Origin of the sequence: Streptomyces sp. NPDC015345, assembly GCF_043078805.1 — a bacterium.
Taxonomy (GTDB): Bacteria; Actinomycetota; Actinomycetes; order Streptomycetales; family Streptomycetaceae; genus Streptomyces.
This window is the reverse complement of the sequence record NZ_JBIBTX010000001.1, coordinates 872,459-929,443: the sequence shown is the minus strand read 5'-3', so window position 1 is coordinate 929,443 and position 56,985 is coordinate 872,459. Positions and strand designations below refer to the sequence as shown.

The 56,985-nt window shown below is 72.0% G+C and carries 51 protein-coding genes (2 of these 51 only partly in view); 34 read left to right on the top strand and 17 right to left on the bottom strand.

Features of this window, described 5'->3' with window-relative positions; translation table 11 throughout:
• A protein-coding gene (locus ACF062_RS04240; RefSeq protein ID WP_392136517.1) for a HAMP domain-containing protein crosses the window boundary here: on the bottom strand, positions 1-3,827 show its 5' portion. Its footprint begins 265 nt before the window's first position; the window shows 3,827 of its 4,092 coding nt (coding positions 1-3,827); its start codon is at positions 3,825-3,827; its stop codon lies beyond the left edge, outside the window.
• 264 nt (positions 3,828-4,091) lie between these two features.
• On the opposite strand from ACF062_RS04240, the gene ACF062_RS04235 reads away from it, so the two are divergent.
• Both ACF062_RS04235 and hemW read left to right on the top strand, forming a co-directional pair.
• Complete coding sequence (locus ACF062_RS04235; protein ID WP_392135426.1) at positions 4,092-6,008, top strand: SpoIIE family protein phosphatase; 1,917 nt, start codon at positions 4,092-4,094, stop codon at positions 6,006-6,008.
• A gap of 39 nt (positions 6,009-6,047) precedes the next feature.
• Positions 6,048-7,280: a radical SAM family heme chaperone HemW gene (hemW, locus tag ACF062_RS04230; RefSeq protein WP_392135423.1), complete on the top strand. Its 1,233-nt coding sequence runs from the start codon at positions 6,048-6,050 to the stop codon at positions 7,278-7,280.
• Between the two features lie 625 nt (positions 7,281-7,905).
• On the opposite strand, the gene ACF062_RS04225 is transcribed toward hemW, so the two are convergent.
• Both ACF062_RS04225 and ACF062_RS04220 read right to left on the bottom strand, forming a co-directional pair.
• Positions 7,906-8,730 (bottom strand): DUF3097 domain-containing protein, encoded by an 825-nt coding sequence (locus tag ACF062_RS04225; RefSeq protein WP_392135420.1) that lies wholly within the window; start codon positions 8,728-8,730, stop codon positions 7,906-7,908.
• A 35-nt stretch (positions 8,731-8,765) separates the two neighbouring features.
• Complete coding sequence (locus tag ACF062_RS04220) at positions 8,766-9,506, bottom strand: MBL fold metallo-hydrolase (RefSeq protein ID WP_392135418.1); 741 nt, start codon at positions 9,504-9,506, stop codon at positions 8,766-8,768.
• Positions 9,507-9,701: 195 nt separating this feature from the next.
• On the opposite strand from ACF062_RS04220, the gene hrcA reads away from it, so the two are divergent.
• The 19 genes from hrcA to ACF062_RS04125 all read left to right on the top strand — a co-directional run bounded on the left by hrcA (position 9,702) and on the right by ACF062_RS04125 (position 30,035).
• A complete protein-coding gene (gene hrcA / locus ACF062_RS04215) occupies positions 9,702-10,718 on the top strand; it encodes a heat-inducible transcriptional repressor HrcA (protein WP_205037891.1) in 1,017 nt (338 codons plus the stop codon).
• Positions 10,719-11,858: a molecular chaperone DnaJ gene (gene dnaJ / locus ACF062_RS04210; protein WP_223774594.1), complete on the top strand. Its 1,140-nt coding sequence runs from the start codon at positions 10,719-10,721 to the stop codon at positions 11,856-11,858. It abuts the gene before it with no gap.
• A 249-nt stretch (positions 11,859-12,107) separates the two neighbouring features.
• Entirely contained in the window at positions 12,108-13,181 is a 1,074-nt protein-coding gene (locus ACF062_RS04205; protein ID WP_392135415.1) for a nitronate monooxygenase, read from the top strand.
• Positions 13,178-13,918: a 16S rRNA (uracil(1498)-N(3))-methyltransferase gene (locus ACF062_RS04200; RefSeq protein ID WP_392135412.1), complete on the top strand. Its 741-nt coding sequence runs from the start codon at positions 13,178-13,180 to the stop codon at positions 13,916-13,918. The genes ACF062_RS04205 and ACF062_RS04200 overlap by 4 nt, the downstream gene beginning before the upstream one ends.
• A 79-nt stretch (positions 13,919-13,997) precedes the next feature.
• Complete coding sequence (locus ACF062_RS04195; protein ID WP_392135410.1) at positions 13,998-14,618, top strand: hypothetical protein; 621 nt, start codon at positions 13,998-14,000, stop codon at positions 14,616-14,618.
• An 81-nt stretch (positions 14,619-14,699) separates the two neighbouring features.
• Complete coding sequence (locus ACF062_RS04190; RefSeq protein ID WP_392135407.1) at positions 14,700-18,122, top strand: S41 family peptidase; 3,423 nt, start codon at positions 14,700-14,702, stop codon at positions 18,120-18,122.
• Positions 18,123-18,202: 80 nt separating this feature from the next.
• Positions 18,203-18,556 (top strand): histidine triad nucleotide-binding protein, encoded by a 354-nt coding sequence (locus ACF062_RS04185; RefSeq protein ID WP_392135404.1) that lies wholly within the window; start codon positions 18,203-18,205, stop codon positions 18,554-18,556.
• Positions 18,557-18,571: 15 nt separating this feature from the next.
• Complete coding sequence (locus ACF062_RS04180; RefSeq protein ID WP_392135401.1) at positions 18,572-19,477, top strand: ribonuclease Z; 906 nt, start codon at positions 18,572-18,574, stop codon at positions 19,475-19,477.
• A 51-nt stretch (positions 19,478-19,528) separates the two neighbouring features.
• Positions 19,529-20,530: an adenosine deaminase gene (locus ACF062_RS04175; RefSeq protein ID WP_392135399.1), complete on the top strand. Its 1,002-nt coding sequence runs from the start codon at positions 19,529-19,531 to the stop codon at positions 20,528-20,530.
• Between the two features lie 174 nt (positions 20,531-20,704).
• Positions 20,705-21,892 carry a macrolide family glycosyltransferase gene (locus ACF062_RS04170; protein ID WP_392135396.1) on the top strand — a complete coding sequence of 396 codons (1,188 nt, stop codon included), beginning with the start codon at positions 20,705-20,707 and terminating at the stop codon, positions 21,890-21,892.
• Between the two features lie 64 nt (positions 21,893-21,956).
• The gene (locus ACF062_RS04165) at positions 21,957-23,261 is read left to right on the top strand and encodes a glucarate dehydratase family protein (RefSeq protein ID WP_392135394.1); all 1,305 of its coding nucleotides are present in this window, start codon (positions 21,957-21,959) and stop codon (positions 23,259-23,261) included.
• Positions 23,262-23,328: 67 nt separating this feature from the next.
• The gene (locus ACF062_RS04160; RefSeq protein WP_320590989.1) at positions 23,329-24,432 is read left to right on the top strand and encodes a PfkB family carbohydrate kinase; all 1,104 of its coding nucleotides are present in this window, start codon (positions 23,329-23,331) and stop codon (positions 24,430-24,432) included.
• A 122-nt stretch (positions 24,433-24,554) separates the two neighbouring features.
• Positions 24,555-25,568 (top strand): PhoH family protein, encoded by a 1,014-nt coding sequence (locus ACF062_RS04155; RefSeq protein ID WP_356573353.1) that lies wholly within the window; start codon positions 24,555-24,557, stop codon positions 25,566-25,568.
• Between the two features lie 12 nt (positions 25,569-25,580).
• Positions 25,581-26,078 carry an rRNA maturation RNase YbeY gene (ybeY, locus tag ACF062_RS04150; RefSeq protein ID WP_205038273.1) on the top strand — a complete coding sequence of 166 codons (498 nt, stop codon included), beginning with the start codon at positions 25,581-25,583 and terminating at the stop codon, positions 26,076-26,078.
• 4 nt (positions 26,079-26,082) lie between these two features.
• Positions 26,083-27,387, top strand: a complete 1,305-nt coding sequence (locus ACF062_RS04145) for a hemolysin family protein (RefSeq protein WP_223774582.1) — start codon at positions 26,083-26,085, stop codon at positions 27,385-27,387.
• Positions 27,384-27,740, top strand: a complete 357-nt coding sequence (locus tag ACF062_RS04140; protein ID WP_392135389.1) for an MmcQ/YjbR family DNA-binding protein — start codon at positions 27,384-27,386, stop codon at positions 27,738-27,740. The genes ACF062_RS04145 and ACF062_RS04140 overlap by 4 nt, the downstream gene beginning before the upstream one ends.
• Before the next feature lie 107 nt (positions 27,741-27,847).
• On the top strand, positions 27,848-28,201 hold the full coding sequence (locus ACF062_RS04135; RefSeq protein WP_392135386.1) for a cytidine deaminase: 354 nt from the start codon (positions 27,848-27,850) through the stop codon (positions 28,199-28,201).
• A gap of 107 nt (positions 28,202-28,308) precedes the next feature.
• Positions 28,309-29,271: a GTPase Era gene (gene era / locus ACF062_RS04130; RefSeq protein WP_392135383.1), complete on the top strand. Its 963-nt coding sequence runs from the start codon at positions 28,309-28,311 to the stop codon at positions 29,269-29,271.
• Positions 29,272-29,369: 98 nt separating this feature from the next.
• Positions 29,370-30,035 (top strand): TetR/AcrR family transcriptional regulator, encoded by a 666-nt coding sequence (locus ACF062_RS04125; protein WP_392135380.1) that lies wholly within the window; start codon positions 29,370-29,372, stop codon positions 30,033-30,035.
• On the opposite strand, the gene ACF062_RS04120 is transcribed toward ACF062_RS04125, so the two are convergent.
• From ACF062_RS04120 to ACF062_RS04105, 4 genes are all read right to left on the bottom strand, one after another.
• The gene (locus ACF062_RS04120; RefSeq protein ID WP_392135377.1) at positions 30,019-31,257 is read right to left on the bottom strand and encodes an MFS transporter; all 1,239 of its coding nucleotides are present in this window, start codon (positions 31,255-31,257) and stop codon (positions 30,019-30,021) included. The genes ACF062_RS04125 and ACF062_RS04120 overlap by 17 nt on opposite strands.
• On the bottom strand, positions 31,254-32,624 hold the full coding sequence (locus ACF062_RS04115; RefSeq protein ID WP_392135374.1) for a GH1 family beta-glucosidase: 1,371 nt from the start codon (positions 32,622-32,624) through the stop codon (positions 31,254-31,256). Before ACF062_RS04115 ends, ACF062_RS04120 begins: the two co-directional genes overlap by 4 nt.
• Before the next feature lie 86 nt (positions 32,625-32,710).
• Positions 32,711-32,977 carry a protealysin inhibitor emfourin gene (locus ACF062_RS04110; protein WP_392135371.1) on the bottom strand — a complete coding sequence of 89 codons (267 nt, stop codon included), beginning with the start codon at positions 32,975-32,977 and terminating at the stop codon, positions 32,711-32,713.
• A 43-nt stretch (positions 32,978-33,020) separates the two neighbouring features.
• A complete protein-coding gene (locus ACF062_RS04105) occupies positions 33,021-34,100 on the bottom strand; it encodes a M4 family metallopeptidase (protein ID WP_392135368.1) in 1,080 nt (359 codons plus the stop codon).
• A gap of 291 nt (positions 34,101-34,391) precedes the next feature.
• On the opposite strand from ACF062_RS04105, the gene leuA reads away from it, so the two are divergent.
• From leuA to ACF062_RS04075, 6 genes are all read left to right on the top strand, one after another.
• A complete protein-coding gene (gene leuA, locus ACF062_RS04100) occupies positions 34,392-36,122 on the top strand; it encodes a 2-isopropylmalate synthase (RefSeq protein ID WP_392135365.1) in 1,731 nt (576 codons plus the stop codon).
• Between the two features lie 171 nt (positions 36,123-36,293).
• Complete coding sequence (locus ACF062_RS04095; protein ID WP_223774572.1) at positions 36,294-37,025, top strand: TerB family tellurite resistance protein; 732 nt, start codon at positions 36,294-36,296, stop codon at positions 37,023-37,025.
• A gap of 162 nt (positions 37,026-37,187) precedes the next feature.
• Positions 37,188-39,281, top strand: coding sequence for an MMPL family transporter (locus ACF062_RS04090; RefSeq protein WP_392135362.1), 2,094 nt, complete (start codon positions 37,188-37,190; stop codon positions 39,279-39,281).
• A gap of 62 nt (positions 39,282-39,343) precedes the next feature.
• Positions 39,344-40,600 carry a sensor histidine kinase gene (locus tag ACF062_RS04085; protein ID WP_392135359.1) on the top strand — a complete coding sequence of 419 codons (1,257 nt, stop codon included), beginning with the start codon at positions 39,344-39,346 and terminating at the stop codon, positions 40,598-40,600.
• A complete protein-coding gene (locus ACF062_RS04080) occupies positions 40,597-41,277 on the top strand; it encodes a response regulator (protein WP_392135356.1) in 681 nt (226 codons plus the stop codon). The genes ACF062_RS04085 and ACF062_RS04080 overlap by 4 nt, the downstream gene beginning before the upstream one ends.
• A 63-nt stretch (positions 41,278-41,340) precedes the next feature.
• Complete coding sequence (locus tag ACF062_RS04075) at positions 41,341-41,790, top strand: SRPBCC family protein (RefSeq protein WP_392135354.1); 450 nt, start codon at positions 41,341-41,343, stop codon at positions 41,788-41,790.
• A 19-nt stretch (positions 41,791-41,809) separates the two neighbouring features.
• On the opposite strand, the gene ACF062_RS04070 is transcribed toward ACF062_RS04075, so the two are convergent.
• From ACF062_RS04070 to ACF062_RS04050, 5 genes are read right to left on the bottom strand one after another with little or no spacing between them, the layout of a single operon-like run.
• Positions 41,810-42,739: a dihydrodipicolinate synthase family protein gene (locus ACF062_RS04070; RefSeq protein WP_392135351.1), complete on the bottom strand. Its 930-nt coding sequence runs from the start codon at positions 42,737-42,739 to the stop codon at positions 41,810-41,812.
• Positions 42,736-43,770 (bottom strand): oligopeptide/dipeptide ABC transporter ATP-binding protein, encoded by a 1,035-nt coding sequence (locus tag ACF062_RS04065; protein WP_392135349.1) that lies wholly within the window; start codon positions 43,768-43,770, stop codon positions 42,736-42,738. The genes ACF062_RS04070 and ACF062_RS04065 overlap by 4 nt, the downstream gene beginning before the upstream one ends.
• The gene (locus ACF062_RS04060; RefSeq protein ID WP_392135346.1) at positions 43,767-45,836 is read right to left on the bottom strand and encodes a dipeptide/oligopeptide/nickel ABC transporter permease/ATP-binding protein; all 2,070 of its coding nucleotides are present in this window, start codon (positions 45,834-45,836) and stop codon (positions 43,767-43,769) included. Before ACF062_RS04060 ends, ACF062_RS04065 begins: the two co-directional genes overlap by 4 nt.
• Positions 45,836-46,795, bottom strand: a complete 960-nt coding sequence (locus ACF062_RS04055; RefSeq protein ID WP_392135343.1) for an ABC transporter permease — start codon at positions 46,793-46,795, stop codon at positions 45,836-45,838. The genes ACF062_RS04060 and ACF062_RS04055 overlap by 1 nt, the downstream gene beginning before the upstream one ends.
• 28 nt (positions 46,796-46,823) lie before the next feature.
• A complete protein-coding gene (locus ACF062_RS04050; protein WP_392136514.1) occupies positions 46,824-48,470 on the bottom strand; it encodes an ABC transporter substrate-binding protein in 1,647 nt (548 codons plus the stop codon).
• A gap of 245 nt (positions 48,471-48,715) precedes the next feature.
• Between ACF062_RS04050 and ACF062_RS04045 the strand changes: the two genes are divergently transcribed.
• Complete coding sequence (locus tag ACF062_RS04045) at positions 48,716-49,999, top strand: aminotransferase class I/II-fold pyridoxal phosphate-dependent enzyme (RefSeq protein ID WP_392135341.1); 1,284 nt, start codon at positions 48,716-48,718, stop codon at positions 49,997-49,999.
• Positions 50,000-50,049: 50 nt separating this feature from the next.
• On the opposite strand, the gene ACF062_RS04040 is transcribed toward ACF062_RS04045, so the two are convergent.
• Both ACF062_RS04040 and ACF062_RS04035 read right to left on the bottom strand, forming a co-directional pair.
• Positions 50,050-50,727, bottom strand: coding sequence for an AIM24 family protein (locus tag ACF062_RS04040; protein ID WP_392135338.1), 678 nt, complete (start codon positions 50,725-50,727; stop codon positions 50,050-50,052).
• Positions 50,728-50,764: 37 nt separating this feature from the next.
• Entirely contained in the window at positions 50,765-51,517 is a 753-nt protein-coding gene (locus ACF062_RS04035; protein ID WP_356573567.1) for an SDR family oxidoreductase, read from the bottom strand.
• Between the two features lie 187 nt (positions 51,518-51,704).
• Between ACF062_RS04035 and ACF062_RS04030 the strand changes: the two genes are divergently transcribed.
• Positions 51,705-52,334 carry a TetR/AcrR family transcriptional regulator gene (locus tag ACF062_RS04030; RefSeq protein WP_392135335.1) on the top strand — a complete coding sequence of 210 codons (630 nt, stop codon included), beginning with the start codon at positions 51,705-51,707 and terminating at the stop codon, positions 52,332-52,334.
• Here ACF062_RS04030 and ACF062_RS04025 read toward each other — a convergent pair.
• Positions 52,312-53,238: a LysR family transcriptional regulator gene (locus ACF062_RS04025; protein ID WP_392135332.1), complete on the bottom strand. Its 927-nt coding sequence runs from the start codon at positions 53,236-53,238 to the stop codon at positions 52,312-52,314. The two genes, ACF062_RS04030 and ACF062_RS04025, sit on opposite strands and share 23 nt — an antisense overlap.
• A 171-nt stretch (positions 53,239-53,409) precedes the next feature.
• Here ACF062_RS04025 and ACF062_RS04020 point away from each other — a divergent pair, with 171 nt between their 5' ends.
• From ACF062_RS04020 to ACF062_RS04010, 3 genes are all read left to right on the top strand, one after another.
• On the top strand, positions 53,410-53,904 hold the full coding sequence (locus tag ACF062_RS04020) for a cupin domain-containing protein (RefSeq protein ID WP_356573404.1): 495 nt from the start codon (positions 53,410-53,412) through the stop codon (positions 53,902-53,904).
• A 43-nt stretch (positions 53,905-53,947) separates the two neighbouring features.
• Positions 53,948-54,739: an isocitrate lyase/phosphoenolpyruvate mutase family protein gene (locus ACF062_RS04015; RefSeq protein WP_392135328.1), complete on the top strand. Its 792-nt coding sequence runs from the start codon at positions 53,948-53,950 to the stop codon at positions 54,737-54,739.
• A gap of 122 nt (positions 54,740-54,861) precedes the next feature.
• Complete coding sequence (locus ACF062_RS04010; protein WP_356573408.1) at positions 54,862-55,077, top strand: DUF6199 family natural product biosynthesis protein; 216 nt, start codon at positions 54,862-54,864, stop codon at positions 55,075-55,077.
• Positions 55,078-55,083: 6 nt separating this feature from the next.
• Here ACF062_RS04010 and ACF062_RS04005 read toward each other — a convergent pair whose 3' ends face one another.
• Positions 55,084-55,368 carry a DUF397 domain-containing protein gene (locus ACF062_RS04005; protein WP_392135325.1) on the bottom strand — a complete coding sequence of 95 codons (285 nt, stop codon included), beginning with the start codon at positions 55,366-55,368 and terminating at the stop codon, positions 55,084-55,086.
• Positions 55,350-56,183 carry a helix-turn-helix domain-containing protein gene (locus tag ACF062_RS04000; RefSeq protein ID WP_392135323.1) on the bottom strand — a complete coding sequence of 278 codons (834 nt, stop codon included), beginning with the start codon at positions 56,181-56,183 and terminating at the stop codon, positions 55,350-55,352. The genes ACF062_RS04005 and ACF062_RS04000 overlap by 19 nt, the downstream gene beginning before the upstream one ends.
• 348 nt (positions 56,184-56,531) lie before the next feature.
• On the opposite strand from ACF062_RS04000, the gene ACF062_RS03995 reads away from it, so the two are divergent.
• Positions 56,532-56,747 (top strand): hypothetical protein, encoded by a 216-nt coding sequence (locus ACF062_RS03995; protein ID WP_356573569.1) that lies wholly within the window; start codon positions 56,532-56,534, stop codon positions 56,745-56,747.
• Positions 56,748-56,793: 46 nt separating this feature from the next.
• Positions 56,794-56,985: the 5' portion of a type II toxin-antitoxin system Phd/YefM family antitoxin gene (locus ACF062_RS03990; RefSeq protein WP_392135320.1), read on the top strand. 81 nt of this gene lie beyond the right edge of the window; the window shows 192 of its 273 coding nt (coding positions 1-192); the start codon lies at positions 56,794-56,796; its stop codon lies beyond the right edge, outside the window.

Genomic DNA, 56,985 nt, shown 5'->3' with positions numbered 1-56,985 from the left:
CGGATGGCGGCCATGGTTTCGTAGCCGTCCATCTCCGGCATCATGATGTCCATCAGGATGAGGTCGACGTCCGGGTTGCGCTCCAGGGTCTCGATGCCCTCGCGGCCGTTCTCCGCGTACAGGACGGGCATGCCGACGCGGCTGAGCACGTGCGTGAGCGCGAAGACGTTGCGGATGTCGTCGTCGACGATCAGCACCCTGCGGCCGGGCAGTAAGCGACCGGCGCGGCCTTCCTTCCACTCCTCGAGCTTGGCGGGCATGGGCCAGCTGTCGTCCGGTTCGAGGGTGGTGTGCGGCCGCTGCACGGCATGTTCCTGGGGCTCCGGCAGGTGCTGGGTGTGCGAGGCGGCGTACGCCACGGCGGCCGCGCCGTGGCCCGGGTGCACCACGGGGACGTAGAGCGCGAAGGTGGAGCCGTGACCGGGGCGGCTCTCGGCGGTGATGCGGCCGCCGAGCAGGCCCGCGATCTCGCGGCTGATGGAGAGGCCGAGGCCGGTGCCGCCGTACTTGCGGTTGGTGGTGCCGTCGGCCTGCTGGAACGCCTCGAAGATCACCGGCAGTTGCTCGGCCGGGATGCCGATGCCGGTGTCGCTGACCGCGAAGCAGAGCAGGTCGTCGTTGTCGTGGAGCAGCCGGTCGCCCGCGGTGTCCGTGACGCGGCTGACCCGCAGTTGGACGCCGCCCGCCGAGGTGAACTTGACGGCGTTCGACAGGAGGTTGCGCAGGATCTGCTGGAGGCGCTGCTCGTCCGAGAACATCTCGCGCGGCACGTCCTCGCCGACCGACACGTCGAAGGCGAGGCCCCGGTCGAGGGTGAGCGGGCGGAACGTCGCGTGGACGTAGTCGAGGACCTTGATCAACGGAAGCTTCTTGGGGCGTACGTCCATCCGGCCGGCCTCGATCTTCGACAGGTCCAGGATGTCGTTGATGAGCTGGAGGAGGTCCGAGCCCGAGCGGTGGATCGTCGTCGCGAACTGCACCTCCTGGTCGGAGAGATGGCCGTCCGGGTTGTCGGAGAGCAGCCGGGCCAGGATCAGCAGGGAGTTGAGCGGCGTGCGCAGCTCGTGCGACATGTTCGCGAGGAACTCCGACTTGTACTGGGAGCTCGTGGCCAGCAGGGCCGCCTTCTCCTCCAGCTGGGCGTTCGAGCGGCGCAACTCGGCCTGCTGGCGCTGGAGTTCGTCCGAGCGTTCCTGGAGCTGGGTGGCCAGGCGCTGGGACTCGCCGAGCAGCGACTCCGTACGGGAGTTGGCGATGATGGTGTTGATCGCGACACCGATGGTGTTCACGAACTGGTCGAAGAAGGCCAGGTGGACGTCGGAGAAGCGGGAGAAGGTGGCCAGCTCGATCACGCCGAGCAGCTTGTCCTCGAAGAGAATCGGGATGATCACGACGGTCGCGGGGGCGGCGTCCCCGAGCCCCGAGTGGATCTTGATGTAGTCCGGCGGCACCTCCTCGACGAGGATGCGCTTCTTCTCCAGGGCCGCCTGGCGCACCAGGCCCTGCGCGGGCATCCCGCCCGTGTCGACGACCGAGCCCTGGGCCGCGCCGTACCCCGCGATGAAGGCGAGGCCCTTCGCGGTGATCCGGGTGGGCGCCGGGCCCTCGGCGGTGTCGGGGTCGGCCAGGAAGAAGGCGCCGTACTGCGCGTTCACCAGCGGGGTCAGCTCGCGCAGGATCAGGTCGGCGACCTCCATCAGATCGCGGTGGCCCTGCATCAGGCCCGCGAGGCGGGCGAGGTTGGACTCCAGCCAGTCCTTGGCGCGAGTGGTCTCGCGGAGGTTGGAGACCATGAGGTTGATGTTGTCCTTGAGCTCGGACACCTCGCCGCGCGTCTCGACGGTGATGGCGCGGGTCATGTCGCCCTGGGCCACGGCGGAGGCGACCTCGGCGATGGCGCGGACCTGGGTGGTGAGGTTCAGCGCCAGCTCGTTCACATTCGTCGTCAGGCGCTTCCACGTGCCGTACACGCCCTCGACCCGGGCCTGGCCGCCCAGCTGGCCCTCGGAGCCGACCTCGCGGGCCACGCGCGTGACCTCCGAGGAGAACGAGGAGAGCGTGTCCACCATGGTGTTGATGGTGGTCTTCAGCTCCAGGATCTCGCCGCGCGCGTCCACGTCGATCTTCTTCGACAGGTCGCCCTGGGCGACGGCGGTCGCGACCTGCGCGATGTTGCGGACCTGCCCGGTGAGATTGTCCGCCATGTAGTTGACGTTGTCGGTGAGGTCCTTCCAGACCCCCGACACCCCGAGGACCTGCGCACGGCCTCCCAGGCGGCCGTCCGTGCCGACCTCGCGGGCCACGCGCGTCACCTCGTCGGCGAAGGCCCGCAACTGCGTCACCATCGTGTTGACGGTGTCCTTGAGCTCCAGGATCTCGCCGCGCGCGGTGACCGTGATCATCTTGGAGAGGTCGCCGTTGGCGACGGCGGTGGTGACCTGGGCGATGTTGCGGACCTGTGAGGTGAGGTTCGACGCCATGAAGTTGACGTTGTCGGTGAGGTCCTTCCATACGCCGGACACGCCCCGCACCTGGGCCTGCCCGCCGAGGTTGCCCTCGGTGCCGACCTCGCGGGCGACGCGGGTGACCTCGTCGGCGAAGGCGGAGAGCTGGTCGACCATCGTGTTGATCGTCGACTTCAGCTCCAGGATCTCGCCCTTCGCCTCCACGGTGATCTTCTTGCCGAGATCTCCCTGCGCGACGGCCGTCGAGACGAGCGCGATGTTGCGGACCTGTGAGGTGAGGTTGTCCGCCATGAAGTTGACGTTGTCGGTGAGGTCCTTCCACACGCCGGACACGCCCCGCACCTGAGCGCGCCCGCCGAGGTTGCCCTCGGTGCCGACCTCGCGGGCGACGCGGGTGACCTCGTCGGCGAAGGCGGAGAGCTGGTCGACCATGGTGTTCACGGTCGACTTCAGCTCCAGGATCTCGCCCCGGGCGTCCACGGTGATCTTCTGGCTCAGGTCGCCGTTGGCGACGGCGGTGGTGACCTGGGCGATGTTGCGGACCTGTGAGGTGAGGTTCGACGCCATGAAGTTGACGTTGTCGGTGAGGTCCTTCCACACGCCGGACACGCCCCGCGCCTGCGCGCGGCCGCCCAACTGCCCCTCGGTGCCGACCTCGCGGGCGACGCGGGTCACCTCGGCGGCGAACGCGGAGAGCTGCTCGACCATGGTGTTCACGGTCAGCTTCAGTTCCAGCAGCTCACCGGTGGCCTCGACGGTGACCGTGCGGGTCAGGTCGCCCTGCGCGACCGCCGTCGTCACCAGCGCGATGTCCCGCACCTGGGCGGTCAGCCGGGACGCCATGGTGTTGACCGCCTCAGTCACATCACGCCAACTGCCGGACAGCCCACGCACCTTGGCCCGGCCGCCGAGCCGCCCCTCCGTGCCGACCTCGCGGGCGACGCGTGTCACCTCGCCCGTGAAGAGCGACAGCTGGTCGACCATCGTGTTGACGGCGCGACCGAGGCGCCGCAGGTCGCCCCGCAGCTCACGGCTGCCGTCGTGCAGGTCGACGCGCTGGGTGAGATCGCCGCCCGCCACGGCGTTGAGCACCCGGGTGGCGTTCGCCGCCGGGGCGACCAGCGAGTCCAGCAGGGAGTTGACCTCCTGGACCCGGTCCGTCCATCTGCCCTGCCCCGGGCTCGCCGTGAACCGCTCGTCCAGGCGGCCGTGCCGGACGATCTCCCGGCGTACGCGGATCAGCTCGGCGTCGAAGTGCAGCGAGCGGTCGAGCATTTCGTTGAAGACCGCGTACAGCTCGGCGGTGATGCCCCCGCCGATCGGTGCGACCTTCGTGAAGTCGCCGTCCCGCGCGGCGCGCATGGCGGCGAGCAGCGGGCGCAGTTCCGCGAGGGCGGCCGGCGAGAGGGCCGCGCCGGCGCTCGGGGCGGGCTCCGCCGCCTCGGCCCCGGGGGAGGGTACGGGCGGTGCCTGGGCCGGGATCGGGCCGGAGCCGAGCGCGGGCGTAGCACTGTTCTCACTCATAGCGGCCCACTTCGGTGACTCGGTGCTTATGGGCGCCGCCAGTCTGTCACTCTGTCGGTGTCGCCTGAGGCGTATTCGCCCGAACTGCTCAGGAGCCGCACCGTGGGGTCCATTCCGACGCAACGGGAGACCGAATTCCGTGCCTCCGCCACGGACCCGGACCGCCCGGGGCCGCCGGCGGTGGTGCGCACATCCCTGCCCGGAAACCCGCTGGCGCCCGCCGCCGCGCGAAGATTCGTGCGCGCCGCGCTCGCCGACTGGACGGAGCTCGGCGTGCCGGCAGCTTCCGGGATCACCGACCGCCTCGCCGACGACTCGGTGCTCCTCGTCAGCGAGTTGGTGACCAACGCCGTCGTGCACGCGGGCACGGCGGTCGAACTGCTGTGCCGACTCGACGAGGCCGCGCCCGGCGAGGACACCGGCGCCCTCGTCATCGAGGTCTCCGACCACCACCCCTCCCGCGCCGTCCGCGGCGAGCAGGGCCCGGCGCCCACCGGCACCCCCGAGTACGGCCGCGGTCTCCAGCTCGTCGCGAGCCTCTCCGACTCCTGGGGCATCACCTACCGCACGGGCACCAAGACCATCTGGGTCCGGCTGCCCGTCGAGGGCGCCAAAGCGGACCAGGACACCGAGTCGTACGCGAGCGAACAGGCCCTGAAGAGCGGGCTGCGCGCCGCCGAGATCCTCGCGCCGCTGCCCAAGCGCGTCACGCACGAGACGGAGTGGGTCAACCGCGGGGCGCTCAGCTTCCTCGCCGAGGCGTCCGATCTGCTGGCCGGGCAGTTCGACGAGGACCTGGTGGCCGCCCTCGCCGGCCAGCTGCTCGTGCCGCGGCTCGCCGACTGGTGCGCGGTCTGGCTCGACGAGGGCTCGGAGAGCCCGGCGCGCGCGACCCCGGGCGGGCCGGGCACGCGCCTCGCCCGGGTCTGGCACACCAGCGAGCACCGCATGGAGGAACTGCGCCGCATCCTGGAGAAGGACCCGCCCGAGCTGCCCGACACGGCGGGCACCGGCGCCCTCCCCGTCCGCTGGCCCGGCGGGGCGCCGGCGGGCGAGGCGTCCGGCACGGCACTCGCGTACCGCCTGACCGCGGGCGGCCGGACGCTCGGCACACTGGTCATCGGCCGGGCGGGCCTGCTCCGCTTCCCCGACGAGGTCACCGGCCTCATCGAGGACTTCAGCCGCCGCGTCGCCCTCGCCGTCAGCACGGCCCGCCGCTACCAGCGCCAGGCCAACATCAGCCGCATCCTCCAGCGCGGGCTGCTGCCCAGCAAGGTCGCGCGGATCCCCGGCGTGCAGAGCGGCCTGGTGTACGAGCCGCGGGACAAGGGCGGCCCGGGCGGTGACTTCTACGACGTCTTCCAGGCCGGGGACGGGCGCTGGTGCTTCGCGCTCGGCGACGTCCAGGGCAAGGGCCCCGAGGCCGCCGTCGTCATCGGCCTCGCCCGGCCCTGGCTGCGGCTGCTCGCCCGCGAGGGGTACCAGGTCGCCGAGGTCCTGGACCGCCTCAACCAACTGCTCCTCGACGACGCGACCGAGGCGGCCGACGCCGCGGCGGCCGTCGTCGCCGTCGCGGGCGGCCAGGGCGTACCGGCCGACGGGCCCACCTCGCGCTTCCTCTCCCTCCTCTACGGCGAGCTGATCCCGCACGAAGGCGGCGTGCGCTGCACCATCGCGTGCGCCGGGCACCCGCTGCCGCTGCTCCTGTCGCCCGACGGGCAGGTGCGGTCGGCGGCGAGCCCGCAGATGCTGCTCGGGGTCGTCGACGACGAGACGTACACCAGTGAGAGCTTCGACCTGCTGCCCGGCGACACCCTCCTGTGCGTCACGGACGGCGTGACCGAGCGGCGCTCGGGGCGGCTCCAGTTCGATGACGGCGACGGCCTGGCGCAGGCCCTCGCCGGCTGCGCGGGGCTCGACGCGGCGCTCGTGGCGGAGCGGATCCGGCGGCTCGTCCACGAGTTCTCGGAGCGTCCGCCCGACGACGACCTGGCGCTGCTGGTGCTCCAGGCACGGTGACGGCTCCGCGGGGCGCGGCGGTGCGGGACAATCGAAGGCATGCCTTCCGCACTGCCCGACGGTGAGCCCATGCCCGAGGACGGCGCGCTGCCCGCGTCCGCCCTGGCCGGCGCGGCCTCCCGCCCCCTCGGCTTCTATCTGCACGTCCCGTACTGCGCCACGCGCTGCGGCTACTGCGACTTCAACACCTACACCGCCACCGAGCTGCGCGGCTCCGGCGGTGTGCTCGCCTCCCGCGACAACTACGCCGACACCCTGACCGACGAGGTGAGGCTCGCCCGGAAGGTCCTCGGCGACGACCCGCGGCCCGTGCGGACCGTCTTCGTGGGGGGCGGTACGCCGACGCTGCTGGCGGCGGGTGATCTCGTACGGATGCTGGCGGCCGTGCGGGACGAGTTCGGTCTCGCGGACGACGCGGAGATCACGACCGAGGCGAATCCGGAGTCGGTCGACGAGGCGTATCTGGCGGAGCTGCGGGAGGGCGGGTTCAACCGCGTCTCGTTCGGCATGCAGAGCGCGAAGCAGCATGTGCTGCGCGTCCTCGACCGTACGCATACGCCGGGGCGGCCCGAGGCGTGCGTCGCCGAGGCGCGGGCGGCCGGCTTCGATCATGTGAACCTCGACCTGATCTACGGCACCCCGGGCGAGACGGACGACGACTGGCGGGCCACGCTGGACGCGGCGATCGGCGCCGGGCCCGACCACGTCAGCGCCTACGCGCTGATCGTCGAGGAGGGCACGCAGCTCGCGCGGCGGATCCGGCGCGGGGAGGTGCCGATGACCGACGACGACGTCCACGCCGACCGGTACCTCATCGCCGACGAGGTCCTCGGGCGGGCCGGCTTCTCGTGGTACGAGGTGTCCAACTGGGCCACGTCCGAGGCGGGGCGCTGCCTCCACAACGAGCTGTACTGGCGCGGCGCCGACTGGTGGGGGGCCGGGCCCGGCGCGCACAGCCATGCGGGCGGCGTGCGGTGGTGGAACGTGAAGCATCCAGGGGCGTACGCGGCGGCTCTGGCGGGCGGCCGATCGCCCGGCGCCGGTCGGGAGGTCCTCTCCGAGGAGGACCGGCGGGTGGAGCGGATCCTGCTGGAGCTGCGGCTGGTGGAGGGCTGCCCGCTGTCTCTGTTGAAGGAGGCCGGGCTCGCCGCCTCGCGCAAGGCGCGGGACGAGGGGCTGCTGGAGGTGGCGCCGTACGCGGCGGGGCGGGCGGTGTTGACGTTGCGGGGGCGGTTGTTGGCGGACGCGGTGGTTCGTGACCTGGTGGATTAGCGGCGGGGCGGGGTGGGGTGGCCTGGGGTCGGGGTGGTTCTGGTGGCTGGGGGCGCCGCTCCCTGGCGGGGGGCTCTGGGGTCGGTGGTCGGGCGTCTCTGCCGGGCGTGGGGGCTGTGTGGTCGGCCGGGGTCCGGTGGTTCAGCGCCACTGCCAGGCCGTGGGGCCCGGCAGCCGGTTCATCCCACCCGCCCACCCGCTCGGCCTCTCTGGACGGCTGAGGCCCCTCGTGGGGCGACCTCGCCGTCGGCGACTGCGGGTTGGGGGTAAGCACGTGGGGGACTGGTCCGCTGCGGGGTGACGGGCGGGTGGGTGGGAGACCGCTGCGGGGTGGCGAGGCCGGGCGGGGCGGGTGTGGCTGCCGGGTGCGTGGCGTGGTGATGCTGGGCGGGGCTGGTGTGGCTGCCGGGTGTGTGGGTGCGTGGTGACGCTGGGCGGGGCGGGTGTGGCTGCCGGGTGTGTGGGTGCGTGGCGTGGCCGGGCGGGGCTGGTGTGGCTGCCGGGCTCCGGGGTCGCCCCGGGCGCCGGGGGCGTTGCTTCGCGGGCACGCCGGGCGGGCCCGCCCCGCCGCCGGGCGCGCGGCTCGGAAGGGGGAACCGCCGCTACCCGCCGGGCCCCCGGCCAGTCACGGGTGCGTCACGAAGTCGATCAGTTCTTCCACCCTGCCCAGTAGCTCCGGCTGGAGGTCCTTGTAGCTGCGTACCGAGCCGAGGATCCGCTGCCACGCCGCCCCCGTGTTCTCCGGCCAGCCCAGCGCCCTGCACACGCCCGTCTTCCAGTCCTGCCCCCGCGGCACCCGCGGCCACGCCTCGATGCCCACCGAGGACGGCTTCACCGCCTCCCACACGTCGATGTAGGGGTGGCCGACGACCAAGGCGTGATCGCTGCCGATCTCCGCGGCGATGCGGGACTCCTTGGAGCCGGGGACCAGGTGGTCCACGAGGACGCCGAGCCGCGCGTCGGGGCCGGGCGAGAATTCGGCGACGATCGCGGGGAGGTCGTCGATCCCCTCCAGATACTCGACGACGACGCCCTCGATGCGCAGGTCGTCACCCCAGACTCGTTCGACCAGTTCGGCGTCGTGCCGCCCCTCCACGTAGATGCGTCCCGCGCGGGCGACCCGGGCCCGCGCCCCGGGCACGGCCACCGAACCGGAGGCGGTGCGCGAAGGACGTACCGGCGCCGCACCCGCGCCCGCGGCCGGGCGGACCAGGGTCACCGTCCTGTCCTCCAGGAGGAACCCCCGCGGCTCCATCGGGAAGACGCGGTGCTTGCCGAAGCGGTCCTCCAGGGTCACCGTCGGGCCCTGCGAGGTCTTCTCGCAGCGGATCACCGCCCCGCAGAAACCGGTGCTCAGCTCCTCCACCACGAGGCCGGCGTCCGCCGCCACCTCCGGTACGGGCTTCGGCTTCTTCCATGGGGGCGTGAGATCGGCGGAGTACTGGCGCATTCTGGTGACGATAGGAAGAGTGGGCGGGACCGCCGCTACGACACGCCGAAACGGGCCGCCAGTGTGGCGCGCTGCGCACGGATAAAAGCCGCATCCACCACCGCACCGTGCCCCGGCACATACCGCGCGCCCTCACCGCCCAGGTCGAGGAGCCGGTCCAGCGCCGCCGGCCACCGCGCGGGCACCGCGTCGGGACCGGCCTGCGGTTCGCCCGACTCCTCGACCAGGTCCCCGCAGAAGACGATCTCCGGCTCACCGTCCGCGCCGGGGACCAGGACCGCCAGGTCGTGGCCCGAGTGCCCGGGGCCGACGTTCGCGAGGAGGACCTGGACGCCGCCGAGGTCCAGCGTCCACTCCCCGCACACAAGGTGGTGCGGGTGGACCAGGAGATCGGTCGCTTCCGCCGCCGCCCGCGGGTCCACGCCATGGCGCACCGCGTCCGCGCACAGCTCGTCGCGGCCCTTGGCGAAGACCGTGTCGATGCCCACGGCCCCGTACACCTCCACGCCCGCGAAGGCCGCGGCGCCGAGGACATGGTCGAAGTGTGGATGCGTCAGAGCGAGATGCGTCACGCGGCGACCGCCGCCGAGGATCTCCCTCGCCCGGGTGCGCAGCGCCGCGCCCTCGGCCAGGCTCGACCCGGCCTCGATCATCAGGGCCGCCCCGTCACCGACGACGAGCCCCGCCGTGCAGTCCCACACCGGCAGGCGGCACCGCCCCACGCGCGGTGCGAGCCGCTCCCAGCCCGCCGCTTCCCATGCCGGCTCCACGTCCATACGGTGACGCTAACCGGTGCGGCGGCGCCTGGCATGACCAACCAGCCGCCGGGCATGAGCAACGGGGTCCGGGTCCGGCCTTGCCGGGTCCGTACCCGACGCCCGTACACTGGCCCTTTGACAGGCTGGCACTCACCCGCGTTGAGTGCCAGGCAGGGGATCACCGCGACGGATGACGTGCTGGAGGTGTGCGCGATGCTCAGTGAACGCAGGCTCGAAGTGCTGCGCGCCATCGTCCACGACTATGTCGGGACGGAGGAGCCGGTCGGCTCCAAGGCGCTCACCGAGCGGCACAGTCTCGGCGTCTCCCCGGCCACGGTGCGCAACGACATGGCGGCGCTGGAGGAGGAAGGGTTCATCGCCCAGCCCCACACCAGCGCGGGGCGCATTCCGACGGACAAGGGCTACCGCCTGTTCGTCGACAAGCTCGCCGGCGTCAAGCCGATGACGGCCCCCGAGCGGCGCGCCATCCAGAACTTCCTCGACGGCGCCGTCGATCTCGACGACGTCGTGGGGCGCACGGTTCGGCTGCTCGCGCAGCTGACCCGGCAGGTCGCCGTCGTGCAGTACCCCTCGCTGACGCGGTCGACCGTGCGGCACGTGGAGCTGCTCTCGCTCGCTCCCGCGCGCCTGATGCTCGTCCTGATCACGGACACCGGCCGGGTCGAGCAGCGCATGATCGACTGTCCGGCGCCCTTCGGGGAGAGTTCGCTCGCGGATCTGCGGGCGCGGCTCAACAGCAGGGTCGCGGGCCGCCGCTTCGCGGACGTCCCGCAGCTGGTGCAGGACCTGCCCGAGGCCTTCGAGGCCGAGGACCGCGGCACCGTCTCGACGGTGCTCTCCACCCTCCTCGAAACGCTTGTCGAGGAGACCGAGGAGCGGCTGATGATCGGCGGCACCGCCAATCTCACCCGCTTCGGACATGACTTTCCCCTCACGATCCGCCCCGTTCTCGAGGCCCTTGAGGAGCAGGTCGTGCTCCTCAAGTTGCTTGGCGAGGCGACGGATTCGGGCATGACCGTACGGATCGGTCATGAGAACGCCCATGAGGGCCTCAGCTCCACGTCCGTGGTCTCGGTCGGCTACGGTTCGGGCAGCGAGGCAGTCGCCAAACTAGGCGTGGTCGGACCGACCCGCATGGACTATCCGGGAACGATGGGAGCAGTACGCGCAGTGGCACGTTACGTCGGACAGATCCTGGCGGAGTCGTAAGTGGCCACGGACTACTACGCCGTACTCGGCGTGCGCCGCGACGCTTCCCAGGACGAGATCAAGAAGGCCTTCCGGAGGCTGGCGCGTGAGCTTCACCCGGATGTGAATCCGGACCCGAAGACTCAGGAGCGCTTCAAGGAGATCAACGCCGCCTACGAGGTGTTGTCGGACCCGCAGAAGAAGCAGGTCTACGACCTCGGCGGCGACCCGCTGTCCCAGGCGGGCGGCGGCGGTGGCGCGGGCGGTTTCGGGGCCGGTGGCTTCGGCAACTTCTCCGACATCATGGACGCGTTCTTCGGGACGGCGTCGCAGCGGGGGCCGCGCTCGCGCACGCGTCGCGGCCAGGACGCCATGATCCGGCTGGAGATCGACCTCGACGAGGCCGCCTTCGGGACCACCAAGGACATCCAGGTCGACACGGCCGTCGTCTGTACGACCTGTAGCGGTGAGGGTGCCGCGCCGGGGACGTCCGCTCAGACGTGTGACATGTGCCGCGGTCGCGGTGAGGTGTCGCAGGTCACGCGGTCCTTCCTCGGCCAGGTCATGACCTCGCGGCCCTGTCCGCAGTGTCAGGGCTTCGGCACCGTCGTGCCGACGCCGTGCCCCGAGTGCGCCGGTGACGGCCGCATCCGGTCGCGGCGGACGCTGACGGTGAAGATCCCCGCAGGTGTCGACAACGGGACCAGGATCCAGCTCGCCGGTGAGGGTGAGGTCGGGCCCGGTGGCGGTCCCGCCGGTGACCTGTACGTGGAGATCCACGAGTTGCCGCACGCCGTCTTCCAGCGGCGCGGTGACGATCTGCACTGCACGGTCACCATTCCGATGACCGCGGCGGCGCTCGGTACGAAGGTGCCGTTGGAGACGCTGGACGGCCTGGAGGAGATCGACATCCGGCCGGGCACGCAGTCCGGTCAGTCGGTGCCGCTGCACGGGCGTGGCGTCACGCATCTGCGGGGCGGTGGGCGCGGTGACCTCATCGTGCACGTCGAGGTGCTCACGCCGACCAAGCTCGACGCCGAGCAGGAGCGGGTGCTGCGGGAGCTGGCGCAGATGCGGGGTGAGGAGCGGCCTACGGGGCAGTTCCAGCCCGGGCAGCAGGGGTTGTTCTCCCGGCTGAAGGACGCGTTCAACGGGCGGTAGCGCCTGAGCGGTGCCGGCTCTGTTGTTCGTTCGTCCGCGGGCCGGTAGGGGCTGGTCGCGCAGTTCCCCGCGCCCCTTGAAGGCCCGTTCCGGGCCCCTTCAAGGGGCGCGGAACGGTTGTCCTTAGGGGCGCGAGCAACCCGGGGCGGCCCGCGGACGCCGACGGCGGTCGTGGGGCAGACGGGGCGGCGCACACCCGGTGCGGGTGCGCGATTCGGCGCGGCCCGAGGACCGTGGCACGATGCGTGCATGTCCTCCGCACTGACCGATCTCTGCCGCCATCAGATCGTGCAGGCCCCCATGGCGGGCGGCGCGTCCTGCCCGCGGTTGGCCGCGGCCGTCTGTGAGGGCGGCGCCCTGGGCTTTCTCGCCGCCGGGTACAAGACCGCCGACGGGATGTACCAGGAGATCAAGCAGCTGCGGGGCCTGACCTCGCGGCCCTTCGGCGTCAATCTCTTCATGCCGCAGCCCGACACCGCGGACGCCGCCGCGATCGACGTCTACCGCAGCCAGCTCGCCGGTGAGGCCACCTGGTACGAGGCGCAGCTCGGCGACCCGGACAGCGGGCGCGACGACGGGTACGACGCCAAGCTCGCCATCCTGCTCGACGACCCGGTGCCGGTCGTCTCCTTCACCTTCGGGTGCCCCACCCGCGACGTGCTCGACTCCTTCGCCCGCGTCGGCACCCTCACCGTCGTCACCGTCACCACACCGGAGGAGGCGCAGACCGCCCAGTGGGCAGGCGCGGACGCCGTGTGCGTGCAGGGCGTCGAGGCGGGCGGCCACCAGGGCACCCACCGCGACAACCCCGAGGCCGACGGCGCCGGGATCGGGCTGCTCTCCCTCATCACGCAGATCCGCGAGACCGTGCAGATCCCCCTGGTCGCCAGCGGCGGCCTGATGCGCGGCGCGCAGATCGCCGCGGTGCTCGCGGCGGGCGCGGACGCCGCGCAGCTCGGCACGGCGTTCCTGGTCACGCCCGAGTCGGGCGCCCACACCCTGCACAAGCAGGCCATGACCAACCCGTTGTTCGTGCGGACCGAGCTGACCCGGGCGTTCTCCGGGCGGCCCGCGCGCGGCCTCGTCAACCGCTTCATGCGCGAGCACGGCCCGTACGCCCCCGCCGCCTACCCCCAGGTGCACCACCTGACCAGCGGCCTGCGCAAGGCCGCCGCGAAGGCCGGTGACGCGCAGGGCATGGCGCTCTGGGCGGGGCAGGGCCACCGGCTCGCCAGGGAGCTGCCCGCCGGACAGCTCGTGGAGGTCCTCGCGGCCGAACTGGCCGACGCCAAGGACACGTTGACGCGTGGAGGCGAGGCGTGACCGCCCCCGTCTTCGTCGTCGAACACTTCGACGCGCCCGCCGACAGGCGGTACGTGCTGGACGGCCCCGAAGGGCGCCACGCCGTCTCCGTGAAGCGGTTGCGCGCCGGTGAGGACGTCGTCCTGACCGACGGCGCCGGACGGTGGGCGCACTGCGTGGTCCTCGACACCGAGGGCAAGGACCGGCTCGTCGTACGGATGGACTCCGTGACCGAGGAGCCCGAGGAGTCGCCCCACATCACCGTCGTCCAGGCGCTGCCCAAGGGCGACCGCGGGGAACTCGCCGTCGAGACCATGACGGAGACCGGCGTGGACGCGGTCGTGCCGTGGACCGCGTCGCGCTGCATCACGCAGTGGAAGGGCGAGCGGGGCCTGAAGGCGCTCGCCAAGTGGCGGGCGACCGCGCGTGAGGCGGGCAAGCAGTCGCGCCGGGTGCGCTTCCCCGAGGTCGCGGACGCGGCGTCCACCAAGCAGGTCGCCGCCCTCCTCGCGGGCGCCGACTTCGCGGCCGTCCTGCACGAGGAGGGCAGCGAGCCGCTGGCCACCGCCGAACTCCCGGCGAGCGGACGGATCGTGCTCGTCGTCGGGCCCGAAGGGGGCGTCTGTCCGGACGAGTTGGCGGCCTTCGCCGAGGCGGGCGCGAAGCCGTACCGCCTCGGACGTAGTGTGTTGCGCACCTCGACCGCGGGGACCGCGGCGACCGCGCTGCTCCTCGGCCGCACGGGCCGCTGGTCCTGACCGGCGGCCGCGGGCCCCGGTCGCCGGATGGCCGCAAGCGGTCTACCGCCCCCGCTTGGAGGGTGGCACTCTGCCGTGTATGGGGGCATTGAGGCGACTACGGCAACGGCACGCATGGCAACGGCGTGCGCCGATCCTGTACGCCGTCGGGCTCGTCGGCGCCGCCACGCTCGGCGTCACCGCGTGCGACCCCGCGAACGGCGGTCTCAACACCGCGGCGGTCGCGCTCACCACCGACCGGATGGGCACCAAGGAGCTGGAGCGCCAGAAGCTCGACGTGGCATGGCTCAGCTGCACCGCCCGCTACCAGGACCGGGTGACACCCAAGAGCGGCGAGCCCACGCAGAAGGCCGTGGTGGAGGTGGACTGCCAGGGCGAGTCCGGCGGCGACGACGGCAACAAAGACATCACCATCAAGGGCAAGGTGTCCTCCTTCGTCGACGACCGCTGCGTACGCGGCAACCTCACCGCCAAGGTCGACGGCAAGCAGTGGTTCCAGGTCGATGTGCTCGGCGACTGCGGTGCCGGCGACGGTGACGGTGACGGCGGGAGCCCGGCCCCGCCCGGCTCCTCCCACCAGCCGCCCTCCCAGCCGCCGCCCTCCGACGACCGGCCCGAGCCCCGCCCCACCGTGACCGTGACGGTGACCGTCACGCCCGCCCCGCCGCCCCCGACCTGCGACTGCGCGCCGGGGAAGTGACGTGGCCCGCCGGGCGGCCGCCCCGGCCGAAGTGATCCAAACCGCTTCCGGGCCACGCGGCGCCTGCCTAGGCTGGTCGGTGTGACACAGACTGCGTACCTCCGGTATCCGCACATCCACGGCGAGTTGGCCACGTTCACGGCTGAGGACGACGTCTGGGTCGCCCCCCTCGACGGGGGCCGCGCCTGGCGGGTCAGCGCCGACAACGTGCCCGTCGACCATCCCCGCATCTCCCCGGACGGCACCACCGTCGCCTGGACGTCCACCCGTGACGGGTCGCCCGAGGTGCACATCGCGCCCGTCGACGGCGGCCCCTCCAAGAGGCTGACGTACTGGGGCACTTGGCAGACGGGCGTGCGCGGCTGGACCCCCGACGGGCAGGTCCTCGCGGTCTCCGCCGCGGGCCAGGCCGCACCGAGCCGCAGCTGGGCGCGGGCCGTGCCGCTGGACGGCGGCCCCGCGGCCACCCTGCCCTACGGCCTGGTCGGCGACGCCACGCACGGCCCCGACGGGCAGGTCCTGCTGGTCTCCGCCCCCATGGGACGCGAGGCCGCCCGGTGGAAGCGGTACCGGGGCGGCACCGCGGGCAAGCTGTGGATCCGCGAGGCGGCGGACACCGAGTTCGTACGCCTCCACGAAGAGTTCGACGGGAACATCGAGTACCCGCTCTGGGTGGGGGAGCGGATCGCCTTCCTCTCCGACCACGAAGGCGTCGGCGCCCTCTACTCCTCCCTGCCCGACGGCTCCGACCTGCGCCGCCACACCCCTCGTGGGGAAGGTTTCTACGCCCGGCACGCCGCCACCGACGGCACCCGCGTGATCTATATGAGCGCCGGTGAACTGTGGCTCCTGGACGACCTGGCCGGCGCCGAGCCGCGCCGCCCGGACATCCGCCTCGGCGGCCAGCGCGCCGACCTCCAGCCGCACCCCGTGGCCGCCGCCCGCTGGTTCGGCACCGCCGCGCCCGACCACACCGGCCGCGGCAGCGCCGTCTCCGTACGCGGCTCCGTGCACTGGGTCACGCACCGCGAGGGCCCGGCCCGCGCGCTCGCCGCCACGCAGGGCGTGCGCGCCCGGCTGCCCCGCGGCCCGGACATCCGCCTCGGCGGCCAGCGCGCCGACCTCCAGCCGCACCCCGTGGCCGCCGCCCGCTGGTTCGGCACCGCCGCGCCCGACCACACCGGCCGCGGCAGCGCCGTCTCCGTACGCGGCTCCGTGCACTGGGTCACGCACCGCGAGGGCCCGGCCCGCGCGCTCGCCGCCACGCAGGGCGTGCGCGCCCGGCTGCCCCGCACCTTCCGCGTGGCGGGCGAGGAGCACGTCGTGTGGGTGACCGACGCCGAGGGCGACGAGGCGCTGGAGTTCGCCCCCGCCACCGGCCCGGCGCCCGGCGCGACTCCGCGCAGGCTCGCCGCCGGGCAGCTCGGCCGGGTCCTCGGGCTCGCCATGTCGCCGGACGGCAGCCGGGCCGCCGTCGCCTCGCACGACGGGCGCGTCCTGCTCGTCGAGCGGGAGAGCGGCGAGGTCCGCGAGGTCGACCGCAGCGAGGACGGCGAGGTCACCGGGCTCGTCTTCTCGCCCGACTCCGCCTGGCTCGCCTGGTCGCACCCGGGACCGAGCCCGCTGCGTCAGCTCAAGCTGGCGGGCACCGCCGACCTGTCGGTGTCCGAGGCGACCCCGCTGCGCTTCCGCGACTACTCGCCCGCGTTCACACTCGACGGCAAGCACCTCGCCTTCCTCTCCGCGCGCGCCTTCGACCCGGTCTACGACGAGCACGTCTTCGACCTCGCCTTCGTCGGCGGCTCCCGGCCCCACCTCCTGACGCTCGCCGCGGCCACGCCGTCGCCGTTCGGGCCGCAGCGGCACGGCAGGCCCTTCGAAGGACAGGACAGCCCCGGCGCCGAGACACCCGACAGCGAGGGCGCGCCCGTCACCCGCGTCGACTTCGACGGGCTCGCCGACCGCATCGTGGCGTTCCCCGTCGAGGCCGCCCGCTATACGACGTTGCGCGCCGCCAAGGACGGCCTGCTCTGGCTGCGCCACCCCGTGCGGGGCGTCCTCGGCGCCTCCCGGGCCACCCCGTCCGACCCGGAACCGCACACCGAGCTGGAGCGGTACGACTTCGCCCAGCGCCGAGTGGAGGAACTGGCCTCCGGCGCCGACCACTTCGCGGTAACCGGCGACGGCAAGCGGGTCCTGCTGTGGACCGACGGCAAGCTGAAGGTGGTGCCCAGCGACCGGCGCGCCTCGGGCGACGAGGACAGCGACTCGAACATCTCCGTCGACCTGACCCGCATCCGCCACACCGTCGACCCGGCCGCCGAGTGGCGCCAGATGTACGACGAGACGGGCCGCCTCATGCGGGACAACTTCTGGCGGCCCGACATGGGCGGCGTCGACTGGGACGGCGTCCTGGAGCGCTACCGGCCCGTGCTCGACCGCGTCGCCACCCACGACGACCTCATCGACCTGCTCTGGGAGGTGCAGGGCGAGCTGGGCACCTCGCACGCGTACGTCGTCCCCGGCGGCTCGGGCGGCGGCTCCGCGCTGCGGCAGGGGCTCCTCGGCGCGGACCTCTCGCGGGGCGAGGACGGCCTGTGGCGCGTCGACCGCGTCCTGCCCTCGGAGACCTCCGACCCCGCCGCGCGCTCCCCGCTGGCGGCGCCCGGCGTCGCGGTCCGCCCCGGCGACGCGCTGATCGAGGTCAACGGCCGGCCGGTCGACCCCGTCACCGGGCCCGGACCGCTGCTCGTCGGCACCGCGGGCAAGCCCGTCGAGCTGACCGTCTCGCCCTCGGGCGGCGGCGACCCCCGGCACGCCGTGGTGGTCCCCGTCGCCGACGAGGAGCCGCTGCGCTACCACGCGTGGGTCGCGGACCGGCGGGCGTACGTCGCCGAGCGCTCGCAGGGCCGCCTCGGCTATCTCCACGTCCCCGACATGCAGGCGCCCGGCTGGGCGCAGATCCACCGTGACCTGCGCGTCGAGGTCACCCGCGAGGGCCTGGTGGTCGACGTACGGGAGAACCGCGGCGGCCACACCTCCCAGCTTGTCGTGGAGAAGCTGGCGCGCCGCGTCGTCGGCTGGGACCTGCCGCGCGGCTCACGGCCCCTCAGCTACCCCCTGGACGCGCCGCGCGGGCCCGTCGTCGCCGTCGCCAACGAGTTCTCCGGGTCCGACGGCGACATCGTCAACGGGGCGATCCGGGCGCTCGGCATCGGGCCCGTGGTCGGCACGCGCACCTGGGGCGGCGTCGTCGGCATCGACAGCCGCTATTACCTGGTGGACGGCACACTGGTGACGCAGCCGAAGTACGCGTTCTGGCTGGAGAGCCAGGGGTGGGGGGTGGAGAACCACGGCGTCGAACCCGACGTCGAGGTCGTGACCACCCCGGACGACTACGCGGCGGGCCGTGACCCGCAGTTGGACGAGGCGGTGCGCCTCGCGCTCGCCGCGCTGGCGGAGAACCCCGCGAAGACCGCGCCGGCCCTGCCCGGGACGCCGTAGGCCCGGCGCCCCGCCGCCGCGCGGCGGGGAGGGATAGCATTCCGTGCGTACCGATCACTGCTCCTGAGGAGGCCGGACCCATGGCGGGCGAAGCGCGAAGCGACTGTCTGTTCTGCAAGATCGTCGCGGGCGAGGTGCCGGCGACCGTGGTCCGGGAGACGGAGACGACCCTCGCCTTCCGTGACATCAACCCGCAGGCCCCGACGCACGTCCTGGTCATCCCCAAGGTGCACCACCCCGATGCCGCGGCGCTGGCCGCCGCCGAACCGCAGATCGCCGCCGACGTGCTGCGGGAGGCCCAGGAAGTCGCCACCGAGGAGAAGGCGGAGAGCTACCGCATCGTCTTCAACACCGGCGCAGGCGCGGGCCAGACCGTCTTCCACGCGCACGCGCACATCCTGGGCGGCCGCGGCCTCCAGTGGCCTCCCGGATAGCGGGGCCGACCCCTCTTGTCCTCACGTGAACTGGTGGTGCTCGGCACCGCCAGCCAGGTCCCGACCCGGCACCGCAACCACAACGGCTACGTGCTGCTCTGGGACGGCCAGGGCATCATGTTCGACCCCGGCGAGGGCACGCAGCGGCAGATGCTGCGCGCCGGGGTCGCCGCGCACGACCTGCACCGGATCTGCGTCACCCACTTCCACGGCGACCACAGCCTCGGCCTCGCCGGGGTGATCCAGCGCCTCAACCTCGACCGGGTCCCGCACCCCGTCACCGCCCACTACCCGGCGTCCGGGCAGCGCTTCTTCGACCGGCTGCGGTACGCGACGGCCTACCGCGAGACCGTCGCGCTCGCCGAGGCCCCGGTCGCCGCCGACGGGCCGCTGGCCACCACCCCCTCGTACACCCTCGAGGCGAGGAAGCTCTCCCACCCCGTCGAGTCGTACGGCTACCGCCTCATCGAGCCCGACGGGCGCCGCATGCTGCCGGAGCTGCTGGCCGAGCGCGGCATCAAGGGGCCCGACGTCGGGCGGCTCCAGAAGGAGGGCGCCCTCGGCGGCGTCACGCTGGACGAGGTGAGCGAGGCGCGGCGCGGGCAGCGGTTCGCCTTCGTGATGGACACCCGGCTCTGCGACGGCGTGCACGCGCTCGCCGAGGGGTGCGACATGCTGGTCATCGAGTCGACGTTCCTCGACGAGGACGAGCAACTCGCCGCCGACCACGGCCATCTGACGGCCGGTCAGGCGGCTCGGGTCGCCGTCGACGCGGGCGTACGGCATCTCGTGCTGACGCATTTCAGCCAGCGCTACCCCGACCCGGGCGCCTATGAACAGCAGGCCCGCGCCGCCGGTTACGACGGCGAACTCACCGTCGCCCGCGACCTGTCGCGCATCCCCCTGCCCAAACGCACCTGACCCCCGCACAGCACAGCCCCCACACAGCACAGAACTGAGCGAGACCGCACCATGCCGATCCCCAAGGCCGAACTCCACCTCCACATCGAAGGCACCCTCGAACCCGAGCTGGCCTTCGCGCTGGCCGCGCGCAACGACGTCGAGCTGCCCTACGCCGACACCGAAGAGCTGCGCAAGGCCTACCTCTTCGAGGACCTCCAGTCCTTCCTCGACCTGTACTACGGCCTGATGGCCGTGCTGCGCACCGAGGCCGACTTCGAGGAACTCGCGGACGCCTACCTCACCCGCGCCGCAGCCCAGGGCGTGCGGCACGCGGAGATCTTCTTCGACCCGCAGGCCCACATCGCGCGCGGCGTGCCCATCGGCACCGTCATCGAGGGCCTGTCCCGCGCGCTGGACCGCAGCGAGGAGCGGCACGGCGTCTCCACGCGCCTCATCATGTGCTTCCTGCGCGATGAGTCCGCCGAGTCCGCGATGGAGACGCTCCGTGCCGCCGAGCCCTACCTCGACCGGATCATCGGCGTCGGCCTCGACTCCGCCGAGGTCGGCCACCCGCCGGTCAAGTTCAAGGAGGTGTACGAGGCCGCCGCCGCCCTCGGCCTGCGGCTCGTCGCGCACGCCGGCGAGGAGGGCCCGCCCGCGTACATCACCGAGGCCCTGGACGTGCTGCGCGTCGAGCGCGTCGACCACGGGCTGCGCTGCATGGAGGACCCGGAGCTGGTCGAGCGCCTGGCCCGCGAGCGCGTGCCGCTCACGCTCTGCCCGCTCTCCAACGTCCGGCTGCGCGCCATCGACATGCTCGAGGAACACCCGCTGGCGCGGATGCTCGACGCCGGGCTGATGTGCACGGTCAACTCCGACGACCCGGCCTACTTCGGCGGATACGTCGACGACACCTTCCACGCCGTGCGCGAGGCGCTCGGCATCGGCCAGGAGCAGCTGCGCACGCTGGCGCGGAACTCCTTCGAGGCGGCCTTCCTCGACCGGAACGCCGCGGACGAGGAACTGCGGGCGCGCTACCTCGCCGAGGTCGAGGCCTATTCGTTCGACTGAACTTATTCGTTCGACCGACCGCCGGGTGCCGGGCTACGGTCCCGGTATGGACTCCATCGCGCAGATCTACGGCTGACACGGCTTCCCGTGGCCACCGCCCGCCCTTCGGGGCCGGGGCGGCGGCCCGTCGTGCCTTGTCCCTGACTCCGTAGCTCTGTACTCGAAGGATCCCTCATGTCATCCCGTGGACCCTCCCGTCGGCGTGCCCATATCGCCATGATCGGCGTGCCGATGATCAGCCATGTGCTGCCCGGCCTGGAGATCATCCGTGAGCTGGCCGCGCGCGGCCACCGCGTGACGTACGCCGACGACCCGGCCGTCGCCCACCTGATCGAGCCCACCGGCGCCGAACTCGTCCCGTACGACTCGACGCTCCCGCACCGCGACAACATCTGGCCCGACGACCCGATCGAGGCGAGCGCGCTCTTCCTCGACGACGCGATGGCGGTGCTCCCGCAGCTGCGCGCGGTGTACGACGACGACCCCGCGGACCTGTACCTGTACGACATCGGCGCGTACGTCGGCCGGGCGCTCGCCGAGGCACAGGGGCGGCCCGTCGTGCAGCTCTCGCCGACCTTCGTGGCCTGGGGCAGCTACCAGGAGGACGTCGGCGCGCATCTCGCGCGACTTCCCGGCGCCGATGTGCTGGAGGCCCGCTTCAAGGAGTGGCTCGCCGGGTGCGGGGCCACCACGCTCGACGTCGGCGAGTTCTCGGGCGTCCCGCCGCGGGCCCTCGCCACGATCCCGCGGGCGATGCAGCCGCACGCGGACACCGTGGGCCCCCGGGTCGACTTCGTCGGGCCGTGCTTCGGCGACCGTGCGCGGCGGGGCGGCTGGGCGCGTCCCGAGGGCGCCGAGAAGGTGCTCCTGGTCTCGCTCGGCTCGGCGTACACCAAGCAGCCCGAGTTCTACCGCCGGTGCGTGGCCGCCTTCGGGGATTTGCCGGGCTGGCATGTCGTCCTCCAGATCGGCAAGCACGTCGACCCCGCCGAGCTGGGCGCGAACCTGCCCGCGAACATCGAGGTCCGCTCCTGGGTGCCGCAGTTGGCGATCCTGGAGCAGGCCGACGCGTTCGTCACCCATGCCGGCATGGGCAGTTCCAGTGAGGGGCTCTACACCGGTGTGCCGATGATCGCCGTACCGCAGGGGGCCGAGCAGCCGATGAACGCGGACCGGCTGGTGGAACTGGGCGTGGCGCGGCGCCTGGACACGGAGGACGCCACGGGTGACGCGCTGCGGTCGGCGCTGCTCGCTCTGGTCTCGGACCCCGAAGTCGCCGAGCGCTGCGCGCGGTTGAAGGCGGAGGTCCGGGCGGAGGGCGGCACCTCGCGGGCGGCGGATCTGATCGAGGCGGAGCTGTAGCGCCCCACCACGGTCGTCCCGCACCATTGACGGGTGGTCATTCGCATACCTAGTCTCCGTTCTCATGTATGGACAGAGCTTGGTCATCACCGATGTCCGCCTCACGCCGGTCCTGGTCGCCGACCCACCGCTGCTCAACACCCAGGGCGTCCACCAGCCCTACACGCCGCGCCTCATCGTCGAGGTGGTCACGGCGGGCGGGGTGACCGGGATCGGGGAGACCTACGGCGACGGGAAGTACCTGGAGCTCGCGCGGCCCCTGGCCGAGCGGCTGCCGGGGTGCCGGGTCTCCGATGTGAACCGGCTGTTCACACTCGCGGACGAGGTGGCCGTCGACGCGGACCGGGTGGACGACGCGGTGGATGTCGGCGGTCTGCGCGGCGTGCAGAGCGCCGACAAGCTGCGGCTGTCGGTCGTCTCCGGGTTCGAGGTCGCCTGCCTGGACGCGCTCGGCAAGGCGCTCGGGCTGCCCGTCCACGCCCTGCTCGGCGGCAAGGTACGGGACGCCGTCGAGTACAGCGCCTACCTGTTCTACAAGTGGGCCGAGCATCCCGCGGGCCGCGCGAGCGAGCCGGACGACGGGTGGGGCGCCGCCCTCGACCCGGCCGGGATCGTCGCCCAGGCCCGGCTGTTCACCGAGCGCCACGGCTTCGGGTCCTTCAAGCTCAAGGGCGGCGTCTTCCCGCCGGACGAGGAGGTCGCCGCCATCCGCGCCCTCGCCGAAGCCTTCCCCGGCAGGCCGCTGCGGCTCGACCCCAACGGGGCCTGGTCGGTGGAGACGTCGCTGAAGGTCGCCGCCGAGCTCGGCGACGTACTGGAGTACCTGGAGGACCCCGCGCTCGGCACGCCCGCCATGGCCGAGGTCGCGGCCCGGACGTCCGTGCCGCTCGCCACGAACATGTGCGTGACCACCTTCCAGGAGATCCCGGAGGCCTTCGCGAAGGGCGCCGTGCAGGTCGTCCTCTCCGACCACCACTACTGGGGCGGGCTGCGGCGCACGCGGGAGCTGGCCGCGGTGTGCCGGACGTTCGGGGTCGCCGTCTCCATGCACTCCAACACCCACCTGGGCATCAGCCTCGCCGCGATGACCCACGTGGCGGCGACCGTGCCCGGCCTCGACCACGCCTGCGACTCGCACTACCCCTGGCAGTCCGAGGACGTGCTGACCTCCCGCCCGCGGTTCACCGGCGGCAAGGTCGCCGTCACCGACACCCCCGGCCTCGGCGTCGAGCTCGACCGGGACAAGCTCGCCGCCCTGCACGCGCGCTGGCTCGACGAGGACTTCCGCGCCCTGCGGGAGCGGGACGACGCGGCGGCGATGCGGGTGGCCGACCCCGGGTGGACGACTCCGGCGGTGCCGCGCTGGTAGTGCCCCGCACCTCGCGGCACACCGGTAACCCCGGCCTCCAGGGCGCGCCGTCCGTTACGTTGCCTGCATGGTCGTACCCGTACAGCCCACCGTCGACCCGCTGAAGGCGGCCCGCAGAGCCGGCGACCCGGCCTGCGACGTCTACCTCACCGGCACGGTCTTCCTCGACATCATCTTCACCGGGCTCGACTCCGCGCCCGTGCGCGGGACCGAGTCCTGGGCGCGCGGCATGGGGTCGAGCCCCGGCGGCGTCGCGAACATGGCGACCGCGCTCGCCCGTCTCGGCCTGCACACGTCCCTGGCCGCCGCCTTCGGCGACGACCACTACGGGGAGTACTGCTGGGACGCCCTCGAAGGGGGCGAGGGCATCGACCTCGCCTCGTCCCGGATCGTGCCCGGCTGGCACACCCCGGTGACGGTCTCCATGGCGTACGAGGGCGAGCGGACCATGGTCAGCCACGGCCACGAGCCGCCCCCCGACGCCGACGCCCCGGACGGCGGCGCCCCCTCCTGTCCGCCCCGCGCCCGCGCCGCCGTCGCCTCCTTGACGCCCGGCGTCCGCGCTCCCTGGATCGCGCAGGCCGCCCGCAGCGGCACCCGGATCTTCGCCGACGTCGGCTGGGACGACACCGGGCGGTGGGACCTCGCCGGACTCGCCGACCTGGGGCACTGCGAGGCGTTCCTGCCCAACGCCGAGGAGGCGATGCGCTACACCCGCACGTCCTGCCCGCGGGCCGCGGCCAGGGCCCTGACCGATCACGTGCCGCTGGCGGTCGTGACGCTGGGCGCGGAAGGGGCGTACGCGGTGGACGCGCGGACCGGCGAGACCGCCGACGTCCCCGCCATCGAGGTGGAGGCGCTCGACCCCACCGGGGCCGGGGACGTCTTCGTGGCGGGCTTCGTCACCGGGACGCTGGCGGGCTGGCCGCTGGCCGACCGGCTGGCCTTCGCCGGGCTCACCGCGGCGCTCTCCGTGCAGGAGTTCGGCGGGTCCCTGTCCGCGCCCGGCTGGGCGGAGGTGGGGGCCTGGTGGCGGCGCGTACGGGAGTTCGACGAGCAGGACCCGGTGGCGCTGCGGCGGTACAGCTTCCTGGAGGAGCTGCTGCCGGCCGCGAGCCGTCCGTGGCCGCTGCGCAGGGCGGTGCCGACCATCGGCTTCCGCTCGGCGTAGCCGCCCCGGCGGAAAAGCCCTACGGCGCCGACAGTGCCGCGTCGTACCCTTGGCAGTGCAAGGCTGTCGAGCGGCCACCAAGCCCCGCACGAGGAGGATGAGCAGGCCTTCAGAGCCGGCCCATGACTCAGACACCCACAACTCACACGGCGCAGGACCAGGCGCGAGCCCACTTCACGGTCCCGGCGAAGCATCCGATGGTGACCGTCCTCGGTTCCGGCGACGCCCTGCTGCGCGTGATCGAGAAGGCCTTCCCGGCGGCCGACATCCATGTCCGGGGCAATGAGATCAGCGCCGTGGGCACCGCCCACGAAGTCGCCCTCATCCAGCGCTTGTTCGACCAGATGATGCTGGTGCTCCGCACCGGTCAGCCGATGACGGAGGACGCAGTGGAACGCTCGATCGCCATGCTGAGGGCGGACGAGAACGGCAGCGGCGCGGAGGAGACCCCCGCCGAGGTCCTCACGCAGAACATCCTCTCGTCGCGCGGACGCACCATCCGCCCCAAGACGCTGAACCAGAAGCGGTACGTCGACGCGATCGACAAGCACACCATCGTCTTCGGCATCGGCCCCGCCGGTACGGGCAAGACGTACCTGGCCATGGCCAAGGCCGTCCAGGCGCTCCAGTCCAAGCAGGTCAACCGCATCATCCTGACCCGGCCCGCGGTCGAGGCGGGCGAGCGCCTCGGCTTCCTGCCCGGCACGCTCTACGAGAAGATCGACCCGTACCTGCGCCCGCTCTACGACGCGCTGCACGACATGCTCGACCCCGACTCGATCCCGCGCCTGATGGCGGCGGGGACGATCGAGGTGGCGCCGCTGGCCTACATGCGCGGCCGCACGCTCAATGACGCGTTCATCATCCTCGACGAGGCGCAGAACACCAGCGCCGAGCAGATGAAGATGTTCCTCACCCGTCTCGGCTTCGACTCGAAGATCGTCATCACCGGTGACGTCACCCAGGTCGACCTGCCGGGCGGCACCAAGAGCGGCCTGCGCGAGGTCCAGCAGATCCTGGAGGGCGTCGAGGACATCCACTTCTCGCGCCTGACGTCCCACGATGTCGTACGGCACAAGCTGGTCGGCCGTATCGTCGACGCGTACGAGCAGCACGACAGCCGCGACGGGAAGTAGACCAGCACCACCATGTCGATCGACGTCAACAACGAATCCGGAACCGAGGTCGACGAGCAGGCGATCCTCGACATCGCCCGCTACGCCCTCGCGCGGATGCGCATCCACCCGCTCTCCGAGCTCTCGGTGATCGTCGTGGACGCCGACGCCATGGAGCAGCTGCACATCCAGTGGATGGACCTGCCCGGGCCCACGGACGTCATGTCCTTCCCCATGGACGAGCTGCGGCCGCCCATGAAGGACGACGAGGAGCCCCCGCAGGGCCTCCTCGGCGACATCGTGCTCTGCCCCGAGGTCGCCACCCAGCAGGGCAAGGACGCCCCGACGCAGCACTCCATGGACGAGGAGCTCCAGCTCCTGACCGTCCACGGGGTGCTGCACCTGCTGGGGTACGACCACGAGGAGCCCGACGAGAAGGCCGAGATGTTCGGGCTCCAGGCGGCGATCGTCGACGGCTGGCGCGCGGAGAAGGGCCTCACCGGCCCCTCCCCGGCGCCCACCGTCTCCTAGCGCCATGAGTTTCCAGCTGATCGCCGGGGCCGTCGCCCTGGTCGTCGTGGCCTGGCTCGCGGCGTGCGCCGAGGCCGGCATCGCCCGGGTCTCCAGCTTCCGCGCCGACGAGGCGGTCCGCTCCGGGCGGCGCGGCAGCGCGAAGCTCGCGCAGGTCGCCGCCGACCCGACCCGCTATCTCAACGTGGCGCTGCTGGTGCGCGTGGCGTGCGAGATGGCCGCCTCGGCCCTGGTGACGTACGCCTGCCTCAAGGAGTTCGACCGCACCTGGGAGGCCCTCGCGATCGCCATCGGCGTGATGGTCCTCGTCAGCTACGTCGCCGTGGGCGTCTCCCCGCGCACCATCGGCCGCCAGCACCCGCTGAACACCGCGACCGCGGCGGCGTACGTCCTGCTGCCGCTGGCCCGGATCATGGGCCCCATCCCGCCCCTGCTGATCCTCATCGGCAACGCCTTGACGCCCGGCAAGGGCTTCCGGCGCGGCCCCTTCGCCTCCGAGGCGGAGCTGCGCGCGATGGTCGACCTCGCCGAGAAGGAGTCCCTGATCGAGGACGAGGAGCGCCGCATGGTGCACTCCGTCTTCGAGCTCGGCGACACCCTGGTGCGCGAGGTCATGGTGCCCCGCACCGACCTGGTCGCCATCGAACGGTTCAAGACGATCCGCCAGGCCCTCACCCTCGCCCTGCGCTCCGGCTTCTCGCGCATACCCGTGACGGGGGAGAGCGAGGACGACATCGTCGGCATGGTGTACCTCAAGGACCTGGCCCGCAAGACGCACATCAACCGGGACAGCGAGTCCGAGCTGGTCTCCACGGCGATGCGGCCCGCGACCTTCGTGCCCGACACGAAGAACGCGGGCGACCTGCTGCGCGAGATGCAGCAGGAGCGCAACCACGTGGCCGTGGTCATCGACGAGTACGGCGGCACGGCCGGCATCGTCACCATCGAGGACATCCTGGAGGAGATCGTCGGGGAGATCACCGACGAGTACGACCGTGAGCTGCCGCCGGTGGAGGAGCTGGTGGACGGCTGCTACCGCGTGACGGCGCGGCTGGACATCGGCGACCTCGGGGAGCTCTTCGGGTTCGACGAGTTCGACGACGAGGACGTGGAGACGGTCGGCGGCCTGCTCGCCAAGCAGCTGGGCAGGGTCCCGATCGCGGGCGCCTCGGCGGTCGTGCCGCTGCCGGACGGGCGGGAGCTGAAGCTCACCGCGGAGTCGGCCGCGGGCCGCCGGAACAAGATCGTGACGGTACTGGTGGAGCCGGTCGCCCCCGCCGGTGCGACGGCGGAGGGAGAGCCCGAGTGACCCCCGATGAGCTGCGGACGTTCTGCCTCTCCTTCAACGACGCGGTGGAGGACTTCCCGTTCGGCCCGGAGACCTCCGTCTTCAAGGTGGCCGGGAAGATGTTCGCGCTCACGGCCCTCGGCGGACACCCGCTCACCGTCAACCTCAAGTGCGACCCGGACCTGGCGGTCCAGCTGCGGGCCGCGCACCCGGAGATCGCCCCGGGCTGGCACATGAACAAGCGCCACTGGAACACGGTGACGGTCGACGGCGATCTCCCCGACCGGCAGCTCAGGGAACTGATCGAGGACTCATACGATCTGGTGGTCGCGGGCCTGCCCCGAGCCCGACGACTGCGCCTCGACCGCCCCTGAGTGGCCTCCCCGTCCCGGCGGCCGCGGGACCGGGTCCGGCGGGCGGTGGTGCGCGCCTGGCGCGGGGTGGCTCCCTGTGGTGGTGGGGTGCTCCTTATGCTCGTGGCATGACGCAGAGCACCGACCTCGGTCCCGAGGACCGCAAGATCGTCACCCTGGCCCGTTCCGCCCGGGCCCGCAACGGCGTGCCCGAGGGCGCGGCCGTGCGGGACGAGACGGGCCGTACGTACGTGGCGGGGACCGTGGCCCTCGAGTCGCTTCAGCTGTCCGCGCTGCGGACCGCCGTGGCGATGGCGGTCGCCTCGGGGGCCGAGTCGCTGGAGGCCGCGGCCGTGGTCTCCGGTGCCGACGCGCTCACCACGGAGGACCTCGCCGCCGTGCGTGACCTCGGCGGGGCCGGTACGCCGGTCTTCCTGGCGGGGCCCGATGGTGAGGTCCGGGCGAGGATCGAGGCGGGCTGACGCGGGCGGACGCCTCCGCGCGGGAGGCGGTCGCGGGTCCCGGATCGACGGCCGTCACGGGCCCCGCGGGGGCTCGCGGTGCGGCGGGGCTCCGGGGATCAGGGACAATGGGCGCCATGAGCGTTCGTACCCCGTCATCAGCCGAGCCGTCCGAGGCCGCCCACCGCGCCGGCTTCGCCTGCTTCGTCGGCCGCCCCAACGCGGGCAAGTCCACCCTCACGAACGCTCTGGTCGGCCAGAAGGTCGCGATCACCGCGAACCAGCCGCAGACCACGCGGCACACCGTGCGGGGCATCGTGCACCGCCCGGACGCCCAGCTGATCCTGGTGGACACCCCCGGGCTCCACAAGCCGCGCACGCTCCTCGGCGAGCGGCTCAACGACGTCGTACGGACCACATGGGCCGAGGTCGACGTCATCGGCTTCTGCCTGCCCGCGAACGAGAAGCTCGGCCCCGGCGACCGCTTCATCGCCAAGGAGCTCGCCTCCATCAAGAAGACGCCGAAGATCGCGGTCGTCACGAAGACCGACCTCGTCGACAGCAAGACGCTCGCCGAGCAGCTCATCGCCATCGACCAGCTCGGCAAGGAGCTCGGCTTCGAGTGGGCCGAGATCGTGCCCGTGTCGGCCGTCGGCGACCAGCAGGTGAGCCTCCTCGCCGACCTGATCGTGCCGCTGCTGCCCGAGGGCCCCGCGCTCTACCCCGAGGGCGACCTCACGGACGAGCCCGAGCAGGTCATGGTCGCCGAGCTGATCCGCGAGGCCGCGCTCGAAGGCGTGCGGGACGAGCTGCCGCACTCCATCGCGGTCGTGGTGGAGGAGATGCTGCCGCGCGAGGACCGGCCCGCGGACAAGCCGCTGCTCGACATCCACGCGTTCGTCTACATCGAGCGGCCCAGCCAGAAGGGCATCATCATCGGCCCCAAGGGCAAGCGGCTCAAGGACGTCGGCATCAGGTCCCGCAAGCAGATCGAGGCGCTGCTCGGTACGCCGGTCTTCCTCGACCTGCACGTGAAGGTGGCCAAGGACTGGCAGCGGGACCCCCGCCAGCTGCGGAAGCTCGGCTTCTAGCCCGCGGGACCAAGAGGCGCAGCGGTGGACCCCCGTCCCGCCGCTGCGCCGCCAGAAGCATAACGCTGTTATTTTCATAACGGCTTTATGCTTCTCTCGTGTCCACCGGAAAAGTCGTGTCCACCGGAAAACGCGACGCGGCCGACGTCCGCCGCCTCCTCCTCGACGAGGCCGCGCGCGTCCTCGCGGAGCAGGGGCCCGCCGCTCTCAGCGCACGGCGCCTGGTCAAGGAGGTCGGGGCCTCGACGATGGCGGTGTACACGCACTTCGGTTCCATGCCCGGACTCGTGCGCGAGGTCATGCGGGAGGGCTTCGAGCGGTTCCGGGCGCGGGCGCAGGGCCTGGAGCGGGGCACGGACCCCGTGGCCGAACTCGCCGGGCTCTGCCGGATCTACCAGGAGTTCGCACGCGCCGAGTCCGACGTCTACGCGGTCATGTTCGGCGGCTCCGCGCTCGCCGGGTTCGAACTCTCCGACGACGACCGGCGTATGGGCACGTTCATGATGCGCTTCCCGCGCGACGCGATCCTCCGCTGCGTCGGGACGGGCCGCTTCCGGGCGGACGCCGACCCCGACCTGCTCGTGCGCCAGCTCTTCGGCTCCATGCACGGCATCGCCCAGCTGACGCGCGCGGGTTACATCATGGGAGACCACACACCGGACGACGTGCTCGCGGGAACCCTGCGGGACTTCGCCGTCGCCGCCGGTGACACGCCGGACGCCGCCGCGGCCTCGGTGGCCGCCGGGCTCAGTCCACGCCCCTGATCCGCGTCACCAGGACCGCCCCCGCCAGGCCGATCACCGCCGCCGTCAGATACAGCACGCGGTAGCCGCCGAGGTAGGTGACGACGGGCGCCGCGATGGCCGGGGCGGCCACCTGCGGCAGGGAGTTGGCGATGTTGATGACGCCGAGGTCCTTGCCGCGGTCCATGGCCGCGGGCAGGACGTCCGTCATCAGGGCGAAGTCGACCGACGTGAAGACGCCGAAGCCGACGCCGAGCAGCGCCGCCGCCACGATCGCGCCCGGCCAGGTCTGCCACAGGGCGAGCAGCCCGGTCGCCGCCGCCATCAGGATGCCCGCCCAGATCACGAAGGGCTTGCGCCGCCCCACCCGGTCCGACCAGGCGCCGCCGAGCACGACGGTGGCGAGCATCGTCACGCCGTTCACGGCCGTCAGGATCAGCACGCCGCCCTCCGGATCCCCGTGGTCCAGCCGGTCCCGGAGGAAGTACAGGAGGTAGAGCAGCACCACGGAGTTGCTGACGTTGATCAGGAAGCGGGTCAGCCAGGCCCAGGCCAGGTCCGGGTGGCGCCGGGGACTGATCCAGAAGCTCCGCACGAAGCCCCGCCGGCCCCAGGGGGGACGCTCGGCGGCCGGCAGCCGCAGGTCGTGGTGGCGTACGACGTAGGGCAGGACGCCCGCCACGGTGAACACCGCGCACGCCGCGTACCCCGCGACCGTGCCGCCCGCCACCGTCGCGAGGCCCGTCCCGGTCACCACGCCAAGGAGCTGCGCCGCCCCGAGCCAGCCGCCGACCGTGCCCCGCTGGCGGCGCGGCACCCGGTCCGGCACGGCGGCGGTGACGGCCGCGAACGCCGCGTTCAGGGTGAGCTGTACCAGGCACCAGCCGGCCACCAGCCACCACACGGAGCCCGCCGCCGACAGCAGCAGGAGCGCGGCGGCGCCGCCCGCGGTGCCCGCCACGATCCACGGGGTGCGCCGGCCCCAGCGGGACGTCGTACGGTCCGAAAGGGCGCCGAAGACGGGGTTCGCCGCGAGGGAGACGACCGCGCCGACGCCCGTCACCCAGGCGAGCACCGTCTCCTTCGACGTGCCCGCCGGGGCCAGCTCCTCGGCCTGCACGGCGAGCAGGATCTGGAGCGGGCCGTACCAGCCCACCCATATCGCGCCGTTGGCCAGCGACAAGGCGCCCGTCCAGCCCCGGCCGACCCGCTCGGTGGGCTCCCGCAGCGCGGTGGCGGTCATGCGCGCCGCGCCCGCAGTGCCTCGCGCAGCCAGTGGTAGGACGCCTTCGGGGTGCGCTCCAGCGTGTCGCGATCCACGTGGACGAGGCCGAAGCGCTGCCGGTAGCCCTCGGCCCACTCGAAGTTGTCCATGAGCGACCAGACGAAGTAGCCGCGCACGTCCACGCCCGCCTCCAGCGCCCGGTGCAGGGCCCGCAGATGCCCGTCCAGGTAGGCGATCCGCTCCTGGTCGTCGAGGCCTTCGTAGGAGCAGCCGTTCTCGGTGATCACGAGGGGCGGCAGGCGCTCGCCGTAGCGGTCGCGGAAGGCGGTCAGGAGTTCGGTGAGGGCCTCGGGGACGACCGGCCAGCCGAAGGCCGTGACCGGGTAGCCCTCGATCTCCCGTGGTGTGAAGGGGAGTTCGGGCGGGAGCGTGAGCCCGGAGAACTCGGTGGTGTGCGGGAGCGGGGCGCCCACCTTCGTCGGCTGGTAGAAGTTGATCCCGTACCAGTCGAGGGGCTCGGCGATGACCTCCAGGTCCGCGTCCAGGTCGGGCGACGGCATCAGCTCGCCGCACCCGTCGGGGTAGCGGCCGAGCAGCAGCGGGTCGGCGAAGAGGCGGTTGAGGAGTACGTCGTAGAAGTCGGCGGCCGCCGTGTCCTCATCGGCGCCGGACGCGGGCCAGGTCGGGCCGTGCGAGTTGGCGATGCCGATGTCCCGCGCGCCCGCCGCCCGCAGCGCCCGGACCGCGAGGCCGTGCGCGAGGAGCTGGTGGTGGGCGACCGGCAGCGCGTCGAAGAGGAGCCGCTCACCGGGCGCGTGCTGGCCGAGGGCGTGCCCGAGCAGGGTGTGCTCGGCGGGTTCGTTGAGGGTGATCCACTTCTCGACGCGGTCGCCGATGCGGGCCGCGACCACGGCCGCGTACTCGGCGAAGAGCCCGGCGGTGGCACGGTTGCGCCAGCCGCCCGCCTCCTGCACGGCCAGCGGGGTGTCCCAGTGGAAGAGGGTCGGGACCGGCCGCACGCCCGCCGCGCACAGCTCGTCGACGAGGCGGTCGTAGAAGTCCAGGCCCGCCGCGTTCACCGGGCCCGCGCCGGTGGGCAGCACGCGCGGCCAGGAGACCGAGAAGCGGTAGGCGTCCACGCCGAGGTCGCGCAGGAGCGCCACGTCCTCGCGGTAGCGGTGGTAGTGGTCGCAGGCGACGGCCGCCGTCGTGCCGTCCTTCACCCGGCCCGGCACGGCCGTGAACGCGTCCCACACCGAGGCGCCCCGCTCATCGGCGGCGCCCTCGATCTGGTGGGCCGAGGTGGACACGCCCCACAGGAAGTCACGGGGAAATGAGGGCAAGGGGGACATGGGGGGTATCGGGCTCGCCGCGGTCGCTGCCATGGGCGGGATCTTCCGTACCGCCGAGTACGGAAGTCAATGGGCGTGCGCCGAGAACATGAACAATCCTCAGGTTTTACCGTCCGGCTTCACGAGCCCTCCTTCAGGACCCGCGAGATCAGCTTCCGCTGGGCCTCGCTCAGCCGCGGATCCGAGCAGTACACCGTGCGCCCGTCCACCGTCAGCTGGTACTGGAAGCCGTCCGGCACCCCTATCGGCGGTGTGCTCCGGCCGTCGGCCACGGCCTGTTCCGCCAGCGCGTGCCACTCGGGGGCATCGGCCAGCGCCGAGGTGTCCACCTCGGCGTGCCGGTCGATGCCCGCGAATCCTCCCGTGCGCTTCACCTGGATACGCATGAGTCCTGTTTACTCCACCCCGTGGGCGGCCGGTAGCGCGCCATCAGCCGTCCGTGGCCGGCACCTTGACCGCGGACCACGCGTCGGTGACGGCCTTGAGCTCGTCGCCCTCGCCGTACTTCTGGCGCGCCGCGGCGACCGTCAGCTTCGCGAAGTCCTCGAACGACGCGTCCTGCGCCAGCTCCCCGCCGGTCAGCACGGCGTACCAGATCTGCCCGGCCCGCTCCCACGAATGGCCGCCGAGCGCCTCCGCGACCAGGTAGAACGCACGGTTGGGGATGCCGGAGTTGATGTGGACGCCGCCGTTGTCGCGGCCCGTGCGCACGTAGTGGTCCATGTCGGCGGGCTGCGGGTCCTTGCCGAGCACGTCGTCGTCGTACGCCGTGCCGGGCTCCTTCATCGAACGCAGGGCCTTGCCGGTGACGCGCGGCGCGAGCAGGCCCGCGCCGATCAGCCAGTCGGCCTCCCGGGCGGTCTGGCCGAGCGTGTACTGCTTGATCATCGAGCCGAAGACGTCCGCCATGGACTCGTTCAGGGCGCCGGGCTGGCCGAAGTAGGTGAGGTTCGCCGTGTACTGCACGACGCCGTGGGTCAGCTCGTGGCCGATGACGTCCACGGCGATGGTGAAGTCGAGGAAGATCTCCTTGTCCCCGTCGCCGAAGACCATCTGTTCGCCGTTCCAGAACGCGTTCCCGTAGTCCTCGCCGTAGTGGACCGTCGCGTTCAGCGGCAGGCCGCCGCCGTCGATGGAGTTGCGCTCGTATGACTTCTGGAAGAGTTCGAAGGTCGCGCCGAGGCCCGCGTACGCGCGGTTGACGGTGGCGTCCTTGCCCGGCTTGTCGCCCTCGCCGCGCACCTTGCGGCCCGGCAGCTCGGTGCGGCGCTCGGCGTCATGGATGGTGCGGTGGGGCTTCCCCGCCGTGGCCTCCTTGGGTGCGGCGACCGCGGGCGCGCCGATGACGGTCGTCAGCCGGCGGCGGGTGCGCTCGATGGAGTCCCGCTCCAGGGTGCGGCGGGCGGGTGCGGCGAGCGCCTGGTCCTGGTTCCGGGCCAGGGTGTCCAGGACGTGGGGCGGCACGATGGTGCAGAAGACGGGCTCGAAGCCCGTGGGATTGGCGGTCATGGCGGCAATGTGGCACTGGGTCACGCCGCTGTCACTAGCTGCAACCATGATTGCTGAAATAGAGGGATTGATCACCACTAGGGGTTTATCCGGCGGCGGTCCCGCATACTGATACGGGCCCGCGCACAGAGCGCGGCTCGGCTAGGCTGCGGCACATCATGCGATTCGGGCTGCTTCTCCTTAGCTGCCGCGGCGAGGGCCTGTAGTCGAGGCCGACCCCCTCCCCGCGGAGTTCGGCGTTGCGCTAAGACCGTCGGCCGTCCTTCAGGACACTTCCGAGGAGCCCCGCACATGCCGAACTTCCAGCGCCCCACGTCCATGCCGATCCACAAGTACGGCCAGTACGAGCAGGTCGGCATCCCGGACCGCACCTGGCCGGACAAGCGGATCACCGTCGCCCCCCGCTGGCTCTCCACCGACCTGCGCGACGGCAACCAAGCGCTGATCGACCCCATGTCCCCGGCCCGCAAGCGCGCCATGTTCGACCTGCTGGTACGCATGGGCTACAAGGAGATCGAGGTCGGCTTCCCCTCCTCGGGCCAGACCGACTTCGACTTCGTGCGCTCCATCGTCGAGGACGAGGACGCGATCCCCGAGGACGTGACGATCTCCGTCCTGACGCAGGCCCGCGAAGAGCTGATCGAGCGCACCGTGGAGTCCCTGAAGGGCGCCCGCCGCGCGACCGTCCACCTGTACAACGCGACCGCGCCCGTCTGGCGCGACGTCGTCTTCCGCGGCTCGCGCGACGCCGTCAAGCAGATCGCCGTGGACGGCACGCGGCTGGTGATGGAGTACGCCGACAAGCTGCTGGACGACCGTACGACGTTCGGATACCAGTACAGCCCCGAGATCTTCACCGACACCGAGCTGGACTTCGCCCTGGAGGTCTGCGAAGGCGTCATGGACGTCTGGCAGCCCGACGCCGACCGCGAGATCATCCTGAACCTGCCCGCCACGGTCGAGCGCTCCACGCCCTCCACCCACGCGGACCGCTTCGAGTGGATGTCCCGCAACCTCTCGCGGCGCGAGTTCGTCTGCCTGTCCATCCACCCGCACAACGACCGCGGCACCGCCGTCGCCGCCGCCGAGCTGGCCGTCATGGCCGGCGGCGACCGCGTCGAGGGCTGCCTCTTCGGCCAGGGCGAGCGCACCGGCAACGTCGACCTGGTCACCCTGGGCATGAACCTCTTCTCCCAGGGCGTCGACCCGCAGATCGACTTCTCGGACATCGACGAGGTCCGGCGCGTGTACGAGTACTGCACGCAGATGGAGGTCCACCCCCGCCACCCCTACGCGGGCGACCTGGTCTACACCGCCTTCTCCGGCTCCCACCAGGACGCCATCAAGAAGGGCTTCGACGCGCTGGAGGCCCGTGCCGCGGGCCAGGGCAAGACCGTCGACGACATCGAGTGGGCCGTGCCGTACCTGCCCATCGACCCCAAGGACGTCGGCCGCTCCTACGAGGCCGTCATCCGCGTCAACTCGCAGTCCGGCAAGGGCGGCATCGCGTACGTCCTGAAGAACGACCACAAGCTGGACCTGCCGCGGCGCATGCAGATCGAGTTCTCGAAGATCATCCAGGCGAAGACCGACGCCGAGGGCGGCGAGGTCACCCCGGACGCGATCTGGAGCGTCTTCCAGGACGAGTACCTGCCGAACCCCGGGAACGCCGCGGCGCAGTGGGGTCGGATTCAGGTCAAGAACGGCCAGACGACGACCGACACCGACGGCGTCGACACCCTCACCGTCGAGGCCACACTGGACGGCGCGGACACCGTTCTGACCGGCTGTGGCAACGGCCCGATCTCCGCGTTCTTCGACGCGCTCCAGGGCATCGGCATCGACGTACGCCTGCTGGACTACCAGGAGCACACGATGAGCGAAGGCGCGTCCGCGCAGGCCGCCTCGTACATCGAGTGCGCGATCGGCGACAAGGTGCTGTGGGGCATCGGCATCGACGCGAACACCACGCGCGCCTCGCTGAAGGCCGTCGTGTCGGCCGTCAACCGCGCCGCACGCTGACTCTCCCACCGGCTCTCCACCGGCCCCGCCCGCCTCTGTGGCGGGCGGGGCCGCGTCGTCTCCCGGCCACCTCCGGCTCGCTCTCCTGTACGAGCTACTGACGCGGCATCATCGATGTGGCTAACATCACGCCAACGCGGCAATGCAGCCGGGGAGTTACGGAGGTGCGTGGTGCTGCCAGAACGGGGACTGAACGGCCGGAAAGCCCGCATCTCCGCCAGGCCCGTCTCACGCGGGCGGGCCCTGTGCCGGCGGGTGGTCGGAATGCACACCGCCTGGGACGCCGTCGGCGACGGCGAGTTCTTCTGCCCCGCCTGTGGCGGCGACCGCAACTACCAGCGGCTCACGGGACGGCGCCGCTTCGTCCTGCTCGGCCTGCCCCTCGTGCCGCGCGGCGCCGCGGGACCCGTCGTCCAGTGCGCCGCCTGCCAGGACCTCTTCGACCCCGATGTCCTGGACCACCCCACCACCACGCGGCTCTCCGCGATGCTGCGCGACGCCGTCCACACCGTGGTCCTCGCCGTCCTGTCCACGGGCGGCGCCGCCACGCGCGCCGCGCTCGACACGGCTGTCGGCACGCTGCGGGCCGCTGGCTACGACGACTGCACCGAGGAGCAGCTCGTCGCCCTCGTCGACGCGCTCGCCGCCGACACCGGCCGCGCCACCGAACCCGACTGCGGCCCCGGCCTTGCCATCGAACTCCACGAGGCCCTCGGCCCCCTCGCCCCGCACCTCGCCCCCGCGGGACGCGAGGCGCTGCTCCTCCAGGGCGCCCGGATCGCCCTGGCCGACGGCCCCTACACCCCCGCCGAACGCGACGTCCTCGCCACGGCGGGCTGCGCGCTCACCATCTGCTCCGAGGACGTGACCCGGCTCCTCGTGGCGGCGCGTACGCCGTCCTGACACCCGCGCGTGACACCCCCGCGCGTACTCCGCCGGGAGTAGTCACCGCCCCGCGCCTCCCGGCGGTGTAACCGCGGACTCGCCCCCGGGCCCGACGGCACGAGCCCCGCTTCCCGGAAGGGTTGACCCCGAACACGTCACCCCTGCCGAAGGAGGCCCGTCATGGGGGCCGCACCGTCCATCACCGCGTCACGACGGCGCCGACGCGCCGTTCCCTGGGTGTTCCTGGGCCTGTGGATCGTCGTCCTCGCCCTCGCCTCGCCCTTCGCCGCCAAACTCTCCGACGTCCAGAAGGACCGGCCCGTCGACTACCTCCCCGCGAGCGCCGACTCTACGGAGGTCGCGAAGCTCCAGGACCAGCTGCCGGGCGGCGGCGCCACCGAGCTGGTGCTCGTCTACCACCGGGACGGCGGACTCACCGCCGCCGACCGCGCGACCGCGGGTGAGCAGGTCGCCGAGATAGCGGGGGCGCACAAGCTCGTCGCCGAGCCCAAGGGCGTGCCCTCCAAGGACGGCACCACCCTGATGTACCCGGTGGCCTCCACCGAACCCGGACAGGACGAGGAGAAACGGGACGCCCTCGTCAACGACGTGCGGGACGTCGCCCGGGGCGAGGGCGGGCTGAGCGTCGACGTCGGCGGCAACGGCGCCTTCGACACCGACGCGAGCGAGGTCTACAACGCGCTCGGCGGCCCCCTGCTCTACACCACCGCGGGCGTCGTCGCGCTGCTCCTCATCCTCATCTACCGCAGCCCGTTCCTGTGGCTCGTGCCGCTCGCCGTCGCCGGCATCGCGGACTACTTCGCGATGGCCGCCGCCTACGGCCTCAACCAGGCCTTCGGCACCTCCGTCAGCGGCCAGAGCTCCGGCATCATGACCATCCTCGTCTTCGGCGCGGGCACCGACTACGCCCTGCTGCTCGTCTCCCGCTACCGGGAGGAACTGCGCAGGATCGAACAGCCCTACGACGCCATGGTCGCCGCCCTGCGCGGCTGCGGGCCCGCCGTGCTCGCCTCCTCGGGGACCGTCGCCGCCGGGCTGCTCTGCCTGCTCGCCGCCGACCTCAACAGCAGCCGCGGCATGGGCCCGCTCGGCACCGTCGGCGTGCTGTGCGCGCTCGTCGCCATGCTGACGCTGCTCCCCGCGGTCCTGGTGCTCCTCGGCCGGCGGGTGTTCTGGCCGCTGATCCCCGCCTTCGGCAGCACGCCCAAGCGGCGGCGCTCCCTCTTCGCCGCCATGGGCAGCTCGGCCGGGCGCAGGCCGCTCGCCGTCCTCGCCTCCGGAGCCGTCCTGCTCGGCGCGCTCGCCCTCGGCGCCTTCAACCTGCCCGGCTCCCTCAAGCAGGAGGACTCCTTCACCAAGACCCCCGACTCGGTCGCGGCCATGGAGACGCTCGCCGCCGCCTACCCCGAACGCGGCACGCAGCCCATCACCGTCATGACCCCCGCGGGCCGCGTCCCCGACGCCCTCGCCGAGATCCGCGGCACCAAGGGCGTCGACAGCGCGGAGAAGGGACGTACCGCCAAGGGGTGGACCGAGATCTCCGTCCTCGCCTCGTCCGCGCCCGAGACCCCGGGGGAGACCGCCACCATCGAGGCGCTGCGGGACGGACTCGACGGCTCGTACGTCGGCGGAGCCAGCGCCCAGCAACTGGATCTGAAGGACACCAACGCCCGGGACCGGGCCATCGTCGTGCCGCTCGTGCTCGCGGCCGTGCTGCTGATCCTCGTCGCCCTGCTGCGCAGCCTCGTCGCGCCGCTGCTGCTGCTCGCCGCGGTCGTCGCCGTGTGGGGCGCCTCGCTCGGCATCGCCGGACTCGTATTCGAACCCCTGCTCGGCTTCGAGGGCACCGACCCGGGGCTCGGGCTGCTCTCCTTCGTCTTCCTCGTCGCCCTCGGCGTCGACTACGGCATCTTCCTCATGCACCGCATGCGGGAAGAGAGCCTGAGCGGCGCCGAACCGGGGGCGGCCGCGCTCACCGCGCTGCGCACCACCGGCGGCGTCATCGCCTCCGCCGGGCTCGTGCTGGCCGCGACGTTCGCCGTACTCACCAACATGCCCCTCGTCCAACTCGTCGAGCTGGGCTTCGTCATCGCGGTCGGCGTCCTGCTCGACACCTTCCTGGTGCGTACGTACCTGGTGACGAGCGCCAGCGTGGCACTCGGCCGCAAGGTGTGGTGGCCGGGCCCCCTGTCCAAGCCCCCGGCGGCGGCCCCCGCCCCCGAGGCCGAACGCGTCCGGGTGCCCTCGCCTTGATCCCCGCCTCCCTGGCGCCCCTCCTCTCCCGGAGGGGCGCCCCCGTACCCGAAGATGGGCCGGTGGACTCACCCGGCACAGGCCCGCGCACCGCCCCGGACACCGCACGCCGCAACCTCGTCGAGCGGGTCCTCGGCCCCGCCGCCCCGGGCGAACGGCTGCGCACGGACGCCCTGTTCGCCCTCGCCATGGCGGCGAGCGCCGTCGTCGTCGTCCAGGTCGTACGGGACAACGGCCATCCGCCCGGCATCGCCGGCTGGGCCCTGCTGATCGCCGCGCACATCACCATCGTGTGGCGCCGCCGCGCCCCCATGCGCGTCATGGTCGTCCTGATGGCGATCCTGCTGACCTACCACTCCCTCGACGCCAACCACACCGCGCCCATGGCGGTCTCGATGGCCGGTCTCTTCACCGTCGCCTCCCGGTCCCGGCCGCGCAACACCGTCCTCGTCGGCGCCGCGGTCATCGGCGTCATGCTGGGCGTCAAGTTCTCCGAGGGCATCGCCGAAGGCGCCGAATCGCTGCGGATATCGGGCTGGATCGTCTCCTTCCTGCTGCTCGGCGTCTACGTCCGCATCCACCGCCAGTACGTCGCCTCCGTCGTGGAGCGCGCCGAACGGGCCGAACGCACCCGCGAGGAGGAGGCCCGCCGCCGGGTCGCCGAGGAGCGGCTGCGGGTCGCCCGCGATCTGCACGACCTCCTCGCCCACAGCATCACCCTCGTCGGCGTCCAGACGTCCGTCGCCGCGCACGTCCTCGCCGCCGACCCCGACCGCCTGGACCGCGCGGCCGTCGCCAAGGCGCTCGACGACGTCGCCGAGACCTGCCGCACCGCCCGCGGCGAACTGCGGGCCACCCTGGAGGTGTTGCGCTCCGGCACCGACGACGGCACCGACGAGGCCCGGGGTCCGCTGCCCGGCCTCGGCTCGCTGCCCGACCTCGCCGAAGCGGCCCGCACCGCCGGAGCCCGCGTCGAGCTGAGCGTGACGGAGTGCGGGGCGCCGCCCGCCGTGGGCGTCGCCGCCTACCGCATCGTGCAGGAGGCGCTCACCAACGCCGTGCGGCACGCGGGGCCCGGCCCCACCGTCCGGGTGGACGTCACCACCGGGGAGGCGGCGCTGAACGTGACGGTGACGGACGACGGTGCCGGTGCCGGCGTACGGGAAGGCGGGGGCACGCCGGGGTACGGCCTTGTCGGGATGCGGGAGCGGGCCCGTACCGTCGGCGGGACCCTGGAGGCGGGCCCGCGACCGGAGGGGGGTTTCATGGTGTCCGCGGTGCTGCCCCTCGCGTCCGCTCCCCTGGGAGGCCTGACATGACGATCCGTGTGCTGCTCGCCGACGACCAGACGCTGGTGCGCGCGGCGTTCGCGATGCTCGTCGACTCCGCGCCCGGCATGGAGGTCGTGGGACAGGCGGGCACGGGGCGCTCGGCGGTCGACCTGGCCCGCTCCGCACGCGCCGACCTCGTCGTCATGGACATCCGTATGCCCGACCTCGACGGGATCGAGGCGACGCGGCTCCTCGCGGCGGACGAGGACCTCGCGGGCGTGAAGGTCCTGATGCTGACGACGTACGACACGGACGAGCACGTCGTGGACGCGCTGCGCGCCGGGGCGTCCGGCTTCCTGGTCAAGGACACCAGGCCCGCCGAACTCCTGGACGCCATCCGTACGGTGGCCGCCGGTGAGTCCCTGCTCTCACCGGGGCCGACCTCACGGCTGATCGCCCGCGTACTGCGGGCGCCGGACACCGCCGGTCTGACGGCGACGGGCGGGCCCGAGGGGCTCTCGGACCGTGAGCGCCAGGTGCTGGCGCTCGTCGCGCGTGGCCTGAACAACACGGAGATCGCCGAGACCCTGGGCCTGAGCCCGCTCACGGCGAAGACACACGTGAGCCGCATCATGGGCAAGCTGGGCGCCCGTGACCGGGCGCAACTGGTCATCGTGGCGTATGAGACGGGGTTGGTGGCGCCAGGGTGTGAGGGGGGCAGGTGAGGGGATGCGCGTCCTTCCGGTCGATCGACGTGCGGACCGCGTCCGCACGTCTAGGGTGGCCCGATGCCGTACTTCGAGATCGTGACAGCCGTCGCCGCGCCTCCGGACCGGGTGTTCGAGGCATGCCTCGACGTGGAGGCCCACACGCGGTCGATGGCCGCTTCGTCGGAGCGTGCGGTCGGCGGCAGGACCCGGGGCGGCCTCTCGCTCGGTGACACGGTGACCTTCGAAGCCCGCCACTTCGGCCTGATCTGGCGACTGACCGCCCGCATCACGTCGTATGACCCGCCCCGGTGCTTCGTGGACGAGCAGGAGACCGGCCCCTTCAAGCGATGGCATCACAGACATCACTTCGAGCCGGACGGCACCGGCGGCACCGTGATGAGGGACGTGATCGAGTTCGCCTCGCCGCTCGGACTTCTTGGACGCATCGCCGACCGCACGGTCCTGAGCTGGTACATGCCCCACCTCATCAGAACCCGCAACGCCTATCTCGCCGGAGCCTTGCGCTGAGCCCGGCTCGACGAGGCCCTCAGAGCAGCCCCGCCGCCGCCAAGCGCTTGCCCACCGTCTCCGTCTCGCGCTGCGAGAGAGGGATCTGCGGCTCCGCCGTCGCCGGGCAGGCGATCACGCCGCGCAGGTGCAGCGCCGCCTTGAAGGCTCCGAGCGCCGACGAACTGCCGCCCATCCGTGCCGGGTCGCCCGCCGTCACCATCCCGAACAGGCCGCACAGCCGCTCCTGTTCGGCCCGCGCCCGCACCCAGTCGCCCTCCCGGCAGGCCGTGTAGAGGCGTACGTACCCCGCGGGGTCGACGTTCCCGAGTCCCGGCACCACCCCGTCCGCGCCCATCGCGAGCGCCGAGTCGACCGTCAGCTCCGAACCGGTCAGCACGCTGAAAGCCCTCGGCACCGACCGCTTGCCGATGACCACGCTCCGGAAGGCGCCCTCGCCGCCGCTTGAGTCCTTCAGGCCCGCCAGCACGCCCTCCGCGGCCAGCTCAAGGACCAGGTCCGCGCCCAGTTTCACGTGCACCGACACCGGCAGGTCGTACGCGAGGACCGGCACCTGGGAGTGGGCCGCGATCAGCCGGAAGTGGCGGGCGATCTCGGCCGGGTGGGTGCGGGTGTAGAAGGGCGCGGTGACCACGGCCGCGTCGGCGCCCGCCTCGGTGAGCACCCGCACGTGGTCCAGGACGCGGGGCGTGGTCATGTCGATCGCTCCGGCGAGTACGGGCAGCTGACCGCCGACGTGCCGGACCACCGTATCGACGACGATGGCCCGCTGCCGGTCCGTCAGGTAGGCGACCTCCGACGTCGAGCCGAGCACGAACAGGCCGTTGACGCCGCCCGCGACCAGATGGTCGACGAGCCGCACCAGGGAGGCGGTGTCCACCTCGCGGTCCGGTGTCAGCGGTGTGCAGACGGGTGGTACGACACCGGTCAACAAGGTGGGAAGGGTCATGGGCGCTCCCTGCGGGTTCGGGCCGTGGCGGCGGCCTGGGCGGCCAGTTCGTGGGTCGACTGTCCTTCGGCCACGGGATGGTGACAGCGGAATCGATGCCCCGCCCCCGCCGACTCGACACCCGGCATCGCGTCGGCGCACGTCTCGTCCGCTTTCCAGCAGCGCGTACGGAACGGGCAGCCGCTCGGCGGCCGGGTCGCCGAGGGGACCGGGCCGGACAGCGGGATCGGGTCGATGGGGTCGAGCAGGCCGGGCGTGGCGGAGAACAGGGCGCGTGTGTACGGGTGCCGGGCGCGGGCAAGGATCTCGGCGGCCGGGGATTCCTCCACGATCCGCCCGAGGTACATGGTGATGACGCGGTCGCTCATCCTGCGCACGGTCTGGATGTCGTGCGAGACGAAGACGAGGGCGAGGCCGAGGCGTTCCTTGAGGTCCAGCAGGAGGTTGAGGATCTGGGCGCGCACCGACACGTCGAGCGCGCTCGTCGGCTCGTCGGCGATGACCAGGTCCGGTTCGAGGGCCAGGGCGCGGGCGATCGCGACGCGTTGGCGTTGGCCGCCGGAGAGTTGGCCGGGGAGGCCGTCGGCGAGGGCCTTGGGCAGGCCGACCAGGGACATCAACTCCCTCACACGCGCTTCGCGTTCCTTTGCCGTGCCGCGTCTGTGCACGTCCAGGGGGTCACGCAGGATCTGGCGGACGGACAGTCTGCGGTTCAGGGCGGTCGAGGGGTCCTGGAAGATCATGCCGGTGCGGGTGCCGAGCTCCGTCCGCCGGGCGGCGGGGCTCATCGTCCAGAGGTCGCTGCCTTCGAACGACACCGTGCCGGTGGTGGGGCGCTGTACGCCGACCAGGACCTTGGCCAGGGTGGATTTGCCGCAGCCGGATTCTCCTACGACGCCCAGGGTTTCGCCGGGGGCGAGGGTCAGGTCCGCCGCCGTCAGGGCGTGGACGCGGTCGCGGGAGAGGAGGGTGCCGGAGCGGGCCCTGTGCGTGACGTGGACGTCGCTCAGTTCGATGAGGGGGGTGGTCATCGTGGCGGCTCTCCGGGTGCGGGTTCGTGGGGGTTGGGCGCGCAGTTCCCCGCGCCCCTTTGGGGCGCTGGATCGTTGTGGTCGGCTGTGGGGCTCCCCGCGCCCCTTCGGGGCGCCGGTGGTTGCGCCGGGTGGTGGCAGGCCGTCTCGTGGAGCGTGGCACCCACCAGTGCCGGGGTCTCGTCGTGGCACACCGCCGTCGCCAGCGGGCAGCGGTTCGAGAAGCGGCAGCCCGGGGGGAAGTCCGCCGGGGACGGCACCACGCCCCTGATCTGCGTGAGCCGTTGCTGCGCCGACTCCAGGGAGAGCACGGAACCGAGCAGGCCGCGCGTGTAGTGGTGTGCCGGGGACCCCACCAGGTCGGCGGTGACGCCCGTCTCGACGATCTGTCCGCCGTACATCACCACCACCCGGTCGGTGACGTCGGCGACGAGCGCCAGGTCGTGCGAGACGAGGACCAGCGCGAAGCCCAGCTCCGCGCGCAGCCGCAGCAGCAGCTCGATGATCTGCGCCTGGACGGTGACGTCGAGCGCCGTCGTCGGCTCGTCGGCGATGACCAGCTTCGGGTCGCGGGAGAGTGCCATGGCGATCAGTACGCGTTGGCGCTGGCCGCCGGAGAGTTCGTGCGGGTAGCTGCGCAGGGTCCGGTCGGGGTCCAGGCCCACCAGTTCGAGCAGTTCGCTGGAGGTGCGGCGCCCACCCCTGCGTACGACCTGCTTGAGCTGGGAGCGGACCGTCATCGCCGGGTTCAGGGACGACAGGGCGTCCTGGTAGATCATCGCCATGTCGTGGCCGAACAGCCTGCGGCGGGCGCGGGCCGGCAGGCCGGTCAGCTCCTGGCCGTCGAAGGCGACGCTGCCGGTGACACGGGCGCCCTTGGGCTCAAGGCCCATCACCGTCAGCGCGGTCAGGGACTTGCCGCAGCCCGACTCGCCGACAAGGCCGAGGACCTCGCCGGGGCGCAGGTCGAAGGAGATGCCGTCCACGATGTCCACGCCGTCGTGCCGCCCGGGGAAGGCGACCCGCAGGTCGCGTACGTCCAGGACCGGCGCGCCGGTCGGCAGGGGCCGGGCCCGCGCCCGCAGCCGGTCCGAGGCCTCGGCGAGGCCGGGCAGCTCCAGGACTTCGCCGGTGCCCGGCTCAGGCGCTTCGAGGGGGTCCTCGTCGCGGGCCGCGCCCGGCACGTCGCGCGTGGAGGGCGCCGCCCACGCGTCCGAGACGCCCTCGGAGAGGATGTTCAGGGCGAGGACCGTGATGAGCATGAGCAGGCCGGGGAAGACGGTCGCCCACCAGCCGCCGATCAGGACCATGTTCTTGCCGTCGGCGATGACGCTGCCCCAGGACGGGTCGGGCGGCCGCACCCCCGCGCCGATGAAGGAGAGCGACGCCTCGAAGACGATGGCCTCGGCGACCTGCACGGTGCAGAAGACCAGGATGGGCGCCGCGCAGTTCACGGCGACGTGCCGGATGAGGATGTGCGGGGTGCGCGCGCCGACGACGCGCTCGGCGACCACGTAGTCCTCGCCGTACTGGTCGAGGACGTTGGCCCGCACCACCCGGGCGATCGGCGGCGTGAACAGGAACGCGATCGCGCAGATCAGTACGGTGATGCCGCCGCCGAAGACCGCGACGAGCACGGCGGCGAGCGCGATGCCGGGGAACGCCATGACGACGTCCAGGCAGCGCATCAGCGTCTCGTCGACCGCCTTGCGGGAGGTCGCCGCGACCGCGCCGATCAGCGCCCCGACGAGCAGCGCGAGCAGCGTGGCGCCGAGGCCGATGGCCAGCGACCAGCGCGCCCCGTACATCAGCCGGCTGAGGATGTCGCGGCCCAGGCTGTCCTGCCCCATCCAGTGGCTCGCGGAGGGGTGTCCGGTGCCGTCGACCTGGCTCTGCTGGTCGAGCGGGTCGTGCGGGGCGATGAGCGGCGCGAGGAGGGCGACCAGGACGACGAGGCCGATGACGCCGACCGCGATCCGGGACAGCACGGGCAGCTTGCGCAGCGAGCGCAGGCGCAGGCCGGGGACGGCGAGGCGTTCCGTGAGCTGCTTGCGGGTCATGAGCATCAGCTCGTCCCCCTCAGGCGCGGGTTGACCAGGAGGTGGAGGATGTCGATGACGAGGTTGACGACGACGAAGCCCACGGCGGTGGTGATGACGACGCCCTGGACGACGGCCGGGTCGCCGTTCTTGACGGCGTCGATCATCAGCTTCCCCATCCCCGGCAGTGAGAAGATCGTCTCGATGACGACGGCGCCGCCCAGCAGATAGCCGACGCGCAGACCGAGCACGGTGAGCGGGTTGATGAGGGCGTTGCGCAGGACGTTGCGGCCGACGACCACCACCGGCGGCAGGCCGCTGCCGATGGCCGTGCGGACGTAGTCCTTGTCGAGCTCCTCGACCACGGCGGTGCGGACGATGCGGGTGAGGCCGGCCGCCACCGGCAGGGAGAGCGCGAGGGCGGGCAGCGTCATGGTCCTGAGCCAGCCGGTGAAGGAGTCCGCGGGGTTGATGTAGCCGCCGGTCGGGAACCAGCCGAAGTCCACCGCCAGGTACTGGATCATCAGCAGCGCCAGCCAGAAGCCGGGCGCAGCGACCCCGGTCAGCGAGACGACGCGGATGAGTTGGTCCGGCAGCCGGTCGCGGTGGATCGCGGCGGTCACACCGAGGGTCAGCGAGAGGACGACCGCGATGCCGAGCCCCAGGAAGGTCAGCTGCATGGTGAGCGGCAGGGCGGTGGTGACCTGGTCGAGGACGGGGGAGCGGTTGAGGATGCTGATGCCCATGTCGCCCTGGAGGAGGTCGCCGACAAAGGCGATGTAGCGCACGGGCAGCGGGTCGAGGAGCCCGTTCTCCTGACGGAACTGGTGCAGCTGCTCGGGGGTCGGGTTCGCGCCCTGGAAGAACGCGGAGGCCGGGTCGACGTCCGAGAACCGCATCACGAGGAAGACGAAGAGCACGATGCCGAGCAGCAGCGGGACGAGCAGGGCGATGCGGCGGGCGAGGATTCTGAGGACTGCGGTCACGGCGTGCGCCTCCCGAACCGGCCGTTCGTCAGGCCCACTTGGCCTGGAGCAGGTTGATCCCCGGATAGGGCTGGGCCTGGACGCCGCTGATCTTCTTCGGATCCCAGGCCGTCATGAGTTCGTTGTGCACGACCGGATAGAGCACGGCCTGCTCGGCCACGACGTCGATGTAGTCCTGGATCATGGCCCGCTTCCTGCCCGCCTCCGGCTCGCGCGTGGCCTGCGCCATGTCCTTGAAGAGCTTTTTGGCGGTGGGGTTCCGGGCCCAGCGGGCGTAGCCCATCCAGAGGTTCTCGGGGCCGTAGTTGTAGTGCATGATCAGGTCGGCGTCGAGCCCGAACTGGTTGGGGTTCGAGGCGGCCGCGACGACCTGGAAGTCCTTCTTCTGGTCCAGCTTGGTGAAGACGGCGGTGGTCTCCTGCGGGTCGAGGGTGACCTCGACGCCGAGCTTCTCCCAGCCGTCCTGGATGGTCGGCAGGCAGTCCACGATCCAGCTCACGTTGACCGCCATGAGGTTGACGCTCAGCTTGCCGACGCCCGCCTCCTTCAGCAGCTTCCTCGCCTTCGCCAGGTCGTACGCGTAGACGGTCCTGGCGGGCCGGTAGGAGGGGTTGGCCTCGTTGAGGAAGGACGTCGCCGCCTTGCCGTGCCCCTTGAGGGCGGCCTCGATCATCTTGTCGCGGTCGATGGCGTAGTGCAGGGCCTGCCGCACGCGTACGTCGTCGAACGGCTTGTGCGCGGTGTTGAAGAGCAGGAAGAGGTTGTTCATGCCGGCGCCGCCCTCGACGGTCATGCCGCTCTTCTTCAGCTGCCCGATGTTGGCGTACGGGATGTTGTCGGCGATCTCCGCGTCCGCGCCGGAGCCGGAGATCTTGGCGACGCGCGGCGCGGCGTCCACGATCGTCAGCCAGTTCATCTTCTTGAAGGCGGCCTTGCGCGGGCCGTTGTAGTCCTCGAAGGCCTCGAAGGTGGTGTTCGACTTCGGGTGGTGCGCGGTCTGCCGGTACGGACCTGAGCCGATCGCCTTGCCCTTGGTCGCGTCCTCCCACGCGCCGGGCCGGGAGAAGACGTGCTTCGGCATGATCTTCGCGAGGGAGAGCCGCGCGGCGCCGTCGGGGAAGGGGAATTTGAGGATCAGCTCCACGGACAGGGCGTCGACCTTCCTGACCTCCTTCAGCCAGCTCGCGAAGAACCCCTTGGCGAGGGTCTGTGTCTTCGGGTCGAGGATCCGGTCGAACACGAACACCACGTCATCGGCGGTGACGGGCTTGCCGTCGTGCCACTTGGCGCCCGGACGCAGGGAGAACTTCCACGTGGTGGCCTTGAGGTCGTCGGGGATCTCGGTGGCGAGCGCGGCATAGGGCTCACGGCTGATCGGGTCCGTGCCGAGCAGACCCTCGTAGATGTGTTCGTTGCCCGCCATGGCGAAGGCGGACGCGGTCTGGGTCGGGTCCCAGCTGCCGTCGTTGCCGTAGCCGATCACGGCCGTGAGCGTGGAGTCGCCGCCCTGGCCGCCGCCACCGGTCTCGTTCGTGGACTCGGGCCCCGCGGAGCAGGCGGAGAGCGTGGTGGTGACGGCGGCGGCCGCGCCCAGCGCTCCGGTGTACTTGAGGAAGGCCCGCCGGTCGGCCGGCGCGGCCGGGCGGGGGCCCTCCTGGGTCGAGGTCCGAGGGATCAGGTGGCTCAGGTCGCTCTGGTCGCTCACTGTTTCTCCCCTTGTCTCCCTTGAGAGATCCCACGTCCTACGTCATGGGTGGCGTGGCGACCATAGGAGGGGCAGGGGGGCCGGTCAAGGTCCCGCACACGGCATATCGACGCGTCGGCGGCCGGGCCCTTCTCACGGGTGAAAGGCCGGGGTGCCCGGTTTTGTATTCTCGGCAGGCGCGACCCATCGATGCGGCACCTGCGAGAGGCAACACCATGACCACCGAGCTGAGCCCCGACGCCCCGGCCCTGGCCGGCCTCCTGGAGCGGGCCAGGAAGGACTACGAGGATCTCGCGGGGCGCGGGCTCTCCCTGGACCTCACCCGGGGCAAGCCCGCACCGGAGCAGCTCGACCTCAGCGAGGACCTGCTGGGCCTGCCCGGCGGACGCCACACCTCCGCCGACGGCACGGACGTACGCAACTACGGCGGCCTCCAGGGCCTGCCCGAGCTCCGCGAGATCTTCGCCGAGCTGCTCCAGGTGCCCGCCGCCCAGCTGCTCGCCCTCGGCAACTCCAGCCTGGAGCTGATGCACGACTGCCTCGTGCACGCGCTCCTCGGCGTGCTGCCCGGCGCCACCTCGCGCTGGGTGGACCAGGAGCGCGTCGCGTTCCTGTGCCCCGTGCCCGGCTACGACCGGCACTTCGCGCTCTGCGAGCGGTTCGGCATCGACATGATCCCGGTGCCCATGACGGCCGACGGGCCCGACATGGACGAGGTCGAGCGTCTCGCCGCCGAGAACCCCGCGGTCAAGGGCATCTGGTGCGTGCCGAAGTACAGCAACCCCGATGGCGTCGTCTACAGCGACGAGACCGTGGCCCGCCTCGCCCGCATGGAGACCGCGGCCCCCGACTTCCGGATCTTCTGGGACAACGCCTACGCCGCCCACCACCTCACCGACGAGCCCGCCGAGATCGCCGACCTGCTCGGCGCCTGCGCCGAGGCCGGGAACCCGGATCGGGCGTTCGTCTTCGGCTCCACCTCCAAGATCACCGCGGCGGGCGCGGGCGTCGCCTTCTTCGGCTCCTCGCCCGCCAACGTCAAGTGGCTCCTGGCCAACAACCAGAAGCGCTCGATCGGCCCCGACAAGATCAACCAGCTGCGCCATGTGCTGTTCCTGCGGGACGCCGACGGTGTGCGGGCCCACATGGAGCGTCAGCGCGCCCTGCTCCAGCCCAAGTTCGAGGCCGTGGCGCGGATCCTCGACGCCGAGCTGGGCGGCACCGGCCTCGCGACCTGGACCTCCCCCAAGGGCGGCTACTTCGTGACCCTCCAGGTCCCCGACGGCTGCGCCAAGGACGTGGTGCGCCGCGCCGCCGAGGCAGGCATCGTGCTGACCCCGGCCGGCGCCACGCACCCCTACGGCGACGACCCGCGTGACGCCGTCATCCGCGTCGCCCCCAGCTACCCGTCCCTCGCCGAGCTGGAGCAGGCCATGCACGGCCTGACCGTCTGCGTCCGCCTCGCCGGATATGAGCAGCGGGAGCGCCAGGCCGCCTGACGCTTCCCCCGGGTGAGGGCCCCGGTAGGCGTGGGAGTGCGCGGCGGCACTCAGTGCTGCTGCGCCTTCTGCGGCGTCACCTCGCTCGGCCGCACGATGACGTGGCCCTCACCCCGAAGCATCAGCTGCACCGCCTCGCCCGAGCCGCCGCGGATCATCGAACCGATGGACTGCGAGCGGTGCAGGGACGTGGCGAGATCGGCGGTCCAGCCGACCACCGCGTCCGTGTCCACGTACACCGGCTGCTGCGGGGAGACGGGGATCACCAGCGGGTTGCCGTCGCAGACCAGGCCGAGGCGGCCCGCGCCCGTGAAGACGCTGTTGAACAGCCCGCCCCCGGCGATCCCCGAGCCCTTCACCGTCTTGATCTCGTACGAGAGGGTGGCGTCGAAGCACAGGACGTTGCGGCCGTTGACCGTGAGGACGTCGCCCGGTTCGACGTCGACGATGAAGCAGTTCTGCGCCTCGTGCGCGAACCACGCCTCGCCCTGGCCGCGCACGGCCATCAGCGGCAGCCCCTCACCGGTCACCGCGCGCTTGAGCATGCCGCCCACGCCCTGGCCCTTGCGCTCGAACTGCAAGTCACCGCGGTACGCGATCATCGCGCCCTGTCGCGCGAACATCTCACCGCTCACCGCGTACTTGATGGACTTGGCGTTCTGAAGGGTCATTCCGGGCGCCAGGGCCGGTTGTGCCATGTGGTCACTGGAGAACAAGTCACTCTTCATAGGGGCATCTTGGGCCAAGGGCACCCCCACGCGAAAGCTAGGCGTTGGTGCCCGAGTCGACCGTTATCGCCGTGCCCGTGATGTTCCGCCCGCCGGGGCCCGCCAGGTGCAGGACCTGGGCCGCGACGTCGTCGGGGTCCAGGTAGCGGTCGAGGGACATCAGGCCGCGCTGGAAGTCGGCACTGGCGGAGTCCGCGGGGTTCATGTCCGTGTCGGTGGGGCCCGGGTGCACGACGTTCGCCGTGATGCCCCTCGGGCCCAGCTCCCGGGCCAGCCCCCGGGTGAGTCCGGACAGGGCCGCCTTGCTCATCGCGTAGAGCGCTATGCCCGGGAATGGCACCCGCTCCGCCAGATTGCTGCCGATGCTGATGATCCGGCCGCCCTCCGGCAGGTGCCGCACCGCGCTCTGCGCCGCGAGGAACGCCGCGCTGACATGAATGGCCAGCGTGCGCTCCAGCTCCTCGCGGGTGACGTCCTCCAACGGGCCGCTCGGAAAGACGCCCGCGTTGTTCACCAGGATGTCCAGGCCTCCCAGCTCCGCCGCCGCCCGGTCCACCGCGCCCGTGACCGCGTCGGCGTCCGCCGCGTCCGCCTGGAGCGCCACGGCGCGCCGCCCCAGCGCCTCGACGTCCGCCACCACGTCCTTCGCCTTCGCCTCGCCGGCCGCGCTGACGTACGTGAACGCCACGTCCGCGCCCTCCGCCGCGAGCCGCCGCACGATCGCCGCGCCGATGCCCCTGCTGCCGCCCGTCACCAGCGCGGCCTTCCCCGCCAACGTCAACTCGTCCATCGCGCGCACGCCCCCCGCTCCTCGGCCCGTCACTGTGCCGGGCAACCGTCCGTGCCGGTCAGCTTTCTGTGCCGATCGACACAGAAATCGTCACACGCCCACCCGCCCCCGTCAAGAGATATATTGAGTGAACGACACAGAAATCACGGCGCCAGTCCCGGAAGAAGATCCGGAAGGGGTAGAGGTCATGACGGCGGCACGCGGGCGCCCCAGGAGCTTCGACCGGACCACCGCGCTGGAGCGCGCCATGGCCGTGTTCTGGGAGCAGGGGTATGAGGCGACGTCCATGACCGACCTGACCTCCGCCATGGAGATCCGCTCGCCCAGCCTCTACGCCGCGTTCGGCTCCAAGGAGAAACTGTTCCTGGAGGCCGTGGCCCTGTACGGCGCCACCGAGGGCGAGTTCATCGCCCGCGCCCTCGCCGACGAGCCGACCGCCAGGGAGGCCGTCGCGGCGATCCTCCGGGGGAACGTGCGCGCGTACACGGACGAGGCCAAGCCCGGCGGCTGCATGATCGTGCAGGCCGCCGCCAACTGCTCGGCGGAGAACGCGCCCATACAGGAGAGGCTCGCCCAGTGGCGCAAGGACGGAATCAGCAGCATCGCCCGCCGGATCGAACAGGGCATCCTGAACGGCGAGTTGCCCGCCGACACGGACACCCGGGCGGTCGCCTCCTTCTACACCGCCGTACTGCAGGGCATGTCCGTCCAGGCCCGTGACGGCGCCACCCGCAGCGACCTGGAGAAGGTCGCGGAGCGGGCGATAGCGGCGTGGGACGTGGTCACGGGCGCGGTCAGCTCCTCGGCGACGGGGTAGAGCTCGCCGCCTGATTTGCCCCCTCCCGTGCCGTGGTGACGAGCAGCAGCTCGCGCAGGGCCGCACCCGGCGGCCCCGGCCGGACGGCGAGGCAGGTGACCACCGACGGCCCGGCCAGTGGTCGCACCGCCACGCGGGGCAGCGACGGCAGACCGCTCACCTCGTAAAACACGGTCCACGACGACTCACCCGGGCCGCCGATCGCCGTCAGTGTTTCCTGGAGTGTCGTGAACGGCGGCCCCAGAAGCGGCCGTTCCGCTCCCGCCGCACGCAGGGCCCCGGTGATCAGGTCGTGGAAGGGCGGGTTGTTCTCGCGCGGCGCGAGCCGCAGCGCCAGCCCGGCCGCCGTGAGCCGATCGAGCTGTAGGACCGTTTCTTCCGCCAGTGGATGGCCGGCGGGCAGCGCCACGTACAGCGGGTCGCTCCACACCGGCAGCAGTTCCAGCCCGGGGGCCGCGTCCAGCGCGCGTACGAAAGCGGCGTCCAGTTCGCCCGCCCGCACCGCCGCGAGCCGCTCGGCGGGCGGCAGGCGCCGCAGCGTGACCTGGAGGCCGGGCGCCCGTTCCGCCAGCTCGTTCAGTACGCCGAAGATCCGACCGCCAGGGGCCTGCACTCCGCCCACGCGCAGCACGCCGTCCGAGCCGCCCGCGACGTCGGCGGCGACCTGCCGGGCCCGCCGGGCCGCCGCGAGCACGGCCCGCGCCTCCGGCAGCAACCGCTCGCCCGCCCCGGACAGCCGTACGTGCCGCGTGGACCGCTCGAAGAGGAGTACGCCCCACTCCCGCTCCAGGCGCCGCACCTGCTGGCTCACCGCCGACTGCACGATCCCGCAGCGCTCGGCGGCACGCGCGAACCCACCCTCCTCGGCCACCGCCACGAAGTACTCCAGCTGCCGTAGCTCCATGCCCCCGCCTCGCTCCCGACCGGCCCCCCGCCCCTGCCTGGATTGATCACGATCCGTGATTTCTGTGGGCGACAACAGCCGGTGGTACGCGATTGCTTCCCGGGTTCGAATGGCGTGCCAGAGCGAATTCGCGCCCGCTCACCCACCCATATCCCCGAAAGGCCAGGACCCGTGGTCATACCCAACGGCAGCCCCAAGACACGCCCGCCGTTCGTCCGCCGCCCCACCGGCGCCGAGTACGTGCCCCTCCCGCATGGCGGCGGCTTCTCGCTGCTCGCCGACGCGAGCGACACCGGCGGCGCGCTCGGCGCGAACGCGCTGACCCTCGGCGAGGGCGCCGACGGTGCGCGCCCGCACTTCCACGCCCTGTCGCACGAACTGTTCTACGTCGCCTCGGGCACCGCCGAGTTCCTGCTCGACGGGGAGCTGTCGACCGTGGAGGAGGGCGGCCTCGTCGTGGTCCCGCCCCGCGTGCCGCACGCGTTCGGCGCGGCACGCGGCTCCACCGTCCGGCTGCTGGCCGTGCTGACGCCGGGCGTCGAGCGCTTCGGGTACTTCCGCGCGCTGGGCCGCATCCAGCACGGCCTGGAGTCCCTGGACAGTCTCCGCTCCGAACAGGACCGCTACGACGTGCACTTCCTGCCCACGCCGGCACCCTGGCGATGACACTGCGGCCCGTACCGAAGCGTCGCCGCCGTACGGTCGGAGCATGACGCTTCGCCACGAGGAATTCCGCGACCTGCACCGCCCCGGCGCGCCCCTGCTGCTCCCCAACGCCTGGGACCACGCCTCGGCCGCCGCGCTGGCCGCCGCCGGGTTCCGCGCGGTCGGGACGACGAGCCTCGGGGTGGCGGCCGCCGCGGGGCTGCCGGACGGGGTGGGCGGTACGCGCGCGGAGACCGTACGGCTCGCCCGTGGCCTCGCCCGTCTCGACGTACTGGTCAGCGTCGACATCGAGGGCGGTTTCAGCGACCGCCCGCAGGACGTCGCGGCGCTCGCGGTCGAGTTGGCGCAGGCGGGCGTGGCCGGCGTCAACATCGAGGACGGCCGCCCCGACGGCACCCTCGCCGACCTCGACCGGCAGTGCGCGGTGATCCGGGCCGTGAAGGAGGCGACGGACGGCCGCCTCTTCGTCAACGCCCGCACGGACACGCACTGGCTGCCGGGGGACCACACGGCCGAGACCGAGGGCCGGCTCCGCGCGTACGAACAGGCGGGCGCGGACGGCCTGTTCGTCCCCGGCCTGCGTGACGTACACGTCATCGCCGAGCTGGCGTCGGCGCTCGACGCCCCCCTCAACATCCTCTACGCGCCCGGCGGCCCCACCCTCCCCGAACTGGCCGAGGCGGGCGTGCGGCGCGTCAGCTGCGGGTCGCTGCTGTTCCGGGCGGCGCTGCACGGTGCCCTCGCCGCGGCCGAGGCGGTGCGGCAGGGGACGCCGCTCCCGGGGGGCATCCCTTCGTACGCCGACACGCAGGCACTGTCTGGCAGCTTCTCCTGACAGCCGCTGCGCGCCCTTGCGGGGAAGGGCCGATTCCGCACCGTGTCAGGGGCATGTTCGAGGGCAACGGGGCCTCACCGGGCTGTGCGAGCCCGGAAGAACCGGAGAGAGAGGCTCCCTCCATGGCCGTGGTGTTCCTGTGCCTGTTCATCGTGATGGCGACGGTCCAAGTGGTGAAACCACAGCTTCTGTGGAGAGTGAACCGCCCTCTACAGAAGCCGTTCGTGAAGGACTACGACGCCACCGAGCCCAATCGCGCCGGCTACATGATGGAGCGGGCGGTGGGCTCGCTGGTGCTGGTCGCGGCGGTGGTCATGCTGGTCATCGAGCTGACCTGAGCGGTCTCACCGCGGGTCCGCCGTGACCGCGCCGCTGACGAACGCCTGCCAGGCGGCGGCGCCGATCACCAGGGCGGGGCCGTGCGGGACCTTGCTGTCCCGCACGGGGACGACACCGGGGACTCCGTCGGCGACCTCGACGCAGTCGCCGCCTTGGCCGTTGCTGTAGCTGCTCTTGCGCCAACGGGCGGCGCCGACGAAGTCGTAGGCGACCTCGACGCAGCTGCCGCCCTCGCCGTTGCTGTGGCTGCTCTTGCGCCAACGGGCGTTGCTCAGGTCGTACTCGCGCATCGTCTGTAGTCCTCAGCCGCCGATTCGATCAGGGCGAGGGACGCCTCCGGCGACATCGCGGCGCCCCTGAGCAGATCGTATGTGCGCTGTGCGCGCTTCACCACTACCGGTTCGTCCACCAGGGTTCCCGCATACTCCGTTTCTGTATAGCCGGTTGGCGGCGCGTCCTCGAACTCCATGAGCTTCAGCATTCCGCCCATGGAGGCGTGAGCCCCTGCCTCATACGGAAGCACCATCGCCAACACGTGCCGCTCACGCATCAGCCGCGCTAAGTGGTCCAGCTGCGCGGCCATGGCGGCCGGGCCACCCACCGGGACGTAAAGCACGTTCTCGTGTAGTACAACCCAGTACTCAGGCCGAGCAGCGTCCTTGAGGATGCGCGCCCGCTCCAGCCGCGCGGCCACCTTCTCCTCGACGTACTCGTCTGTGACGAACGGGTTGGCTGCGATCATGACAGCGCTGGCGTACTCCGCCGTCTGCAACAGCCCCGGAATCAGCGTCGGCGCGAACTCGCAGATTCGCGTCGCCAGCGCCTCCAGCTCCACGACCGCCGCGAAATAGTCCGCATACCGCTTGTCATCGATCAGCTTCCGGCACATTCGCTCGAAAAAGCCATCGGTTTGTAGCGCCGCGTCGATCCGCTGCGCCACATCCAGCTGCGGCTTGCGAATGGCCTGCTCGAACTGGCCGATGTATCCACCGGAGACGAAAACCCGTGTCCCCAGGACCGATTGGCTGAACCCCGCGTCCTCCCGGCGTCTCTTCAGCTCCGCGCCGAAGAACTCCCACGCTGCCTGACGTGAACCATTGGCCATGGCCAACCCCCTTCCCCTGCCCTCCAGTTGTAGAGGACAGACTCCTGCCAAGTGTAGATGCGGTGCGTCACCGTAGGGGCACGAAGAGTGAAAGCCGCAGACGAAGGGGAGTGACGTGACGGCGGAATCCAAGCGCCACGCAGAGGTATGCGTCGAACTGGCGGAGGAAACATTGAGGGAATTGCGCGCCGCACTCGCACGAGCGGGAATTGCTCTGCCGTCCTTGCGGATCGACCCGGCATCGGTCGCCAGGGAGGCACCGTGTCCGCGTATCGAATTGGGCGGTTGTTCCGCCGACGTGGCGGCGCGTCTGGCCGCGGCGCTGAGGAGCGCGCCGTGAACCACCCCGTGAACCTCCCCATCGGCTCGTACGTCGTCGACACCCGCAATGGCCGCGTCGGCAGGGTCATGGGCTACGAGGGGCCCTACGTCCAGTTGCGGCCCTACGGCGGCGGCCGGGAGTGGGACTGCGCCCCGGAGGCGATCCGCGCGGCGACGACGGCGGAACGGCTGCGCGCGGCGACGGCGTACGCGAACGCGCGGAGCCGGGGGGAGGTGCCTTGAAGGCGCCCCACGGGGCGCGGTGTAGAACGCGTAGTACGCTGACTGTATGGAGAGTGCCAGCGAAGTCCCACTGAGGGAGCTCAACCAGCAGACGTCGCGTGTCATGGCCCGTGTCGAGGCGGGCGAGACGGTGACCATCACCAAGGATGGCGTGCCCATAGGGGACATCGTGCCCAGAGGGGGAAGTCTGGGGCGGCCTTCTTATCCGTTCCGCACTGACCCGATGGGACTGCTCGAT

Bases quoted from the DNA above. Each gene is read 5' to 3' on its own strand.
- ACF062_RS04065 (WP_392135349.1), bottom strand. From the start codon at position 43,770: ATGACCACCCCCCTCATCGAACTGAGCGACGTCCACGTCACGCACAGG.
- ACF062_RS04005 (WP_392135325.1), bottom strand. From the start codon at position 55,368: ATGCGCGAGTACGACCTGAGCAACGCCCGTTGGCGCAAGAGCAGCCAC.
- era (WP_392135383.1), top strand. From the start codon at position 28,309: ATGGGCGCCATGAGCGTTCGTACCCCGTCATCAGCCGAGCCGTCCGAG.
- ACF062_RS04000 (WP_392135323.1), bottom strand. From the start codon at position 56,183: ATGGCCAATGGTTCACGTCAGGCAGCGTGGGAGTTCTTCGGCGCGGAG.
- ACF062_RS04015 (WP_392135328.1), top strand. From the start codon at position 53,948: ATGACGCTTCGCCACGAGGAATTCCGCGACCTGCACCGCCCCGGCGCG.
- ACF062_RS04070 (WP_392135351.1), bottom strand. From the start codon at position 42,739: ATGACCCTTCCCACCTTGTTGACCGGTGTCGTACCACCCGTCTGCACA.
- ACF062_RS04135 (WP_392135386.1), top strand. From the start codon at position 27,848: ATGACGCAGAGCACCGACCTCGGTCCCGAGGACCGCAAGATCGTCACC.
- ACF062_RS04205 (WP_392135415.1), top strand. From the start codon at position 12,108: ATGTCCTCCGCACTGACCGATCTCTGCCGCCATCAGATCGTGCAGGCC.
- hemW (WP_392135423.1), top strand. From the start codon at position 6,048: ATGCCTTCCGCACTGCCCGACGGTGAGCCCATGCCCGAGGACGGCGCG.
- ACF062_RS04025 (WP_392135332.1), bottom strand. From the start codon at position 53,238: ATGGAGCTACGGCAGCTGGAGTACTTCGTGGCGGTGGCCGAGGAGGGT.
- ACF062_RS04185 (WP_392135404.1), top strand. From the start codon at position 18,203: ATGGCGGGCGAAGCGCGAAGCGACTGTCTGTTCTGCAAGATCGTCGCG.
- ACF062_RS04090 (WP_392135362.1), top strand. From the start codon at position 37,188: ATGGGGGCCGCACCGTCCATCACCGCGTCACGACGGCGCCGACGCGCC.
- ACF062_RS04195 (WP_392135410.1), top strand. From the start codon at position 13,998: ATGGGGGCATTGAGGCGACTACGGCAACGGCACGCATGGCAACGGCGT.
- ACF062_RS04110 (WP_392135371.1), bottom strand. From the start codon at position 32,977: ATGCGTATCCAGGTGAAGCGCACGGGAGGATTCGCGGGCATCGACCGG.
- ACF062_RS04010 (WP_356573408.1), top strand. From the start codon at position 54,862: ATGGCCGTGGTGTTCCTGTGCCTGTTCATCGTGATGGCGACGGTCCAA.
- ACF062_RS04040 (WP_392135338.1), bottom strand. From the start codon at position 50,727: ATGAAGAGTGACTTGTTCTCCAGTGACCACATGGCACAACCGGCCCTG.
- ACF062_RS04060 (WP_392135346.1), bottom strand. From the start codon at position 45,836: ATGCTCATGACCCGCAAGCAGCTCACGGAACGCCTCGCCGTCCCCGGC.
- ACF062_RS04035 (WP_356573567.1), bottom strand. From the start codon at position 51,517: ATGGACGAGTTGACGTTGGCGGGGAAGGCCGCGCTGGTGACGGGCGGC.
- ACF062_RS04170 (WP_392135396.1), top strand. From the start codon at position 20,705: ATGTCATCCCGTGGACCCTCCCGTCGGCGTGCCCATATCGCCATGATC.
- ACF062_RS04075 (WP_392135354.1), top strand. From the start codon at position 41,341: ATGCCGTACTTCGAGATCGTGACAGCCGTCGCCGCGCCTCCGGACCGG.
- ACF062_RS04080 (WP_392135356.1), top strand. From the start codon at position 40,597: ATGACGATCCGTGTGCTGCTCGCCGACGACCAGACGCTGGTGCGCGCG.
- ybeY (WP_205038273.1), top strand. From the start codon at position 25,581: ATGTCGATCGACGTCAACAACGAATCCGGAACCGAGGTCGACGAGCAG.
- ACF062_RS04105 (WP_392135368.1), bottom strand. From the start codon at position 34,100: ATGACCGCCAATCCCACGGGCTTCGAGCCCGTCTTCTGCACCATCGTG.
- ACF062_RS04165 (WP_392135394.1), top strand. From the start codon at position 21,957: ATGTATGGACAGAGCTTGGTCATCACCGATGTCCGCCTCACGCCGGTC.
- ACF062_RS04145 (WP_223774582.1), top strand. From the start codon at position 26,083: ATGAGTTTCCAGCTGATCGCCGGGGCCGTCGCCCTGGTCGTCGTGGCC.
- ACF062_RS04030 (WP_392135335.1), top strand. From the start codon at position 51,705: ATGACGGCGGCACGCGGGCGCCCCAGGAGCTTCGACCGGACCACCGCG.
- ACF062_RS04160 (WP_320590989.1), top strand. From the start codon at position 23,329: ATGGTCGTACCCGTACAGCCCACCGTCGACCCGCTGAAGGCGGCCCGC.
- ACF062_RS04155 (WP_356573353.1), top strand. From the start codon at position 24,555: ATGACTCAGACACCCACAACTCACACGGCGCAGGACCAGGCGCGAGCC.
- ACF062_RS04225 (WP_392135420.1), bottom strand. From the start codon at position 8,730: ATGCGCCAGTACTCCGCCGATCTCACGCCCCCATGGAAGAAGCCGAAG.
- leuA (WP_392135365.1), top strand. From the start codon at position 34,392: ATGCCGAACTTCCAGCGCCCCACGTCCATGCCGATCCACAAGTACGGC.
- ACF062_RS04175 (WP_392135399.1), top strand. From the start codon at position 19,529: ATGCCGATCCCCAAGGCCGAACTCCACCTCCACATCGAAGGCACCCTC.
- ACF062_RS04220 (WP_392135418.1), bottom strand. From the start codon at position 9,506: ATGGACGTGGAGCCGGCATGGGAAGCGGCGGGCTGGGAGCGGCTCGCA.
- hrcA (WP_205037891.1), top strand. From the start codon at position 9,702: ATGCTCAGTGAACGCAGGCTCGAAGTGCTGCGCGCCATCGTCCACGAC.
- ACF062_RS04120 (WP_392135377.1), bottom strand. From the start codon at position 31,257: ATGACCGCCACCGCGCTGCGGGAGCCCACCGAGCGGGTCGGCCGGGGC.
- ACF062_RS04115 (WP_392135374.1), bottom strand. From the start codon at position 32,624: ATGGCAGCGACCGCGGCGAGCCCGATACCCCCCATGTCCCCCTTGCCC.
- ACF062_RS04045 (WP_392135341.1), top strand. From the start codon at position 48,716: ATGACCACCGAGCTGAGCCCCGACGCCCCGGCCCTGGCCGGCCTCCTG.